Origin of the sequence: Cellulosimicrobium sp. NPDC057127 (genome assembly GCF_042670945.1) — a bacterium.
Taxonomy (GTDB): Bacteria; Actinomycetota; Actinomycetes; order Actinomycetales; family Cellulomonadaceae; genus Cellulosimicrobium.
In genome coordinates, this window is the sequence record NZ_JBHUUP010000009.1 from 1 (window position 1) to 56,445 (window position 56,445).

50 protein-coding genes (1 of these 50 only partly in view) are annotated in these 56,445 nt (G+C 74.5%); 24 read left to right on the forward strand and 26 right to left on the reverse strand.

The window, feature by feature from the left end; translation table 11 throughout:
- Positions 1-32 precede the first annotated feature (32 nt).
- Entirely contained in the window at positions 33-2,375 is a 2,343-nt protein-coding gene (locus ACFTZA_RS10325; RefSeq protein WP_378193796.1) for an MMPL family transporter, read from the reverse strand.
- Positions 2,376-2,549: 174 nt separating this feature from the next.
- Positions 2,550-5,816 carry a family 16 glycoside hydrolase gene (locus ACFTZA_RS10330; protein WP_378193799.1) on the reverse strand — a complete coding sequence of 1,089 codons (3,267 nt, stop codon included), beginning with the start codon at positions 5,814-5,816 and terminating at the stop codon, positions 2,550-2,552.
- Positions 5,817-6,062: 246 nt separating this feature from the next.
- Between ACFTZA_RS10330 and ACFTZA_RS10335 the strand changes: the two genes are divergently transcribed.
- Positions 6,063-6,986 (forward strand): PhzF family phenazine biosynthesis protein, encoded by a 924-nt coding sequence (locus tag ACFTZA_RS10335; protein ID WP_378193803.1) that lies wholly within the window; start codon positions 6,063-6,065, stop codon positions 6,984-6,986.
- A 3-nt stretch (positions 6,987-6,989) separates the two neighbouring features.
- Here ACFTZA_RS10335 and ACFTZA_RS10340 read toward each other — a convergent pair whose 3' ends face one another.
- Entirely contained in the window at positions 6,990-7,460 is a 471-nt protein-coding gene (locus ACFTZA_RS10340) for an ATP-binding protein (RefSeq protein WP_378193806.1), read from the reverse strand.
- 258 nt (positions 7,461-7,718) lie between these two features.
- Here ACFTZA_RS10340 and ACFTZA_RS10345 point away from each other — a divergent pair, with 258 nt between their 5' ends.
- Positions 7,719-9,725, forward strand: coding sequence for a SpoIIE family protein phosphatase (locus ACFTZA_RS10345; RefSeq protein WP_378193809.1), 2,007 nt, complete (start codon positions 7,719-7,721; stop codon positions 9,723-9,725).
- A gap of 10 nt (positions 9,726-9,735) precedes the next feature.
- On the opposite strand, the gene ACFTZA_RS10350 is transcribed toward ACFTZA_RS10345, so the two are convergent.
- Together ACFTZA_RS10350 and ACFTZA_RS10355 are read right to left on the reverse strand one after the other, a co-directional pair.
- On the reverse strand, positions 9,736-10,794 hold the full coding sequence (locus tag ACFTZA_RS10350; RefSeq protein WP_378193811.1) for a sodium:calcium antiporter: 1,059 nt from the start codon (positions 10,792-10,794) through the stop codon (positions 9,736-9,738).
- Between the two features lie 90 nt (positions 10,795-10,884).
- On the reverse strand, positions 10,885-11,526 hold the full coding sequence (locus tag ACFTZA_RS10355; protein ID WP_378193814.1) for a uridine kinase: 642 nt from the start codon (positions 11,524-11,526) through the stop codon (positions 10,885-10,887).
- A gap of 138 nt (positions 11,527-11,664) precedes the next feature.
- Between ACFTZA_RS10355 and ACFTZA_RS10360 the strand changes: the two genes are divergently transcribed.
- Complete coding sequence (locus ACFTZA_RS10360; RefSeq protein ID WP_378193817.1) at positions 11,665-13,410, forward strand: SpoIIE family protein phosphatase; 1,746 nt, start codon at positions 11,665-11,667, stop codon at positions 13,408-13,410.
- A gap of 137 nt (positions 13,411-13,547) precedes the next feature.
- Here ACFTZA_RS10360 and ACFTZA_RS10365 read toward each other — a convergent pair whose 3' ends face one another.
- Positions 13,548-14,057, reverse strand: a complete 510-nt coding sequence (locus tag ACFTZA_RS10365) for an ATP-binding protein (protein ID WP_378194246.1) — start codon at positions 14,055-14,057, stop codon at positions 13,548-13,550.
- A 205-nt stretch (positions 14,058-14,262) separates the two neighbouring features.
- Between ACFTZA_RS10365 and ACFTZA_RS10370 the strand changes: the two genes are divergently transcribed.
- Complete coding sequence (locus ACFTZA_RS10370) at positions 14,263-14,694, forward strand: VOC family protein (RefSeq protein ID WP_378193820.1); 432 nt, start codon at positions 14,263-14,265, stop codon at positions 14,692-14,694.
- 18 nt (positions 14,695-14,712) lie between these two features.
- On the opposite strand, the gene ACFTZA_RS10375 is transcribed toward ACFTZA_RS10370, so the two are convergent.
- From ACFTZA_RS10375 to ACFTZA_RS10400, 6 genes are all read right to left on the reverse strand, one after another.
- Positions 14,713-15,963 (reverse strand): alpha-hydroxy-acid oxidizing protein, encoded by a 1,251-nt coding sequence (locus ACFTZA_RS10375; protein WP_378193823.1) that lies wholly within the window; start codon positions 15,961-15,963, stop codon positions 14,713-14,715.
- On the reverse strand, positions 15,960-17,396 hold the full coding sequence (locus tag ACFTZA_RS10380) for a rhamnulokinase family protein (RefSeq protein WP_378193826.1): 1,437 nt from the start codon (positions 17,394-17,396) through the stop codon (positions 15,960-15,962). Before ACFTZA_RS10380 ends, ACFTZA_RS10375 begins: the two co-directional genes overlap by 4 nt.
- A complete protein-coding gene (locus ACFTZA_RS10385) occupies positions 17,393-19,462 on the reverse strand; it encodes a bifunctional aldolase/short-chain dehydrogenase (RefSeq protein ID WP_378193829.1) in 2,070 nt (689 codons plus the stop codon). Before ACFTZA_RS10385 ends, ACFTZA_RS10380 begins: the two co-directional genes overlap by 4 nt.
- 1 nt (position 19,463) lies before the next feature.
- Entirely contained in the window at positions 19,464-20,642 is a 1,179-nt protein-coding gene (rhaI, locus tag ACFTZA_RS10390) for an L-rhamnose isomerase (RefSeq protein WP_378193832.1), read from the reverse strand.
- A gap of 164 nt (positions 20,643-20,806) precedes the next feature.
- A complete protein-coding gene (locus tag ACFTZA_RS10395) occupies positions 20,807-21,169 on the reverse strand; it encodes an L-rhamnose mutarotase (RefSeq protein WP_378193835.1) in 363 nt (120 codons plus the stop codon).
- A 91-nt stretch (positions 21,170-21,260) separates the two neighbouring features.
- On the reverse strand, positions 21,261-21,695 hold the full coding sequence (locus ACFTZA_RS10400; RefSeq protein WP_378193838.1) for a VOC family protein: 435 nt from the start codon (positions 21,693-21,695) through the stop codon (positions 21,261-21,263).
- Between the two features lie 220 nt (positions 21,696-21,915).
- On the opposite strand from ACFTZA_RS10400, the gene ACFTZA_RS10405 reads away from it, so the two are divergent.
- Positions 21,916-22,287 (forward strand): VOC family protein, encoded by a 372-nt coding sequence (locus tag ACFTZA_RS10405; RefSeq protein WP_378193840.1) that lies wholly within the window; start codon positions 21,916-21,918, stop codon positions 22,285-22,287.
- A gap of 72 nt (positions 22,288-22,359) precedes the next feature.
- Positions 22,360-23,379, forward strand: coding sequence for a LacI family DNA-binding transcriptional regulator (locus ACFTZA_RS10410; protein WP_378193843.1), 1,020 nt, complete (start codon positions 22,360-22,362; stop codon positions 23,377-23,379).
- A gap of 27 nt (positions 23,380-23,406) precedes the next feature.
- On the opposite strand, the gene ACFTZA_RS10415 is transcribed toward ACFTZA_RS10410, so the two are convergent.
- From ACFTZA_RS10415 to ACFTZA_RS10425, 3 genes are read right to left on the reverse strand one after another with little or no spacing between them, the layout of a single operon-like run.
- A complete protein-coding gene (locus ACFTZA_RS10415) occupies positions 23,407-23,826 on the reverse strand; it encodes a nuclear transport factor 2 family protein (protein WP_378193846.1) in 420 nt (139 codons plus the stop codon).
- Entirely contained in the window at positions 23,823-24,593 is a 771-nt protein-coding gene (locus ACFTZA_RS10420; RefSeq protein WP_378193849.1) for a DNA alkylation repair protein, read from the reverse strand. The genes ACFTZA_RS10415 and ACFTZA_RS10420 overlap by 4 nt, the downstream gene beginning before the upstream one ends.
- A 32-nt stretch (positions 24,594-24,625) precedes the next feature.
- The gene (locus ACFTZA_RS10425; protein ID WP_378193852.1) at positions 24,626-25,396 is read right to left on the reverse strand and encodes an SDR family NAD(P)-dependent oxidoreductase; all 771 of its coding nucleotides are present in this window, start codon (positions 25,394-25,396) and stop codon (positions 24,626-24,628) included.
- A 95-nt stretch (positions 25,397-25,491) separates the two neighbouring features.
- Between ACFTZA_RS10425 and ACFTZA_RS10430 the strand changes: the two genes are divergently transcribed.
- Complete coding sequence (locus ACFTZA_RS10430; RefSeq protein ID WP_378193855.1) at positions 25,492-25,974, forward strand: glutathione peroxidase; 483 nt, start codon at positions 25,492-25,494, stop codon at positions 25,972-25,974.
- A gap of 20 nt (positions 25,975-25,994) precedes the next feature.
- Here the strand turns inward: ACFTZA_RS10430 and ACFTZA_RS10435 are convergent, their stop codons facing one another.
- Both ACFTZA_RS10435 and ACFTZA_RS10440 read right to left on the reverse strand, forming a co-directional pair.
- Complete coding sequence (locus ACFTZA_RS10435) at positions 25,995-27,746, reverse strand: PP2C family protein-serine/threonine phosphatase (RefSeq protein WP_378193857.1); 1,752 nt, start codon at positions 27,744-27,746, stop codon at positions 25,995-25,997.
- Between the two features lie 111 nt (positions 27,747-27,857).
- Positions 27,858-28,457, reverse strand: coding sequence for a DUF6993 domain-containing protein (locus ACFTZA_RS10440; RefSeq protein ID WP_378193860.1), 600 nt, complete (start codon positions 28,455-28,457; stop codon positions 27,858-27,860).
- A gap of 206 nt (positions 28,458-28,663) precedes the next feature.
- Here ACFTZA_RS10440 and ACFTZA_RS10445 point away from each other — a divergent pair, with 206 nt between their 5' ends.
- Positions 28,664-29,866, forward strand: coding sequence for a zinc-dependent alcohol dehydrogenase (locus ACFTZA_RS10445; RefSeq protein WP_378193863.1), 1,203 nt, complete (start codon positions 28,664-28,666; stop codon positions 29,864-29,866).
- Between the two features lie 32 nt (positions 29,867-29,898).
- On the opposite strand, the gene ACFTZA_RS10450 is transcribed toward ACFTZA_RS10445, so the two are convergent.
- Positions 29,899-30,816: an alpha/beta hydrolase family protein gene (locus ACFTZA_RS10450; protein ID WP_378193866.1), complete on the reverse strand. Its 918-nt coding sequence runs from the start codon at positions 30,814-30,816 to the stop codon at positions 29,899-29,901.
- A 129-nt stretch (positions 30,817-30,945) separates the two neighbouring features.
- Here ACFTZA_RS10450 and ACFTZA_RS10455 point away from each other — a divergent pair, with 129 nt between their 5' ends.
- A complete protein-coding gene (locus ACFTZA_RS10455; protein WP_378193869.1) occupies positions 30,946-31,521 on the forward strand; it encodes a TetR/AcrR family transcriptional regulator in 576 nt (191 codons plus the stop codon).
- A gap of 73 nt (positions 31,522-31,594) precedes the next feature.
- Here ACFTZA_RS10455 and ACFTZA_RS10460 read toward each other — a convergent pair whose 3' ends face one another.
- Complete coding sequence (locus tag ACFTZA_RS10460; protein WP_378193872.1) at positions 31,595-32,242, reverse strand: FadR/GntR family transcriptional regulator; 648 nt, start codon at positions 32,240-32,242, stop codon at positions 31,595-31,597.
- 75 nt (positions 32,243-32,317) lie between these two features.
- Here ACFTZA_RS10460 and ACFTZA_RS10465 point away from each other — a divergent pair, with 75 nt between their 5' ends.
- The gene (locus ACFTZA_RS10465) at positions 32,318-33,622 is read left to right on the forward strand and encodes a CynX/NimT family MFS transporter (RefSeq protein ID WP_378193875.1); all 1,305 of its coding nucleotides are present in this window, start codon (positions 32,318-32,320) and stop codon (positions 33,620-33,622) included.
- A gap of 24 nt (positions 33,623-33,646) precedes the next feature.
- Here ACFTZA_RS10465 and ACFTZA_RS10470 read toward each other — a convergent pair whose 3' ends face one another.
- Positions 33,647-35,011, reverse strand: a complete 1,365-nt coding sequence (locus ACFTZA_RS10470; RefSeq protein WP_378193878.1) for a cytochrome P450 — start codon at positions 35,009-35,011, stop codon at positions 33,647-33,649.
- 64 nt (positions 35,012-35,075) lie between these two features.
- The gene (locus tag ACFTZA_RS10475; RefSeq protein WP_378193881.1) at positions 35,076-35,513 is read right to left on the reverse strand and encodes a DUF6098 family protein; all 438 of its coding nucleotides are present in this window, start codon (positions 35,511-35,513) and stop codon (positions 35,076-35,078) included.
- A gap of 204 nt (positions 35,514-35,717) precedes the next feature.
- Here ACFTZA_RS10475 and ACFTZA_RS10480 point away from each other — a divergent pair, with 204 nt between their 5' ends.
- On the forward strand, positions 35,718-35,915 hold the full coding sequence (locus ACFTZA_RS10480) for a hypothetical protein (protein ID WP_378193884.1): 198 nt from the start codon (positions 35,718-35,720) through the stop codon (positions 35,913-35,915).
- Positions 35,916-35,988: 73 nt separating this feature from the next.
- On the opposite strand, the gene ACFTZA_RS10485 is transcribed toward ACFTZA_RS10480, so the two are convergent.
- From ACFTZA_RS10485 to ACFTZA_RS10495, 3 genes are all read right to left on the reverse strand, one after another.
- On the reverse strand, positions 35,989-36,453 hold the full coding sequence (locus ACFTZA_RS10485) for a DUF4383 domain-containing protein (RefSeq protein WP_378193886.1): 465 nt from the start codon (positions 36,451-36,453) through the stop codon (positions 35,989-35,991).
- A 27-nt stretch (positions 36,454-36,480) separates the two neighbouring features.
- On the reverse strand, positions 36,481-37,362 hold the full coding sequence (locus ACFTZA_RS10490; RefSeq protein WP_378193889.1) for a manganese catalase family protein: 882 nt from the start codon (positions 37,360-37,362) through the stop codon (positions 36,481-36,483).
- Between the two features lie 164 nt (positions 37,363-37,526).
- Positions 37,527-38,921 carry an aminotransferase class I/II-fold pyridoxal phosphate-dependent enzyme gene (locus ACFTZA_RS10495; RefSeq protein WP_378193892.1) on the reverse strand — a complete coding sequence of 465 codons (1,395 nt, stop codon included), beginning with the start codon at positions 38,919-38,921 and terminating at the stop codon, positions 37,527-37,529.
- Between the two features lie 225 nt (positions 38,922-39,146).
- On the opposite strand from ACFTZA_RS10495, the gene ACFTZA_RS10500 reads away from it, so the two are divergent.
- The 13 genes from ACFTZA_RS10500 to ACFTZA_RS10560 all read left to right on the forward strand — a co-directional run bounded on the left by ACFTZA_RS10500 (position 39,147) and on the right by ACFTZA_RS10560 (position 55,327).
- The gene (locus ACFTZA_RS10500; RefSeq protein ID WP_378194249.1) at positions 39,147-40,544 is read left to right on the forward strand and encodes an amidase; all 1,398 of its coding nucleotides are present in this window, start codon (positions 39,147-39,149) and stop codon (positions 40,542-40,544) included.
- Between the two features lie 75 nt (positions 40,545-40,619).
- Positions 40,620-41,741 carry a PotD/PotF family extracellular solute-binding protein gene (locus ACFTZA_RS10505; RefSeq protein ID WP_378193895.1) on the forward strand — a complete coding sequence of 374 codons (1,122 nt, stop codon included), beginning with the start codon at positions 40,620-40,622 and terminating at the stop codon, positions 41,739-41,741.
- Positions 41,741-42,811, forward strand: coding sequence for an ABC transporter ATP-binding protein (locus tag ACFTZA_RS10510; protein ID WP_378193898.1), 1,071 nt, complete (start codon positions 41,741-41,743; stop codon positions 42,809-42,811). The genes ACFTZA_RS10505 and ACFTZA_RS10510 overlap by 1 nt, the downstream gene beginning before the upstream one ends.
- Before the next feature lies 1 nt (position 42,812).
- Positions 42,813-43,733, forward strand: coding sequence for an ABC transporter permease (locus ACFTZA_RS10515; protein ID WP_378193901.1), 921 nt, complete (start codon positions 42,813-42,815; stop codon positions 43,731-43,733).
- Positions 43,726-44,553 (forward strand): ABC transporter permease, encoded by an 828-nt coding sequence (locus tag ACFTZA_RS10520; RefSeq protein WP_378193904.1) that lies wholly within the window; start codon positions 43,726-43,728, stop codon positions 44,551-44,553. The genes ACFTZA_RS10515 and ACFTZA_RS10520 overlap by 8 nt, the downstream gene beginning before the upstream one ends.
- A 3-nt stretch (positions 44,554-44,556) precedes the next feature.
- Positions 44,557-46,698: a hydantoinase/oxoprolinase family protein gene (locus ACFTZA_RS10525; RefSeq protein ID WP_378193907.1), complete on the forward strand. Its 2,142-nt coding sequence runs from the start codon at positions 44,557-44,559 to the stop codon at positions 46,696-46,698.
- Positions 46,699-46,701: 3 nt separating this feature from the next.
- Positions 46,702-48,732 carry a hydantoinase B/oxoprolinase family protein gene (locus ACFTZA_RS10530; RefSeq protein ID WP_378193910.1) on the forward strand — a complete coding sequence of 677 codons (2,031 nt, stop codon included), beginning with the start codon at positions 46,702-46,704 and terminating at the stop codon, positions 48,730-48,732.
- Positions 48,729-50,795: an FAD/NAD(P)-binding protein gene (locus tag ACFTZA_RS10535; protein WP_378193913.1), complete on the forward strand. Its 2,067-nt coding sequence runs from the start codon at positions 48,729-48,731 to the stop codon at positions 50,793-50,795. Before ACFTZA_RS10530 ends, ACFTZA_RS10535 begins: the two co-directional genes overlap by 4 nt.
- A gap of 78 nt (positions 50,796-50,873) precedes the next feature.
- Positions 50,874-52,322, forward strand: coding sequence for a basic amino acid/polyamine antiporter (locus ACFTZA_RS10540; protein ID WP_378193916.1), 1,449 nt, complete (start codon positions 50,874-50,876; stop codon positions 52,320-52,322).
- A gap of 44 nt (positions 52,323-52,366) precedes the next feature.
- Positions 52,367-53,623, forward strand: coding sequence for an arginine deiminase (locus ACFTZA_RS10545; protein ID WP_378193918.1), 1,257 nt, complete (start codon positions 52,367-52,369; stop codon positions 53,621-53,623).
- Between the two features lie 82 nt (positions 53,624-53,705).
- Positions 53,706-53,906, forward strand: a complete 201-nt coding sequence (locus tag ACFTZA_RS10550) for a hypothetical protein (protein WP_378193921.1) — start codon at positions 53,706-53,708, stop codon at positions 53,904-53,906.
- Between the two features lie 42 nt (positions 53,907-53,948).
- A complete protein-coding gene (locus tag ACFTZA_RS10555; protein WP_378193924.1) occupies positions 53,949-54,527 on the forward strand; it encodes a DUF2231 domain-containing protein in 579 nt (192 codons plus the stop codon).
- On the forward strand, positions 54,524-55,327 hold the full coding sequence (locus ACFTZA_RS10560) for an SDR family NAD(P)-dependent oxidoreductase (protein ID WP_378193927.1): 804 nt from the start codon (positions 54,524-54,526) through the stop codon (positions 55,325-55,327). The genes ACFTZA_RS10555 and ACFTZA_RS10560 overlap by 4 nt, the downstream gene beginning before the upstream one ends.
- A gap of 37 nt (positions 55,328-55,364) precedes the next feature.
- On the opposite strand, the gene ACFTZA_RS10565 is transcribed toward ACFTZA_RS10560, so the two are convergent.
- Both ACFTZA_RS10565 and ACFTZA_RS10570 read right to left on the reverse strand, forming a co-directional pair.
- Positions 55,365-55,580, reverse strand: coding sequence for a CDGSH iron-sulfur domain-containing protein (locus tag ACFTZA_RS10565; RefSeq protein ID WP_378193930.1), 216 nt, complete (start codon positions 55,578-55,580; stop codon positions 55,365-55,367).
- On the reverse strand, positions 55,577-56,445 hold the 3' portion of the coding sequence (locus ACFTZA_RS10570) for a glycosyltransferase (RefSeq protein WP_378193933.1). It continues 160 nt past the right edge of the window; only the last 869 of its 1,029 coding nucleotides appear in the window; its start codon lies off the right edge, out of view; it ends in the stop codon at positions 55,577-55,579. The genes ACFTZA_RS10565 and ACFTZA_RS10570 overlap by 4 nt, the downstream gene beginning before the upstream one ends.

Consider the following 56,445-nt stretch of genomic DNA (forward strand, 5'->3'; position numbering starts at 1 on the left):
GCCCCCAGGGCTCTACCTCGGCGCCGGAGCCTCTATCTCGCGGGAGACGACGGCGACACCGGGTCGGAGGTCGGGGCCGGAGCGGGGGTGGGGCGGGTCGTGGCGGGGCTGGCGGGAGCCGCGAGGGACGAGCGGCGGATGGTAGAGCCGCCCCACCCCCGCGCAGGCCTCGGCCGCCCAGAACCACGGGGACCTGCGACCCCGGGCCACCAGTTCCACCGCCCCAGCAGCGTCATCGTCGCGGGCAGCAGGAGCCCGCGGACGACGGTGACGTCGAGGAGCACGGCGACGGCCATGCCCACGCCGACCTCCTTCATGGCGACGAGGTCGCCGATGGCGAAGCCGAGGAACACGACGGTGATGGCGACGGCGGCGGTGGTGACGACGGGGCCGGTGAGGGTGATGCCGCGCAGCACGGCGCGGTCGTTGGCGGCGCGCGGGTCCTGCGCGGGGTCGCGCTGCCGCCATTCCTCGGCGATGCGCGCGAGGAGGAACACCTCGTAGTCCATGGAGAGCCCGAACACGAGGAGGCACAGCAGGAGCGGGGTGGTGACGTCGAGCGCGCCCCACGACTCGAACCCGAGCAGGCTCTCGCCCCAGCCCCACGCGAACAGCGCGGTGAGCACGCCGAGGGTGGCGCCGATGGTGAGGAGGTTGAGCAGCAGCGCCTTGACGGGCACGACGACGGACCGGGTGAGGGCGAGCAGCAGGACGAAGGTCGCGACGACGACGACGCCGAGGGCGAGGGGGAGCCGGTCGAGGAGCTGCTGCTGGGTGTCGACGACGTCGGCGGCGGGGCCGGCGACCTGGACGACGACCTCGCTGTCGTCGCCGCTCGGGCCGGCGGCGGCCGCGCCGAAGTGCTCGGCACGGAGGTCGCGGACGTCGCGCACGAGCTGCTGCACCTGGGCGCCGGTCGCCTCGCCCGCGGGTTCGAGGTCCGCGACGGTGGTGTCGGTGGCGACGACGTCGAGGTCGAGCCCGGCGTCGGCGACGCCGGGCAGGGCGGCTGCGTCGTCGAGGAACGACTGCACCCGTGGGTCCTCGACGGGCAGGTCGACGATGACGGTGACGGGTTCGACGCCGAGGTCGCTGAAGCCCGTGGTGAGCGCCTCGTACGCGCGCCGCTCCTCGGCGTCGACGGGCAGCGAGCGCACGTCGGAGCTGCCGAGCGTGAGGGAGCCGAGGGGCGCGGCGAGCACGAGCAGGCCGGCGGTGGCCGCGACGGCGACGACGACGGCGTGCCGCTGCGCGAGGCTCGCGAGCCGGCCGAGGACACCGCGGGGTGCCCCCTCGGGGGCGGTCCGTGCGCGCCGGCCGGCCCAGGGCCGGGACCAGGTGCGCGCGCCGGTGGCCGGGATGTGGCGGTGCCACACGGCGACGAGCGCGGGGACGAGCGTGAGGCCGGCGAGGGTCGCGAGGAGCACGACGGCGGCGCCGCCCACGGCCATCCCGGACAGCAGCGGGTCGCCGAGCAGCAGGAGGCCGGTGAGCGCGATGCCCACGGCGAGGCCGGAGACGAGGACGGCCCGGCCGGCCCCGGCGACCGTGCGGCCGACGAGGTCCTCGACGGTGGCGCCGGGGGCGCGTTCGCGCTCCTCACGGAAGCGGGCCATGACGAGCAGGCCGTAGTCGACCGCGAGCCCGAGGCCGAGCAGGGTGACGACGTTGACGGCGAACTCGTTGACGGGCACCACGCCGAGCAGTCCGGTGAGGGCGAGGAGGGCGGCGGCGATGGTGGCGAGGGCCGCGAGCACCGGTACGACGCCGGCGCGCAGTCCGCCGAGGACGACGACCAGCAGGACGACCAGCACGGCGACGGCGATGCCCTCGCCGACGGCCGCGTCGGTCACGGCCCGCTCGACGAACGCCTCCTCGGCGAGCAGCTCGCCGCCGACGAGCACCTCGGGGGCGTCCACGGTCCGCAGCGCCGCGGCGACGCGCTCGGCGGTGGCGAGCGCGGCCTCGTGGTCGAGCGCGGGGTCGAGCTCGACGGTGACGAGAGAGCTCCGGCCGTCGTCGCCGATGAGTCCGCCGGCCGTGTAGGCGTCGTACACCTCGACGACACCCGGCATCGCCCGGATCTCGATCATCACCGCGGTCGCGTCCTCGACGAGGCCGGGGTCGAAGAAGTCCCGCCCCGCGAGGACCGCGGAGACGATCTCACCCTCGGGGCCCTCGCCGGGGACGGTGGTGAGCTCGTCGTGCCACTGCGCGGCGAGCGCGGCCTCGCTGCCCGGCGGGGCGTCGGGGACGTCCTGCGTGCGGTCGAAGACCGCGCCGCCGAGCACGGCCCCGGCGAGGGTGAGCGCCGCCCACAGGGCGAGGACGACGACGCGTCGTCGGGCCACGGCGCGGCCGAGCCGTTCCAGCATCGGTGACGTCCTCCTCGTCGAGGTGCGCGACCGGCCCGTCGGTGGGCCGGTCGTGGACGGGGTGCAGCCTACGTCCTGGCGGGAGCGTCGTCGGACCACCGCTCCCGCCGCGGACGACGAGGGCCTCACGCCCGGCGGCGGACCGCCGGGCGCGAGGCCCCCTGGGTGCGACCGTCAGCCGCAGCTGGTCGCGTCGAACGGCACGTCGAGCTCTGCCGTGCGACCGTCACCGCTCGCCGACACCTGGGCCGAGCCGGCGTCCACGGACGTGTCCCGCACGGGGAACGCCTGGTACGCCGACTTGCCCGGCTCCACGCCGGTCACGGTCTTCGTCCCGAACGGCGTCGTGAGCGTGACGTCCGCGGGCACCGTGTCGCCGTTCGTCGCGCGCACCGCGACGTAGGCCTTGCCCGCGAGGCACCGCACCTGGACGGTGGCGTCGATCGCCAGCTCCTCGGCGGCCGTGAGGTCCTTCACCCGGATGTTCCGGTAGGAGACCATCTCGCCACCGCCGTGGTTCTGGATGCCGATGAACCCGCTCGACAGGTCGCGCGCCGGGTCCGTGCTCGTGAAGTCGTTGACGAGCACGTCGTTGAGGTAGATCCGGATGCGGTCTCCCTCGACGCGGATGTCGTACGCGTTCCACTGCCCGACCGGGTTGAGCGCCTCCTCGACGGCCTCCGCGTCGGCGCCCTGGAACGTGTAGATCGCACCGGTGGTGCGGTCCTCGGCGTCCGTGGCGTCGATCTGGATCTCGTAGCCCTGGTTGACGGCGACCCACGGGTCGTCGCCCGGGTTCGGGAACCCGATGAAGACGCCGCCGTTGTCGTCCTTGACGAGCTTCCAGTCGAGCTTCAGCGAGTACGCGTCACCGAGCTCCTCGGCCGTGTACCAGAGCAGGCCCATGCCGCCCTCGCCGCGGATCGTGCAGTCGTCCTGGCGGCCGAAGCCACCCGGACCGGCCATCCGCCAGCCCTCGTTGAGGCTCGCGAGCGTGCCGTCGAAGAGGGCGGTGTAGCCGTCCTCGATCTCGGCCGGCGTGCAGATGTCCGCCGTGTCGCCGACGGAGAGCACGTCGAGGTTCACGTTGCCCTCGTCGCCCTCGTCCTGCTGGACGGCGATCGTGTTGACGCCTGCCTGGAGCTCGACCTCGCGCGTCGCGGTGCCCCACGTCTTCCAGTCGCCGGTCGTGGGCAGCGTCCACTGGCCCAGGTCCTCGCCGTTGACGTAGAGGGACACGTTCTTGTCCCGCAGCTCCGGGAACGGGTGGATGCCGTTCGCGTAGCGCAGGTGGATCGGGTACGTGCCCGCGGCGTCGACCTCCACGGAGAACTGCCGGCCGGTGCCGGTGGACTGCATGTTCGCGGCGAAGCCGGAGCCGGAGTAGTTGCTGTGGTCGGCCGCGATGGAGGAGCTGCCGAGCGGCTGGGCCGTCTCGGCCTCGTACCAGCCGCGCTCGGCCGGCGCGACGTAGCCCGGGAGCGAGTTCAGCGTGTACCAGGCCTCGGTGCTGAGGAGCTCGGCGCCGCCGGCGGACGCGAACGGACGCGGCGAGCGCAGGTGCACCACGTGGCCGGGCTTGAGGCCGTCGATCGCGAGCGTCACGGTGGTCCGGTCCTCGGAGAGGCTGGCGTCCGTGACGAACAGGGGCTGCTCGTCGACCTTCGGGCCGCCGTACTGCTGCGTGGGCACGTACCGCCACTGCTTGATCTGGTACGCGTCGGCCAGGTTCGCCGCGGCCTCGTCGGAGATCGGGTCGGTGTACTCGATCTCGAAGCCGCCCTCGACGACGCGCATCTCCACCATGTCGAAGGAGTCCTCATTCACGGGGACGAGCTTCTGCAGACCGTACCGGAGCTTGCCGGACTCGCCCCAGTTGCCGCCCTCACCGGTGCCGCCGACGTACAGCGCGCCGTCGGGGCCGTAGATGACGCGGTTGACGCCGACCTCGAGGCCCGCGGTGTGGCGGAAGACCGCACCCTGGAACTCACCGTCGACCCGCTCGAGGAACGCGCGCTGGATGCCGCCGTACGTGACGTCGCCCAGGAGCATCTGCCCCGCGAACTCGCCGTCCTCCACGAGGATCGGGTTGCCCGGGGAGTTGGCGATCTCGTTCTGCGGGAGCCACACGGCCGGCGGGGACACCGGCTGGTCGTCGAACGGGCCGGCCGGGTTCGTGTAGTGGTTGTAGAAGTTGTCCTGCTGGATGTGGATGAGCTTGTTCGACGGGAGCCACGCGCCCTGGTTGTCCGTCGCGAAGAGCTCGCCCTCGGGACCGAAGCCGACGCCGTTCGGCGTGCGCAGGCCGCCCGCGACGTACGTGACCTCACCGGTGTCGCGGTCGATCTTGATCGACGTGCCGCGGTTCTGCGCGGGCTGCGGGTTCGTCGTCGCGCCGCCGTTGTTGATGGCGACCGAGAGGTTCACGTAGAAGTAGTCCTCGTCGTGGACGAGGCCGAACGCGAACTCGTGGAAGTTGCCGCCGTCGGGCCACTCCGCGATCTTCGAGTGGACGTCGTAGAAGCCGTCGCCGTCGGGGTCGGTGAGCTGCGTGAGCTGGTGGCGCTCCGAGACGAAGATCGAGTCCTCGATGACCTCGATGCCCATCGGGTTGAGCAGCTCGTCGGCGACCTTGGTCACCGTCACGTCCTCGGGCCCGTCGGCCTCGACGACGCCGTCGAGGAAGTACACCTCGCCGGAGACCGGGTCGGGGCGCCAGCCGCCGGAGCTGACCTCGCCCGTCGTGACGACGGCGAGCTGCTCGTCCGGCGTGAACGCGAGGCCGGAGACCTTGGGCTCGAAGCCCTCGGGGCGCAGGTCGACGAGCTCGTAGTTCGGGTTGACCGAGTCGAGCCGCAGGCCGTCACCGGCGGTGTCGGTGTCGCCCTCGCAGTACTTGTAGCCGGGCGCGGTCACGCGCACGACGTCGGCCTCGGTGCTGAGCGCCGACTCGGGGACCACCTCGAAGGTCGAGCTGCCCGGCGTCTTCCACTCGAGGTGCAGCTCCTGACCGCCGCCCGCCTCGAAGAACTCGACGAACAGCGCGTGGGTGCCCGCGGTGAGCGTGGTCACGCCCTCCTTGGGCTCCGCACCGTGCAGACCGTCGTGGTCGATCACGAGCTGGTCGTCGAGGTGCAGCTTCGAGCCGTCGTCGCTCGTGAGCCGGAACGTGTACTCGCCGTCGGTGGGCACCGTCAGGTTCGCGAGCACGTGCGAGACGAAGTTGTCCTCCGCACCGAACTGCTCGGCGGTCTCCCAGTCGATCGTCGGCATGAGCTTGTCGACGTTGGGGGTCTGGCCCGACTTGAGCGTGCAGATCGAGTCCTGGCCCTGGGCGAGCTGGAAGGTCCGCAGCGTGACGCCGGGCTCCTGCTCGGGAAGCTCCGCTGCCGCGGAGGGGACGGCCCAGCCACCGACGGCGACGACGGCACCGAGCGTCACGGCAGCGATGCCGCGACGCCTGCTCGGCGACCGCCTCGGGTCGGAGGGCGGGCGGGGGGTACGTACGAGCATCCTTGCTCCCTTGGTCGATCACCACGTCGAGAGGATGCCCCTGCCGTCCCCGTCGACTGACAACGCTGGCAAGGCTAACCGCGGTTGTGCCGCGATGTCTACAACTTCGGATCGACGCCCGACAAAAGTGGGCATGCGGGACGCACCGCCCGGGGGCGGGACTATCGTCGCCCCATGACCGCGCGCCACGCCGAGGCCGGCACGGCCAGCATGACACGCCCACCCGCCCGCCCGTTCGCGCAGGTGGACGTCTTCACCCACGTCCCGACGCAGGGCAACCCGGTGGCGGTCGTGCTCGACGGCGACGGGCTCACCGACGCGCAGATGGCCGCGTTCGCGCGCTGGACCAACCTCTCCGAGACGACGTTCGTGCTCCCGCCCACCGACCAGGGCGCGGCGGACGGCGCCGACTACCGCCTGCGGATCTTCACCCCGGCGGGCGAGCTCCCGTTCGCCGGCCACCCGACGCTCGGCTCGTGCCACGCGTGGCTCCAAGCCGGCGGGTCGCCCCGCGCGGACGGCGTCGTCGTCCAGGAGTGCGGCGTCGGGCTCGTGTCGATACGCCGCGACCCGCAGGCACGGCTCGCGTTCGCCGCACCCGACCTGCTCGCCGACGCACCGCTCGCCCCCGCCGAGCTCGACGCCGTCGTGACCGCCCTGGGCGTCCCCGCCGACGCCGTGCTCGACCACCGACTGCTCGACAACGGGCCGGGGTGGCGCGTGCTCCTGCTCGACTCCGCGGAGCGTGTCGCGGGCCTCTCCCCCGACTTCACGGCCCTGCGCGCCGCGCACCCCGACCTCTCCGTGGGCGTGGTCGGGCTGTACCCGCAGGACGCGCCCGGTCCCGACGGCGTCGCCGTCGAGGTGCGGGGCTTCGCCCTCTCGATGGGCATCCCCGAGGACCCGGTGACCGGCAGCCTCAACGCCGTCGTCGGCCAGTGGCTCACGAGCGACGGTCGTCTCCCGCGCCGCTACGTCGCCGCCCAGGGCGCCGCGCTCGGCCGGGCCGGGCGCGTGCACGTCGTGCGCGACGCGGAGGACGCCGTCTGGGTGGGCGGGGACAGCGTGACGGTGGTCGCGGGCACCGTGCGGCTGTAGGGGTCAGTCGACGAGGAACGTCACCCAGATGTTCTTGGTGGTCGCCGTCGAGTACCAGCCCACGTCCAGCGAGAGCGTGCGCGCCAGGTGCAGCCCCAGCCCGCCCGCGCCGGGGATCCGCTCGCCCGCGTAGACGGGCACCGTCCCGCGGTCGTGGTCCGCGACCTCGAGCAGCCAGAGCGTGTCGTCGGTCGCGAGGCGCACGATCGTCGGCGGGCGGCCGTGCTCGAGCGCGTTCGTCGCGAGCTCGGACGCCACGAGCACCACCTTCTCCGGCGTCGTTCCGAGTCCGGCGTCCGGCGCGGCCTCTCCGGTCCGGAGCCGGGCGGCGAGCTCGGAGCGCACGCTGCTCAGCTCGTCCAGCGAGTCGAGCGACCACTCCTGCACCGGTCGGAAGGTCTCCGGGGGCCGCGACAGCGGCATACCGGCGTCAGTGGCAGGAACGTCGAACGAGACGTCCTCGGACGAGGGCACGAGCGATCTCCTTCAGCACCGACGGGACGAGGTCGGCCGATCCTCGGACGAGGCCGGCCGTGTGGACCGGCACCGTCAGAGCCTGGCACGCGGTCGCAGGGAGCGCATGTCCACCAGCCGTCGAACGACCCCTCCCGCAGTCCTGTCCGAGGCTGCCCGTGACGCGTCTCGCAGACGGTTCGAGTCGACGCCGCCCCGCTGGCCCGCAACGATTGGTGCGGACCGGGCGGTGGACCCGGAGAACGGAGAACCAGTCGCGTGAACGATGCCCTTCCCGCGGAACCGGTGCCCCCGGCGGGGGCGGTCATCGTCCTCGACCTGACGAGGGACGCCGTCGTGCACCAGGACGACCGGGCTCGCCGCCTCGCCCCCGGCGTGGCGACACCTGCGCCTACGCTGGACTGGTCGCGCGCCGCCGACCTGCGGCACGCGCACGACGGTTCTCCTGTGGACCTGCGCAAGCTGGCGACCGCACCGAGCGAGGGCGTCGACGTGACGACCGTGGCCCCGGACGACGTCGCGGGCACCATGCGCAGCGTGCTCACGAGCACCGGTCCGGCCGGCGGCGACGGCACGCTCGCCGTCGTCGTCCTCGAGCCCGTCGACGCCGGCACGCTCGAGCGGCGAGCCGTGCTCGCGAGCGACCTGTCGTTCACCATCGCGGACGCCCGGATGCCCGACGCTCCGCTCGTGTGGGTCAACCCGGCCTTCACCGGCACCACCGGCTACACCGCGGAGGAGGTCGTCGGACACAACTGTCGGTTCCTCCAGGGCCCGGGGACGGACCGCGCCGTCGTCGACCGCGTGCGCGACGGCCTGCGGGCACGCACCACGGTCGGCGAGACGCTCCTCAACTACCGCAAGGACGGCACGCCGTTCTGGAACCAGCTCGTCATCTCGCCGATCACCGACGCACGCGGCGACGTGACGCACTTCGTCGGCGTCCAGGCCGACGTCACCGCGCGCATCGAGAGCGAGCAGGCGCGCGACCGCCAGCTCGACGACGCGCGGTCGTCGAACCGCCGCCTGAGCGCGTCCATGGACATCACCCAGCGGCTCACGCAGCACCTCGACGTCGACGCCCTCCTCGAGGAGGCGGCCTGCATGCTCGCGACGGAGTTCGGCGGGTGGGCGGTCGTCATCACCTTCCCCGGCGGCCGGTCACGGACGGACGTGGCGACGGCCGACCCCGCCCTGCGCGACGCCGCGCTCCTGCTCTCGAAGGACGCCGGCTGGGCGGACCGCTCACTGGCGGCGGTCGACGCACTCGCGGGCGGGTCACGCTACTCCGAGCCGTTCGACATCTCCCCCGACATGATCTCCTCGTTCGCGAGCCCTGCCCAGCGCGACGCCATGCACGCGCTCGGCCTCGGATCCGCGATGACGGTCCCGCTCCGTGCGCGTGGCGCGATCACCGGTGTCGCCGCCGTGGTCAGCGCCGAGGCCGGTGCCTTCGATCGCGAGGACGCCGTCATGCTCGAGGACCTCGGGCAGCGTCTCGGGCTGATCCTCGACAACGCGCGGCTCTACGCGGCCGAGCACGAGGCCGCGCGCGCCCTCCAGGAGCGCATGCTGCCCGCGCTCGTGCCTGTCGACGGCCTCGACGTCGCCGTGACCTACCGGCCCGCCTCCGACGGCAAGCAGGCCAGCGCTTCCGTCGGCGGCGACTGGTTCGACGTGCTGGAACGCCCGGGCGGCACCGTCGCGCTCGTGGTGGGCGACGTCGTCGGGCACGACATGCACGCCGCGGCGTCGATGGGCCAGCTGCGGTCCGTCCTGCGGACCGTCGGCTGGGACCGGGAGGACCCCGCGGAGGTGCTCGAGCGCGCGAACCACCTCGTGACCGTGCTCGATCTCGCCGACATCGCGACGTGCGCGTTCGGCTCGCTCGGCCCGGCCGGGCCGGACGGCGACCGCCGGCTCTCGTACCTCCGCGCCGGCCACCTGCCCCCGCTCCTGCGGCGGCCCGACGGCACGGTGTCCGTGCTCGACGGGGCGCTCACCACGCCCGTCGGCGTGCCCGACCTCGACGTGCTGACGTCCTCGCACGTCGACGTGCCGGCCGGTTCCGTCCTCCTGCTGTACACCGACGGGCTCGTCGAGTCCCGCACCCGCGACCCGCGCGCCGGGATCGAGGCCGTCGTCGCAGCCCTCGAGGCGCTCCCCGCGGGTATCGACGCGGCCGGCGTGCTGGACCACGTGCTCGCGTCCGCCGCCGGCGACCGTCAGGAGGACGACCTCTGCGTGCTCGTGGTCCGTACCTAGGGTCCGTACCTCACGTGGTGACGACCACGGCGAGCGTCACCGTGCCGGCCCACGCGAGCGGGATGGCCACCCCCTCGAAGCCGACGCCCTGCCGGTCCCGCATGATCAGCCCGCCGGCGAGCAGCGTGGTGAGCAGGACCGTGCCACCGAGCAGGACGAGGCTGGACGGGCCGGCCGCGGCGTAGACGGACCCGTCCAAGTACGAGACGTCGGCGACGGCGATCATCAGGGTGTCGAAGACGTTGCCGCCGATGATGTTGCCGACCCCGAGCGTCAGCGCCCCGAGCCGCACCGCCGCGATGAGCACCACGAGCTCGGGCAACGAGGTGAGGGCCGTCGTGACGGTGAAGCCGACGATCTCGCTCGGCAGGCCCGTGGCACGGACCAGCGCGACCCCCGCGCGGCCGATGACCCACCCGGCCGACCCCACGACGACGGCGAGCAGGGCAAGACTGGTCCACAGCTGTCGCGTGGTCCGCTGGTCGGTCTCCCCGTCCGCCGCCACCTCCGGCGGCTCGTCGCCCTCCGCGCCCGCCGCGACGTCGTCGTCCGTGCGGGTGTCGCGCGTCCCGGTGGGCTTCCACATCGGGGCGCGCCGCATCCGCCGCAGGAGCACGAACCCGTACGCGTAGAAGGCGGGGACGAGCAGCGTCGCGGGATGGATCCATCCCCACACGAGCTCGGGCGTCGCGTACGCGATCACGGGGATCGCGAGGAGCGCCACGAGGATCAGCGCCTGCATGACGTTCTCGATCGACGCGGCCGCGTGCTCGAGGTTGGCCCGTCGGTAGACGAGGTCGGCGACGGCCAGCCACACGGTCTGCAGCGCGACCCCGCCGACCGGGTTGGCGAGCGCGAAGGCGGCGTCGCCCTGGAGCCCGCCGGTGACGGTGGTGACGATGCCCGGCAGCGACGTGACGGCACCCAGCAGGAGCGCCCCGGCGACGGCGTCACCGAGCCCGGTGCGTTCCCCGAGGACGTCGGCCGTGCGCGCGAGGCGCGTTCCTGTGGCGACCAGGACGACCCCGGCGAGGAGCAGGGCCAGGACGCTGACGAGGAGCGGGCTCACGAGGACGGGCTCGGGGTGCAGGGCGTCGGCATGGCGGCACCACCCTGCCACCGACCTCGGCGCGTCGCACGCGCCCGGGGACGCCACGCGCTACGGGGACCGTTCCCGGTCGACGAGGGCCGGGCGCCGCGGGTCGTCGACGCGCGCGACGACGTCCGCCGTCCGCTCCGGCGCCGCCTCCGTGGCGTACCGCGCGTACGCAGCCAGCGTCCACGCGTCGTCGGGCGGCGTCCTGCGAGCGATCGTCGTGGCGCGCACCGCGAGATGGACGGCCACGTCGAGCGGCAGCCCCTGGCCGAGCGCGAGGGCCCCGTCCAGGACGACGACGAGCCCGGGCTCGGCGTCGACGTACGGCGCCCGGGTCGCGCGGTCGGTCTCGGGGTCGCGCAGGCTCGGCAGGTAGCGGCCCGTCCCGCCCGGCCCGACCGCGTCGAGCACCTCGCGCCGCAGGCCCGCCGCGTCGATGCGGTCGTCGAGCAGGGCGTCAGGGTCCGAGCGTCCGCGCTCCAGGCGCAGCGACGCCGGGCGCCAGAACTCGTGCACGTGCAGCCGCGCGACCGGCCGCCCGGCCGCGCGTAGTGGGTCGACGAGCGCGTCGGCGAGCGCCTCGGGGTGGGTGGTCGGGTGCCCGTCGACGAGGACGCGCAGCGCGTGCCCGGGCACCGACTGTGCCAGCACCCGCCGGACGACGTGCTCGACCAGGACCTCCTCGTTCACGGGCTCCACGCGCACCCGGCCAGCATCGCACCTCACGGTGCCGGCCAGACCGTCGAGAGGTCCTGGGAGCTCGCCCCGACGCATCGAGCAAGGAGCTGGGACAGCACGTCTGGGATGATCTCGGGGACGGCGGGTCGACGGGAGGGGATGCGGGTGGCGCATGGCGAGGTGGCGGACTTCGCCGCGATCTTCGATGCGCTCCCCACGCCCTACCTCGTGCTGGACACGGACTTGCGGATCGTGGCGGCGAACCGGGCTCGCGAGGACGCGACGGGTGTGCCGGCCCGCGAGGTGGTGGGGCGGTACCTGTTCGACGCGTTCCCCGACGATCCCGAGGACCCGGACGCGCAGAGCACGACCCTGCTGCGCCAGTCCCTGGAGCGGGTGATCGCGACGGGGCGTCCGGACGTGATGCCCGTCCAGCGGTACAACATCCCGGCCGCCCTCGGCGGGTTCGAGCAGCGGTGGTGGACTCCGGTCAACGTCCCGGTGCTCGACCGCGACGGCAACCTCCAGCTGATCGTGCACCGGGTCGAGGACGTCACCGACTACATGGCGGGCGGCCCCGGCGCGGAGGGCGGGAGCGAGCAGGAGGTCTACAGCCAGGGGCACGCGCTGCGCAGAGCGCTGACCGACGAGGCGACCACGTCCCGGCGCCTGGAAGGCCTGGTGGACGTCGCGCAGCAGCTGGGGCGGACGTCGACGGTCGCCGAGCTCACCGAGGTCGTGGTGGACCGCGGCCTGCGCGTGCTCGGCTCCGACGGCGGGGCGGTCGCCGTGCTGGACGCCGAAGGCCAGCATCTCGAGCTCACCATGACGACCTCGCTCGGGCCTGATGCCCAGGAGCAGTTCGGAGTCATCGGCGTCGACAGCGACCTGCCTGCATCGGTCGCCCTGTCCCGCGGTGCGCCCGTGCTGCTGCCCGACGCCGCGGCGAGCTCCGCGTGGTCCCCGGAGATGGCCGGCGTCCACGCCCGCACGGGTCTGGTCGCGTGGGCGGCATACCCTCTGCTGGGCCAGGACCGGACGCTGGGTTCGCTCACCATCGGGTGGCGGCAGGCTCAGACGTTCACCGAGCGGGACACCGACCTCATCGCCGCGTTCGCGGCGATGTGCGCGCAGACCCTGGAGCGCATCCAGGCGACCGAGCGTGAGCGCCGCGCCGTCGCGGCGGAGCGTGGCCTGTCCGAGGCGCTGCAGCGCAGCCTGCTGACCGAGCCGGGCCAGACGGAGCACGTCCAGGTCGCGGTGCGGTACTGGCCGGCGGCCGAGCACGCCAAGGTCGGCGGCGACTGGTACGACGCGTACGCGGTTCCCAACGGCACGCTGAGCCTCGTCGTGGGCGACGTCACCGGGCACGACCGGCAGGCGGCAGCCGCGATGGCCCAGGTGCGCAACCTGCTGCGCGGCATCGGCGTCACCCTGCAGGAGCCGCCGGCCGCCGTGCTCACCGGGCTCGACCGGGCGCTCGACGCGCTCTCCGTCGGGGCCATCGCCACCGCTCTCCTGGCGCAGCTCGAGCCGAGTCCCGCCCAGGACCACACCGGCACACGCACCCTGCGGTGGTCGAGCGCCGGGCACTACCCGCCGGTCCTCCTCCGGCCCGACGGCACCGCGAGCCTGCTGCGCGCCACGCCGGACCTGCTGCTCGGCGTCATCCCGGACACCCCGCGCCACGACCACGAGGTCGAGCTGCCGCGAGGGTCCCTCGTGGTGCTGTACACCGACGGGCTCGTCGAGCAGCGCGGGTCGCGGGTCGAGGACGGGCTCGACTGGCTCGTCGCGACGGTCGCCGGGGAGCAGGCGCTGTCCGCGGAGGAGCTGTGCGACGCGCTCCTGCACGCGTTCCACGGCACGCACGACGACGACATCGCGATCCTCGTCGTCCGGACCGACTAGACCCCTCGCCCGCTGCGAGCTCGCCCATCAGCTGGCCAGAGGCGAGGGCAGTCTCCGCGTGACGAGCAGAAACGACCGGTGCACCGTCGAGGCCTGGGCGGGCGCGGCCTTGTCTGCTTGGCGGCGACGTTCCGGCCTTACCAGCTGAACGAGGCCCAGACCAGCTTGCCGCCCCCAGTGGCGTGTTCCCAGCCCCAGTCGTTCGTGATCTGGTCGAGGATGTGCAGGCCGTGCCCTCCGGCCAGGCCGGCGCGGCCTGGCCGACGTCGCGGAGCATCGGCACTGCCGTCGTGCACCTCGAGGCGAAGGGCGCGAGGTCTGCTGTGGATCCGAAGCCTGATTGCGGTCTGACTGCCGGCATGTTGAATGGCGTTCGCGACGAGCTCGCTCGTCCCCAGCTCTACCGCAGAGACCGTGCGGACGGGTGCGCCGTGCCCGTTCGTCTGCGCGGTCGCCCACCGGCGCGCGGTGGCGATGGACGACGACACGGCGGCCAACGAACACTCCGCGCTGTCGCCTGCGGAGGACGGCACACTGGACCATACCCCCGGCGCAGGTCGCTCGCTGGTCGGACGAGCTCGGCCGAACCGCGGCCGTCGCGAGCTGGACGGCTCGCCCGAAGCCCTCCCCGCCCGGATCATCACCATCACCAACGCATTCCGCGAACAGGTCCGGCTCTGCGCCACGCCGCGTTCGACCACGGCACCCCCGTCCCGCCGATCCCCTGCTGTACGGCATGCACCGCCTCCCCGGTCCCGGGTTCGGCGTCGACGACGGTGGAGGTCACCGGTGGGCGCCGGCCTCCCCGGGCGCGGACCGGGGAGGCCGGTGCCGCCGACGGCTCGACGAAGGGTGCGACGATGCAGTTCAGCACGGTGGGTCGCCCGGGTTGTGAAGGACCCGACGGCCCCGGGGCGGTGGTTCGCGGACCACCTCGGCTCCACCGTGGTCGCGGACCTCGGGTGGTACGTCACCACGCGGCACGACGGGCACGAGGATCTGAGCGTCGACTTCATGACGCCGGACGCGCACGCCTGGCCCGAGCGCGTGCGCGGGCAGGCCGCGGCGGGCACGCTCCTCGCCTTCCTCGTGGACGACGTCGACGCCGAGGCCCGCCGCCTGGTGGCGGAGGGGGTCGAGGTGCTCCTGGACCCCGTCTCCGAGCCGTGGGGACAGCGGCGGGTGCAGGTCGCCGGGCCGGAGGGCGTCGTCGTCGAGGTGCTCCAGCTCGTGGACCCCGACCCGGCGTGGATGGCCGCGAACGGTCTGGCGCCGCAGGACTGACGGGCGGCGCCCGAGCGGTCAGCGATCAGGGACGGCGCCGTCCAGGGGGACGAGCCGCGCGAGCTGGGTGACGTGGCGCGGCTCGAGCTCGGCGACGCTCGTGACCTGGAGGAGCTTCATGGTGCGTTCGACCTGCTCGGTGAGGATCTGGATCGTGCGGTCCACGCCCGCGCGCCCGCCGGCCATGAGGCCGTACAGGTAGGCGCGGCCGATCAGCGTGAACCGGGCACCGAGCGCGCACGCCGCCACGACGTCCGCGCCGTTCATGATGCCCGTGTCGACCATGACCTCGACGTCGTTCCCGACCTCGTGCACGACGCGCGGCAGGAGGTGGAACGGGACGGGTGCCCGGTCGAGCTGGCGACCGCCGTGGTTGGACAGGACGATCCCGTCGACGCCGAGGTCCGCGAGGCGCTTGGAGTCCTCGACGTTCTGGACGCCCTTGACGACGAGCCTGCCGGGCCAGATCTCGCGGATCGCGTCGAGGTCCTCGAAGCCGATCGACGGGTCCATCGCTGAGTCGAGGAGCTCGCCGACGGTGCCACCGGTGGAGGTGAGGGACGCGAACTCGAGCTTGGGCGTCGTGAGGAAGTCGTACCACCACCAGGGGCGCGGGATCGCGTCGGCGATCGTCCGCAGGGTGAGCTGCGGCGGGATCGAGAACCCGTTGCGCTTGTCGCGCAGGCGTGCGCCGGCGACCGGGGTGTCGACGGTGAACATCAGCGTGTCGAACCCGGCCGCGGCGGCGCGCTCCGCGAGCGCGAAGGAGATCTCGCGCTGGCGCATCACGTAGAGCTGGAACCAGTTCCGGCCGTGCGGGTTCGCGGCCTTGACGCCCTCGATCGACGTCGTGCCGAGCGTCGACAGCGTGAAGGGGATGCCGGCTGCCGCTGCGGCGCCCGCACCCGCGGTCTCGCCCTCGGTCTGCATGAGGCGCGTGAAGCCGGTCGGCGCGATGCCGAACGGCAGGGCCGACGGGCCGCCCAGCACCGTCGTGGACGTGTCGACCGTGGAGACGTCGCGCAGGATCGACGGGTGGAACTCGACGTCGAGGAACGCCTGCCGGGCGCGGGCGAGCGAGATCTCGTTCTCCGCCGCGCCCTCGGTGTACTCGAACGCGGCGCGCGGGGTGCGGCGGCGCGCGACGTCGCGCAGGTCCTCGATCGTCAGCGCGGCGTCGAGGCGGCGGCGCAGCGGGTCGAGCTGCGGCTTCTTGAGCCGCACGAGCTCGAGGAGGTCACGCGGGTCGGGGAGCTGTCGGGAGGTCACCGGTCACCTCGGGGGTCGAGTCGGGCGGGAGGGAAGGCGGAGGCGACGAGCGCGCGCAGGTCGTCGAGGCCGCCGCTGACGAGGCCCGCCGCGCGGGCCTGGACCAGCACGTTACCGATCGCCGTCGCCTCGACGGGTCCCGCGAGGACGGGAAGGCCGGCGCGGTCGGCGGTCGCCTGGCACAGGAGCGTGTTCTGCGCGCCCCCGCCGACCACGTGGATCGCGGAGACGCTCCGGCCGGCGAGCCGGGCGGCGGTGCGGACGGCGTCGGCGAACCCCTGCGCGAGGCTCTCGACGATGCTGCGGACGACCTCCCCGCGCGTCGCCGGGACGGGCTGGTCGTGCTCCCGGCACCAGTCGGCGATGCGGGCGGGGATGTCGCCGGGCGGCAGGAACCGGGCGTCGTCGACGTCGAAGACGGCGACCGGGGCGGTCACGGCCGCGGCCTCGCCGAGCAGCTCCTGGAGGGTGCTCGACCGCTGGGCGGCCGTCGCGCCGCGGTCCCACGTGCGGATCGACTCCGACAGCAGCCACAGGCCCATGACGTTGTGCAGGAAGCGGGTGCGGCCGTCGACGCCGCCCTCGTTGGTGAACCCGGCGGCGCGGGCGTCCTCGGTGAGCACCGGGGAGTCGAGCTCGAGCCCGACGAGGCCCCACGTGCCGCACGAGACGTACGCGACGTCGGGCTCGGTGCTGGGCACCGCGACGACCGCGGAGGCCGTGTCGTGGGAGCCGACCGCGACCACGGGGACGTCCCGCCCGACGACCGAGGCCACCTCGGGCGTCATCCGCCCGAGCGCCGTGCCGGGGTCGACGAGCGGGGCCAGGACGCGCGCCGGGACGCCGACCAGCTCCGCGAGCTCGAGGTCCCACTCCCCCGTGCGCGGGTCGAGCAGGCCCGTGGTCGAGGCGTTCGTGCGCTCCGTCGCCTCGGTGCCGGTGAGCCAGTACGCCAGCAGGTCCGGCACGAGCAGCAGGCGGTCCGCGACGTCGAGGAGCGGCCCCTCCGCCGCGAGCTGGAACAGCGTGTTGAACGGCAGGTGCTGCAGGCCGTTCCGCTCGTACAGCTTCTCGGCGCCGATCACGCCGTGCACGCGCTCCACGCCGGCCGCCGTGCGGTCGTCGCGGTAGTGGAACGGCACGCCGAGCAGGCGGCCGTCGCGCAGCAGCCCGTAGTCCACCGCCCAGGAGTCGATCCCGACGCTCGCCAGCGCGCCCGACGTCTCGCGCTCGGCCGCCGCGACGCCGTCGAGCACCTGCCGGTACAGCTCGAGCAGGTTCCAGTGCAGGCCGTCGCGCGTGCGCACGGGCTCGTTGACGAACCGGGCGACGTGCCGCAGCCGCAGGTCGCCGCCGTCGACGTGCCCGACGATGACCCGGCCGCTCGTGGCGCCCAGGTCGACGGCGGCGACGCTCCCGCTGCGCCTCGTCACCGGAGGAACGCCGCGGCCACGCCCGAGTCGACCGGGACGTGCAGGCCGGTGGTCTGGGACAGGTCCGGGCCGGTGAGCGCGAGGACCGCGGCGGCGACGTGCTCGGGGAGCACCTCGCGCTTGAGCAGCGTGCGCTGGGCGTAGAACGCGCCGAGGTCCTTCTCGTCCACGCCGTAGACCGCGGCACGCTGGGCGCCCCAGCCGCCGGCGAAGATGCCGGACCCGCGGACGACGCCGTCGGGGTTGACGCCGTTGACGCGGATCTGGTGCTCGCCGAGCTCGGCGGCGAGCAGGCGCACCTGGTGGGCCTGGTCCGCCTTCGTCGCCGAGTACGCGATGTTGTTCGGGCCGGCGAAGAGCGAGTTCTTCGACGCGATGTAGACGATGTCGCCGCCCATGTCCTGCGCGATCATCGCGCGGGCAGCCTCACGGGCGACGAGGAACGATCCCTTCGCCATGACGTCGTGCTGGAGGTCCCAGTCCGCCTCGGTGGTCTCGAGCAGCGGCTTCGAGATCGACAGGCCGGCGTTGTTGACCACGAGGTCGACCCCGCCGAAGGCGAGCGCCGCGGCGTCGACCATCGCGGCGACGTCGGTCGCGGAGGTGACGTCGCCACCGACGGCGACCGCGACGTCCGGCCCGCCGAGGGCCTCGGCGACCTCGCGCGCGCCGTCGAGGTTGCGGTCCGCGACGACGACGCACGCGCCCTCGGCGGCGAGCCGCTCGGCGATGGCCTTGCCGATGCCCGACCCGCCGCCGGTGACCAGCGCGACGCGCGTCGCGAGCGTCTTCGGCTTCGGCATCCGCCGGAGCTTGGCCTCCTCGAGCGCCCAGTACTCGATGCGGAACTTCTCGGACTCCTCGATGGGCGCGTACGTGCTGATCGCCTCGGCGCCGCGCATGACGTTGATCGCGTTGACGTAGAACTCGCCCGCGACGCGAGCCGTCTGCTTGTTCCGCCCGAACGAGAACATGCCCACGCCCGGGACGAGCACGATCGCCGGGTCGGCGCCGCGGATCGCGGGGCTGTCCGGCGTCGCGTGCCGGTCGTAGTACGCGCGGTAGGCCTCGCGGTACGCGGCGTGCGCCTCGCGCAGGGCCGCGACCGTGTCCTCCACGGGCGCGTCGGCCGGGACGTCGACGACGAGCGGGCTCACCTTGGTGCGCAGGAAGTGGTCGGGGCAGCTCGTGCCGAGCGCGGCGAGCGGTGCCAGCTTCTCCCGGGCAAGGAAGTCGAGCACCACGTCGGAGTCGGTGAAGTGCCCGACCTGCGGCGCGTCGGTCGACGCCAGCCCGCGGATCGTCGGCGCGAGCGCGGCAGCCTTGGCGCGGCGCTCGGCCTCGGGCAGCGCCTCGCGACCCGGACGCACGGCGCCGAACGGGTGCTCGGCGAGCTCCGCGGTCCGGCGCGCGATGAACTCCTCCGCCGTGCGGACGATCCGCAGCGAGCGCTCCTCCGCCTCGGCCGAGGTGTCGCCCCACGCCGTGATGCCGTGCCCGCCGAGCACGCACCCGATCGCCTGCGGGTGATCGGCTGCGACGGCTGCAATCTCAACCCCGAGCTGGAACCCGGGACGGCGCCACGGCACCCACACGACCTCGTCGCCGAACACCTCGCGCGTCAGGGCCTCGCCGTCGGCCGCGGTCGCGAGCGCGATGCCCGCGTCCGGGTGCAGGTGGTCGACGTGCGCGGCGTCGACCAGGCCGTGCATGGCCGTGTCGATCGACGGCGCGGCGCCGCCCTTGCCGTGCAGGCAGTAGTCGAACGCGGCGACCATCTCGTCCTCGCGCTCGACGCCCGGGTACACGCCGGTCAGCGCGCGCAGCCGGTCGAGGCGCAGGACCGCGAGGTTCTTCTCGGTGAGCGTGCCGAGGTCGCCGCCGGAGCCCTTGACCCACAGCAGCTCGACGTCCTCGCCCGTCACCGGGTCCGTCGCCGTGCCCTTCGCCGACGTGTTGCCGCCCGCGTAGTTCGTCACGCGCGGGTCGGCGCCGAGCCGGTTCGAGCGCGCGACGAGGTCCGCGACCGGCCCGGCGGCGGTCGTCGTCGTGGTCGTGCCGGTCATCTCAGGCTCCCCATCCGGCCTGCGTGCCACCCACACGCTCGGCCACGATCGTCTCGGTGTAGCCCGACGCCGCGAACGCGGCCATCGGATCGGGCGCGAGGCCCTGCTCGGTGCGCAGGTCCGCGAGCAGCGGCCGCACGTCGGTGCTGTACGCGTCCATGAGCACGCCGTTCGCGGCGAGGACGTCGCCGGAGACCTGCGCGGCCTCGAGCGCCTCGGCGTCCACGAGCAGCGCCTTCGCCGTCGCCTCCTGGACGTTCATCACGGACCGGATCTGGCCCGGGATCTTCGCCTCGACGTTGTGGCACTGGTCGAGCATGAAGTTCACGCCGCTGTCCGGGGCCAGCGCCCCGGCCTGGACGATCTCGTGCATGATCCGGAAGAGCTGGAACGGGTCCGCCGCGCCGGCCATGAGGTCGTCGTCGGCGTAGAACCGCGAGTTGAAGTCGAAGGCGCCGAGCCGGCCCTGGCGCAGGAGCTGGGCGACGATGAACTCGATGTTCGTCCCGGGCGCGTGGTGGCCGGTGTCGAGCACGACCTTCGCGCGCTCGCCCAGGGCGAGGCAGTGCAGGAGCGACGTGCCCCAGTCGGGGATGTCGGTCGCGTAGAACGCGGGCTCGAAGAACTTGTACTCGAGCACGAGCCGGTTTTCCGGGTGCGCGGCCGTGAGGGCCGAGTAGATCTCCGCGAGCGAGTCCGCGAGGCGGTCCTGCCGCGCCCCGATCGAGTCCTGGCCCGGGTAGTTGATGCCGTCGGGGAGCCACAGCTTGAGCTCGCGCGACCCCGTGGCCGCCATGACCTCGATGCACCGCAGGTGGTGGTCGACGGCCTTCTTGCGCACGACCGGGTCCGGGTGCGTGAGCGAGCCGAGCTTGTAGTCGTCGTCCTGGAACAGGTTCGAGTTGATCATCCCGATCGACACGCCCAGGTCGGCCGCGTGCCGCGACAGGTCGGCGTAGTCGTCGACCAGGTCCCACGGGATGTGCAGCGACACGCGCGGCGCGACACCGGTGTACCGGTGCACCTGCGCGGCGTCCGCGATCTTCTCGTACGGGTCGCGCGGCACGCCCTGCTGGGCGAAAACCTTGAAGCGCGTCCCGGAGTTCCCGAAGGCCCAGGACGGCAGCTCGATCGCCTGCTGCCGCAGCGCGTCCCGTGCCGCCTCGATGCGGTCGCTCATGGTCCTCCTCGCGCACCGGTGCGCCGTCGTGCACGGCTGCGGCGGGCGTCCGCGCCCGTCGCCGTCGTGCTTGAATCGTTTCAACGAGCGTACGGGCGGTGGAGCCCCCGGGTCAAGGACGAGGACCGGGACCTCGCGGCGGCAGCGGTGGGCCGGCGAGCGCCTCAGGCCGTCGGGAGACCGGCCCTCTCGAGCTGCCCCTCGAGGTGGAAGACCTCGTCGAGCACGACGAACCCCTCGTCCGGGCTCCCGTCGGCCACGAAGAAGTCGCCCATCGCCGCCTGCCAGCGCGTGTTGACCTCGGTGCGCGCCATCGCCTCCTGCGCCGCCGCGTAGTCGTCCGTCTCGAGAAACCCGACGAGCAGGCCGTCCGGCCGCAGGAAGAGGTGGTAGTCCCGCCAGCCGGCGTCGCGCAGGGCCTCGAGCATCTCCGGCCACACCGCCGCGTGCGCGGCGCGGTACGCGTCGAGTCGGTCAGGGCGCACCTGCGACGTGAAGCAGACACGGACGGGACGACGGTCGGGCATCGATGGCCTCCGGGTCGAGCGGGTACCGCTGACGGCGATGAATCGGTTCAGCAGCCTAGCCGTCCCCGCCGCTCCGCGAGCGACGCCGCCTCTACTCCGGGAACGAGCACACCTGGAGCAGCGTCCCGTCCGGGTCGCGGAACGTGAACTCCGCGAAGGACGCGTCCGCACGCTGCACCGGGTCGACGTCCACGCCGCGGTCGGCCAGCCAGGCGTGCGTCGCCTCGGCGTCGGCGGCGTAGAAGTTGAACGCCGGGAAGTCCGCGGGCGTCGGGGAGCCGTCGTGCGAGCCCGGACCGAGCAGCGTGAGGGCGGTCTGGTCGACGTCGAAGGCGACGATGTCGTCCGCGCGGAACCGCACGGGCAGGCCGAGCACGTCGCGGTACCAGACCTCGGCCCGAGCCAGGTCGGCAGTGCGCACGAACACGGTGTCGATCCGCCCGAGCGGACCTCGCTCGGTGCGCTCAGCAGCATCCCCGTGCTCCGTCACGGGGCCGGGTCCGGGCTCGGTCGACGTGTGCTGCACGCGCTCTCCTGTCCCCGCGGGCGTTGGCTCGCGCGCGGTCCGATGTGCCGGGACGACCTCGCCCGACCGGGGCGGCCGCGAGGAACGGCAGAACCGTACCGGCACGGGAACGACGGGGACCGGGCGTACCGACGAACAGCACGCGAACGTCCGATGACCACCTCGGGAGGTCCGCCCGACGCGCATCGGTCCGTCCGGTGCGGGCGCTAACGTGCCGCGCATGAGCCCCTCTCCCTTGACCAACCGCGTCGGGCAGGTCTTCGTGCCGGTGCGGGACATGCCGGCGGCCGTGGCCTGGTACAGCGCCCTGCTCGGGCTGCCCCCGGGCACCGCGACGCACGAGGACCGGATCTACGACCTGCCCGCGCAGGGCGAGGTGGGCATCGCGCTCGACGCCCATCAGCCGACGTTCACCGCCGACGGTCCCCCGCGGTTCTTCTGGTGGGTGGAGGACCTGGACGCCGTGCGTGCGCACCTCGTCGCGCTCGGGGTCGAGCTCGTCCTCGACGTCACCGACATCGGCTCGGTCGTCATGCTCCAGTTTCGCGACCCGGACGGGAACCTGCTCATGGCCTGCGAGCGTCGGACCTGAGCCCCGGTGCCGCCGTGCGGCAGGATGACGGGCGAGAGCGCGCCGTCGGCGCGCCCGCACCGAGGAGGACGCATGACCACCGCGAGCCCGCGACGTCGCGCGTCGGTGAGTGACGTCGCCCGGCACGCGCAGGTCTCCGTCGGGACGGTCTCGAACGTGCTCAACCGGCCGGACCGGGTCTCGGACGCCACGCGTGAGCGCGTGCTCGCCGCGATCGCGGAGCTCTCCTTCGTCCCCAGCGGCCCGGCGCGTCAGCTCCGGGCCGGCACGATCACCACGGTCGGCGCCGTCGTGCTCGACATCGCCAACCCGTTCTTCACGGACGTCGCGCGCGGCATCGAGGACCGCCTCGCGCGCGACGACTACACGCTGATGGTCGCGAGCTCCGAGGAGGACCCCGGGCGCGAGGCGCGGTACCTGCGGCTGTTCGAGGAGCACGGCGTCCAGGGGGTCATGGTCGTCCCCGCCACGGACGACGTCGACCACCTCCTGGCGCTGCGTGCGCGCGGGGTCGGCGTCGTGCTGCTCGACCGGCCGTCGCCGACGCCCGAGCTGGCGTCGGTCGCCGTCGACGACGTGCGCGGCGGCGAGCTCGCCGCGCGCCACCTGGTGGAGCAGGGTCGCACACGGATCGCGTTCCTCAACGGGCCGCACGCGATCCGGCAGTGCGCCGACCGCCTGCGCGGCGTGGTGCGCGCGCTCGACGACGCCGGGCTCGACCCGGCCGAGCACCTCGTCGAGGTCACGCTCGGTTCCCTCAACGCCGACGGCGGCGAGGTCGCGACGCGCGCCCTGCTCGCGCGCGACGACCGCCCGACCGCCCTGTTCTGCGTGAACGACCTCGTCGCGCTCGGCGCGCTGCGGACGCTGCGCCGCGAGGGCGTCGACGTCCCCGGCGACGTCGCGGTCGTCGGTTACGACGACGTCGTGTTCGCCGGCGAGCTCGCGACCCCGCTCACCTCGGTGCGCCAGCCCACGCACCGCCTCGGCGAGCGGGCGGCGGACCTGCTCCTCGCGGGGACCGCCGCCCCCGCCGAGCACGTCGTCTTCCAGCCCGAGCTGGTCGTGCGCGCGTCGAGCACCGGCGGCTGATCCTCCTCGTCCCCGCCCGTGCCGCGCTCAGGTCCCGCCGGTGGGCACGACCGCCGTGTGCACGCACCGCCAGCCGCCGTCGCGGCGCACGAACGTGTCGACCGACCACTCCTCCTCGCGGAACGGCGTGCCGTGCCACGTGCCCGCCGAGACGCCGCGTGCGAGGGTGACCGCGACGTCGTCGTGCACGCGCACGGACACGAGCTGCGACGACATCTCGGTGTGCACGAGCTCGCCCAAGGCGACGAGCGCGAGGAAGCCCGCGCGCTCCTGCACGTCCCCGTCGGCGCCGGCGATGGTCCAGCCCGGGTCGACGAACTCGTCGATCGCCGCCGGATCGTTCGCCACGAGCGCGGCGCCCCATGCGCGCAGGAGCCCGGCGAAGCGGGCGTGGGCCGGCTCCGCCGGCTCGTCGTCGCGCGCGTCGGCCGCCGGGCCCCCGGTCACGCCGACGTCCAGAGGTTCCGCTCGGCCGCGGGCAGCTTCTCGACGGCGGCGCGTAGCGTCGCGGCGGGCATGGCGGCCGCGTGCTCGTCGAGGAAGGCGCGGAACCGCTCGGGCTCGACGTCGCTCACGACCCGCAGCATCCAGCCGACCCCGGTCTGCACGAACCGCGCGGGGTCGTCGCGCAGCCGCTCCGCGAGCGCCAGGGTGTCGTCGACCTGGCCCTGGCGCAGAAACGCCGCCGTGGCGACGACCGCGGCGCGCCGCCGGGGCCAGTCGGGTGCTGCGGCGAGGTCGTAGAGCGGGTTGCGCGGCCGGTCGAGCAGCCACGTGCCGAGCACCTGGTGGGCCGTCAGGTCGACGAGGTCCCACGTGTCGACGCGGTCGTGGCGGCGCAGGAGCAGCGCGACGAGCTCGGCGTGGCGCTCGGCCACGACCCGGCGCGCGGTCGCGGCCTTGCCCATGATCGAGCACGCGCCGGCGCGGACCTCGTGCACGCCGTCGTCGAGCAGGATCTCGATCTCCGCGACGGGCAGGTCGATCGCCGTCTTCGCGAGGGTGAACACGTCGCCCATGCGGACGCCGGCGAACGAGTCGTCGCCGGGGAAGAAGCGGGCGTACTTCCGGCGCTGCTCCCCCGTCGCGAGGGCGAGCAGCTCGGTGCGGAACGTCGCGGCGTCGCGCGGCGGTCCGGTCTGCTGCGCCGGTCGGGCGGCTGGCCCGCTCGCGGCTCGCCGGCGGGCGGCTCCTCGGGCCGGGGTGGCTGGCATTCTCGTGCTCTCCGTCCTGTCCGGCCGCGACGTCAGCGCGGCGCCATGCGGATCGCCCCGTCGAGGCGGATGACCTCGCCGTTGAGCATGGGGTTCTCGACGACGGCGCGGACGAGCCGCGCGTACTCCTCCGGCCGGCCGAGCCGGCTCGGGTGCGGCACCTGCGCCGCGAGGGACTCCTGGGCGGCCTCGGGCAGCGACGTCATCATCGGGGTGCTGAAGATCCCGGGGGCGATCGTGGCCACGCGGATGCGGTGCTGCGCGAGGTCGCGCGCGAGCGCGAGCGTCATCCCGGCCACGCCCGCCTTCGACGCGGCGTACGCGGCCTGGCCCACCTGCCCGTCGTACGCGGCGACCGAGGCGGTGTGGACGAGCACGCCGCGCTCCTCGCCGTCGGGCTCCAGCGCGTCGAGCCGCAGCATGCGCTCGGCCGCGAGGCGTGCGACGTTGAACGTGCCGACGAGGTTGACGTCCACGACGCGGCGGAACGCGTCGAGCGCGTGGACCCCGCTCTTCCCGAGCACCCGCTGGGCGAGCACGATGCCGGCGCAGCTCACGACGACGCGGGCGCCGCCGAGCTCGTCGGCGGCGTCGAGCGCGCGGGCGACGTCGTCCTCGCTCGTCACGTCCGCGGGGACGAATCGCGCCGCGTCGCCCAGCGCGTCGGCGACCGCCGCGCCGCCGGACGACGCCAGGTCCGCGACCACGACGCGCGCACCCGCCGCGGCGAGGCCCTCCGCGGTCGCGCGCCCGAGCCCCGAGCCTCCGCCCGTCACGAGCGCCACCGTGCCGTCGATCCGCATGCCGTGCTCCTCCGCTCCGTCGCCGTCGACCGGGCACGTGGCCCGACGTCAGCCTAACCAGGCAGGATGGGGACGACCCACGACAGGAGGCGACCGTGAGCCTGTACGACATCCCCTTCCGGGCGATGGACGGATCGACGAGCACGCTGGGCGAGCACCGGGACGAGGTGGTCATGGTGGTCAACGTCGCGTCACGCTGCGGGCTCGCGCCCCAGTACGCGACGCTCGAGACGTTGCAGCGGACCTACGGCGGGCGCGGCTTCCAGGTCATCGGGTTCCCCAGCAACCAGTTCCTTCAGGAGCTCGGCAGCAACGACGCGATCCGGGAGTTCTGCTCCACGACCTACGGGGTCACGTTCCCCGTCGTGGACCGCGTGCGCGTCAACGGACGGCACGAGCACCCGCTGTACACGGAGCTCAAGAAGACTCCCGACGCCGACGGGAAGGCCGGCCGGGTGACGTGGAACTTCGAGAAGTTCCTCGTCGTGCCGGGCGGCGAGGTGCACCGGTTCCGGCCGCGCACCGAGCCGGACGACCCGGCGGTCGTCGGCGTGATCGAGAAGCACCTGCCGCGCTGAGCGTCCGGGGCGACCCCGGTCTAGGTGGCCAGCGCCTCCGACGCCGTCGGCGCACCGGCACCGGGCTCGAGCGCGTCGACCTCAGGACCGGCCCGCAGGGCGACGATGGCGACGTCGTCCTCGCCCGGGCCGGGGAGCATGCGGGCGAGCGCGAGCTTGACCACGTCGTCCACGCTGACGGTGTGCGTGCCCTCGAGCGCCCGGGCCAGTGCGGCGACGTCGTCGCGGATGTTGTGGTCGCGGCGCTCGACGAGGCCGTCCGTGTAGAGGACGAGCGTGTCGTCGGGGTGGAGCTCGACCGTGTGCTCCTGCCGCGTCGTCGTCGGGACCAGGCCGATCGGGAGGTCGTTGAGCACCGGCAGGACCTCGACGGCACCGTGGCTGCGCACCACGAGCGGGGGGAGGTGGCCCGCGCTCGACCACCGCACGACGCGCTCCCCGCGCCGGCTCGCGTCCGGTCCCTGCTCGATGCGCGCCACGATCACGGTCGCGACCGCCGCGGGACCGAGCGCGAGCCCCTCGACGGCGGCGTCGACGCGCTCCAGCACGCGGGCGGGGGGCTCGCCGCTGTCGTAGCCGATGGCGCGTACGAGCCCGCGGAGCTGCCCCATGGTCGCGGCCGCCGTCAGGTCGTGGCCCACCACGTCGCCGATGACGAGCGTCGTCGCGCCGTCCCGGGTGACGAACGCGTCGTACCAGTCACCCCCGATGTCGCGCTCGAGCGCCGCGGGCTGGTAGTGGACGGCGACCTGGAGGTGGTCGGGCTCCGGCGGCTCCGCGAGCACCGCCTGCTGGAGCGCGAGCGAGACCTCGCGCACCTGGGCGGCCTCCTGCTCGGAGCGCCGGGCGCGCCGCCGCAGCGCGTCCAGCGTGGTGCGGAGCCGGACGGCGTCACGCAGCGCGGACCCGATGGTCGACGCGAGGACGGTCAGGTACCTCGCGTAGTCGCCGTCCCAGGGGCGGCCGGGCGCGGCGCGGAGCACCACGACGCCCGCGATGCCACCGGCCCGGCTCGGGTCGCGCAGCGGCTTGACGACCATCCCCTCGGCCGTCGCCCGCTGCCGCGTCTCGAGCGCGCGTGCCACGAGCGCCTCCTCCCGCGCGTCGCGCGCGCCACCGGTCTCGAGGATCACCTCGGGCCCGGAGCCGTTGACGTCGTAGAAGGCGGCCCGGGCGACGTCGGCGCACTCGCCCAGCACGCGGACCACCGGCCGGGCGAACGTCTGCAGGTCGCCGAACCGTGTCGGCAGGGCGGCGTGCAGCTCGCCGAGCGTCACCAGCCGCCGCTGGTTGACGACCTCCTGCGTGGTCTCGGCCGCGATGTCGAGGAGCCCGGCGATCCGCCCGTCGTCGTCGCGCAGGGCGCTGTAGGAGAACGTGAAGAACGTCTCCTCGTCGAAGCCGGACCGGTTCATCACGAGCCGCATGTCCTCGTGCCAGGTCGCCCTGCCGGTACGCAGCACCGCGTCGAACAGCGGGCCGACGTCGTCCCAGATCTCACGCCACACGACCCGCGCCGGCGCCCCCATGGCGCCCGCGTGCTTGTCCGTGCCGAGCATGGCCCGGTAGCCGTCGTTGTAGATCAGCGTCAGTTCCGGGCCCCACACCATCATGATCGGGAACCGCGAGGAGAAGCACAGCTGCACCGCGTGGCGCAGGGCGTCGGACCACGTGCCCGGGTGGCCGAGCGGGGTGTCCTCCCACGCGACCTCGCGCGCCTCCTGGCCGACGGCGCACTGCGACGTCGCGTCGACGAACCACTCTGCTTCCACGGAGGAATCGTACGGGCGCATCGGCCCACGACCCACGCCCGTCGCGTGCGTCCACGGCACGCGGGTCGGGTACCCGCCGGACAGGGGTACCGCGCCCGGGTGAGCGGGAGGTCAGTGGGCGGGCATCGCCAGGCATCCGCCGTCGGCGATCGGGCCGCCCGCGTCGAGCGTGACGCCGTCGGGCGCGACGCCGCCGAACACGCACCCCCCGGGCACGCTGACGCCGACGCCGAAGCTCGTCGCGACGAGCCCGAGCGGGGACGTCGTCGGGGTCACGGCGGCGTCGCCGAAGCCGGCCTCCCGCAGGGCCGCCACGACGTCGTCGCGGACCAGCGGCTCGCCCGTGACGAGCGGCGCGAGCGCCGCCTCGACGGCCGGCACCGACCGGGCCGCGAGCGCGTCGCCCTCGGGCGTCCCCGACCGCTGCCGGTACGCCTCGTTCGCACGCATCGCCGCCTCGCCGTCGTAGGGCGCGCAGGTGGCGCCCGACGACGCGTCCGGAGCGTCGACCGTCGCGGGGCACGCCCCGGTGGCGACGGCCGACGGCGAGGCGGTCGCCGCGGGCGCGGCGGCGTCGTCATCCTCGGCCCACGAGCCGATCGCCACGAGCACGAGGACGAGGTAGCCGAGGAGCGCGGCGACGGCGAGGCAGACGAGCGTCACGACGACGCGCACCAGCCAGCGCACCCCGGACGCGGTCCCTGTCTCCATGACGGCACCCTGGCACGCGTCACGCCGGGTGCGACACCCATCGGGCGACCTCTGCACCGGATCGGCACAGCCGCCGGGGTGTGAGGGACCACGGCCGGTGCTTCACTGGCGACGGCGGTCGCCGAGCGTCCCCGCCGGCCGACGAGGCCGGGCACGAGGCGGGCGGACGGACGGACGCACCCGAGGACCCGAGGAGAGGAGCGACCATGCGAGCGCTGACCTGGCAGGGCCGTGAGCACGTGAGCGTCGAGGACGTCCCGGACCCGCGCGTCGAGGAACCGACGGATGCGGTGATCCGCGTGACGTCGACCGCGATCTGCGGGTCGGACCTGCACCTGTACGGGGTGCTGGGCATGTTCCTCGACCGCGGCGACGTGCTGGGCCACGAGGCCATGGGCGTCGTCGAGGAGGTGGGCTCCGCGACGGGCGACCTGAAGGTCGGCGACCGGGTCGTCGTGCCGTTCAACATCGCGTGCGGCCGCTGCTGGATGTGCCGGCGCGGGCTGCAGACCCAGTGCGAGACGACCCAGGTGCGGTCGCAGGACAAGGGTGCCGCGCTGTTCGGGTACACCAAGCTGTACGGGCAGGTGCCGGGCGGGCAGGCGCAGTACCTGCGTGTCCCGCAGGCGCACTACGGCCCGGTCGTGGTGCCCGACGACGGCTCGCCCGACGAGCGCTACCTCTACCTGTCCGACGTCGTCCCCACGGCCTGGCAGGCCGTCGAGTACGCGGACGTGCCCGAGGGCGGGAGCGTCGTCGTGCTGGGGCTCGGGCCCATCGGCCAGCTGTCGGCGCGCATCGCCCGGCACCGGGGCGCGGGCCTCGTCGTCGGTGTCGACCTCGTCCCGGAGCGGCGGGCCATGGCCGAGCGGCACGGGGTGCGCACGATCGACCCGACCGCCGTCGACGACCTGCACTCCGCCGTCCGTGACCTCACGGGCGGGCGCGGGCCGGACTCGGTGATCGACGCCGTCGGCATGGAGGCGCACGGCTCGCCGATCGCCGAGACGACGCAGAAGGTCGTCGGGATGCTGCCCGACGCCGTCGCCGCCCCGCTCACCGAGCGCGCGGCCACCGACCGGCTCGCCGCGCTGTACACCGCATTCGCGCTGGTGCGGCGCGGCGGCACGGTCTCCCTGTCGGGCGTGTACGGCGGGGCGAAGGACCCGCTGCCGATGATGCAGATGTTCGACAAGCAGCTCACCATCCGCATGGGGCAGGCGAACGTGCGGCGCTGGACCGACGACGTCCTGCCGCTCGTGCAGGACGCGTCCGACCCGCTGGGCGTGCTCGACCTGCGCACGCACCGCGTGCCGCTCGAGAAGGCCCCGGAGGCGTACCGCACGTTCCAGCGCAAGGAGGACGGCTGCATCAAGGTCGTGCTCGACCCCTGGGCGGCCACCACCTGACGGGAGCTGCGCGGTCCGGCCGCCTCCGTCCCTCACCGCACGGCGAGGTGACCCACGTCGTCGGCACCCTCCCCCAGCTCCGCGACCACGGTCGGCCAGGCGTCGGCCTCCACGCCCAGCCGCGTGCGCAACCATGCCGTGGTCGCGCGCTGCACGAGGGCGACCCGCGCCGGGCTGGCATCCGTGGTCTCGGCGACCTCGTGCCCGACGACGCCGCCGAGCGAGTGCTCACCACCGGTCAGGGTGAGCAGCGCGTCGGCGCCGGCGCCGAGGTGGTAGGCGTCGGTGAACCAGTCCGGCCCACGGGTCGACAGCGCCGACCGGTCGGCATCCCCGGCGACGACCAGCGTCGGGGTGCCCATGGAGGCGTAGTCGGGGCGCATGAACGGCAGGCGCTCGGCGGCGAACGGCGTCAAGGTGTCACCTGTCCCCGCCGCGGCGAGGAGCACGCCCGCGCGCACCCGCGGGTCGGCGAACCGCTCCACGTCGCGTCCGTCGACGGACAGCACCCCGGCGCCGAGCAGGGCGCCTGCGGTCTGCGCACCCCACGAGTGCCCGGCCACCGCCACCCGGTCGACGTCGACGCGGCCGGCGAGCCCGGGCACGGCCGCGACCACGTCCGGCAGCTGGTCGATGACGGCGACGAGATCGGCGATCCGCCAGCGCCAGACGTCGGGGAGCTGCGGGTGCTCGTGGCCGAGGCCCAGCGACCGGGAGTCGAGATGGGTGGGCTGGACGACGGCGAAGCCCTCACCCGCCCAGTGCTCGGCCAACGGGGCGTAGCCGTCCATCGACCAGCCGTTGCCGTGGGAGAGGACCACGACGGGGAGGCGGCTCCCGGCGAGAGGAGCGGTGACTCGTGCACGCAGAGGGGCAGGGCGGCCGTCGGCGGGGATCTCGACCGGCTTGACGGAGACGATCGGTGCGGCGGGCAGAGTGCTGGTGGTCATGCGGGGTCCTTCGGACGGGGTGGGCTCGGGCGCGGCGGGCTGGCACACTGGGTGGTGAAAACGGAACCGCGTTCCGCAAACATACGGAACCATGTTCCGCTTAGCAAGCGACCCGAGGTGCACCCGCCCATGCCCGACGCAGGCACGAACCGCCGGCGCGCCGACGCCGCCCGCAACATCGCGGCCCTGCTCGACGCCGCGTCCGCGGCCTTCGTGCAGGCAGGCGTGGAGGCACCGGTCCGGGACATCGCCGCACGCGCGGGCGTCGGGGTCGGGACCATCTACCGCCACTTCCCCACCCGTGCCGACCTCGTGGTCGCGGTCTACCGGCACCAGGTCGACGCCCTGGCCGCGTCGGCCGACGTGCTGCTCGGGTCGGCCACCTCGCCGTCGGCGGCGCTCGACGCCTGGATCGACGGCTTCGTCGACTTCCTGGTGACGAAGCACGGCCTCGCCGGGGCGCTGCGCTCGGGAGACCCCGGGCTCGAGGCGCTGCACGCGTACTTCCTCGACGAGCTGGTGCCGGCGTGCGCGCGGATCCTCGACGCCGCACGCACCGCCGGCCAGACGACGACGGACGTCAGCGCTTACCAGCTGATGCGGGCCGTGGGCAACCTGTGCATCGGCGCGGAGAACGACGAGCGGTACGACGCGCGCAGCGTCGTCGCGCTGCTGCTGAGGGGCCTGCGCTACGCCGCGCCCTGACCACGGCCGTGGGCCTTCGCGGCACGCGGCTCGCGCACGCGCCCTCGTCGGACCTTCCTGCCCCCGCGACGGCTCAGCCCATGAAGGGCGCGAAGATGGAGGCGACCGCCTCGGCGGCACGGCCGCCATCGCCCGCCGCGATCGCGTCGACCAGCTCGCGGTGGTGGCGATGCGCCGTCTCCTCGTCCTCGCTCTCGTCGTCCCGCATGTGGACGGCGAAGACGTCGAGCATGCTGGAGTAGAGCGTGACGTAGAGGGGGTTGTGCGTCGCCGCGACGATCGCCCGGTGCAGAGCGAGGTCCGCGCTCGCGCGCGCATCGGGGTCGTCGGACGACCATGCCGCCTCGCGGCGGTCACGCAGCTCGCGCAGCAGGGCGACGTCCGCGTCCGTGCGGCTCCGGGCGGCGATCGAGGCCGCGGTGCTGTCCAGGGCGAGCCGCAGCTCCAGGTAGTGGCGACGCGTGCCGCCCGCGAGCTGACGCTCGAGCGTGCCGGTCAGCTCGGAGCTGGAGATCACGAAGGTGCCGCGGCCCTGCTCCCGGCGCAGCAGCCCGGCGTGCACGAGCGACTGGAGCGCCTCCCGCACGGTGTTCCGCCCGACCCCGAACTCCGCCACGAGCGCAGGCTCGGTGGGGATCCGCGCGCCGACCGGCCAGCGGCCGGAGACGACCTCGTCCCGGAAGCGCGCGGCGGCCTGGTCGATGAGACCCACTCGACGCATCGGCGCACCTGTGGAAGACTCCTCGCGATTCATCCCATGATCCCATCACCAGCGGACGCCATCCCGGAGTTTAGCGTGACGACACCGTCTCGACCCCGCCTTCGGGTGCCCCGCGGGCGCCCGGCCCTGTGGGCGGGGCTCGCCATCGCGCTGACCGCGCTCAACCTCCGGACAGCGGTGACCGGCTTCACCCCGCTCCTGGAGATCATCGGCACCGACCTCGGCTTCGGCGTGGCGCTGACGGGGTTGCTCGGTACCGTCCCGGCGGCGTCGTTCGGCATCTTCGGGTTCCTCGCCCCCGTGGTGACACGGAAGTTCGGGCTCGAGCGCACGGCCACGGTGGCGCTGGGATTGACCGCTCTGTCGCTCCTGCTGCGCGCCTTCTCCCCGACGCCCGCCGTGCTCGTGGCGTCGACGGTGCTGGCCCTCGCCGGCATCGGGGCCGCGAACGTCGTCATCGTCCCGCTGGTCAAGACGTGGTTCCCCGACCGGCTCGCCCTGTGGACCTCGCTCTACCTGCTCCTCATGCAGACCGGCCAGTTCGTCGCCCCGCTCCTGGCGGTCCCGGTGGCCGACGCGGCCTCCTGGCAGGTCTCGGTCGGAGTCTGGGCAGCACCGGCCGCCGTGGCTTCCGCGGTCTGGTTCGTGCTCGCCACGAAGCTGCCCCGCGACCACCATCCGTCCGCGGCCACGGCGGCGGCGGTCACACCGACGACGGCCACGACGGTCACGACGACGACGAGCCGACGGATCAGCCGGTCGTCGACCGTCTGGGGCCTCGTCGTCCTGTTCGCGATGCTGTCGCTGTCCAACTACGGGGTCATCACCTGGGTGCCGGCCGTCCTCACCGACGCCGGGGGCAGCGCCGCCCTGGGCGGGGCCATGGTCGGCCTCTACTCGGCCTGGGGCGTGGTCGCCGCCCTGGTGGTCCCCCAGGTGGCCACCCGCACCGCCAACCCGTTCGTGGTCGTCGTCGCGAGCTCGGTCTTTCTCGTCGCCGGATACCTGGGCCTGCTCCTGTCCCCGCTCGACGGCACACCCGTGTGGATGTGCGCACTGGGCATCGGGGTGAGCACCTTCCCGCTCTGCATGACGCTCATCAACCGCCGGACCAGGACCCCGCAGACCGCGTCGGCCGTGTCAGGCTTCGTCCAGGGGATCGGCTACGGCCTGGCGTGCCTCGGCCCGATCGGCCTGGGTCTCCTGCGGGAGGCGACGGGATCCTGGTCGGCACCGCTCCTGGTGCTCGCCGCGACCGTCGTCCCCGGGACGATCGCCGGCTGGTTCGCCTGCCGGCCACGCTTCGTGGAGGACTCCGCGCCACGGTCGACGGAGCACCAGACCGATCGACGCCCGCGCGAGCAGGAGCTCGCGTCGTGACCTCCCGTCGGTCTCCGGCGCCGGTCAGCCCCTCGCGGGCCCCAGGGCGAACCGGAGCGAGAACGGGTCGAGCGTCCCGGGAAGAGCAGCGTCCGGGTCGAGCGGGTGCCGCCCCACGAGCCGCGGCCCGTCCTCGCCGCTCGCGTCGACCAGGAGGGCCAGCACCGTGCTCGTCACGTGCAGCACGAGATTGCGCCCCGCGCACTCCGCGGGTCCGGCGCTGAACGGGACGAGCGGCCAGTCGGCCTCGGTGCGCGGCCCCGTCCACAGCTCGGGCGCGAACCGGTCCGCCTCAGGCAGGTTCTCGTCGTCCCGGTGGAAGAACGGCGCATAGGTGAGGACGAGCGTGTCCTCGGGCACACGGCCGCCCTCCCACCGCGTCGGCGCGGTCGTCTCGCGCAGGAGCGCGGGCGTCGTCGGCCACAGGCGCAGCGACTCCAGCACGACGGCGCGCAGGAACGGCAGGTCCTTCGGCACGGACAGGTCGCGCCCGGCGATCTCCTCGCGCGCCCGGGAGAGCGCGTCGGGGTGGCTCGCCAGCAGGGCGAGCGCGCGGTAGCTCGCCCACGCGGCGGCGTCGAACGCGAACAGCCACTGCGGCACCTGCTGCTCCGGGTCCGTGCGGTCGCTCACGTGCGCGAACGGCATCGACGCCGCGAGGCTGCCGGGCTCCGCCCGGGCGATCTGCCGCCGCACCCCGTCGAGGAAGCGGGCCCGGCGTGCGCGCCGCCTCGGGTGCAGGAACGCCCAGTTCGCCGTCGCGCGCAGCACGTGCAGGTCCTCGGTGAGCGCCTCGTCGTCGCGCGCGCTCGCCCCGAGCACCAGCTGGCGCACCATGCGCCACCACGTGCGGGCGTACGCGTCCCAGTCGAGGACGCCGTCGCGCGCGGCCACGTCGACGAGCTCGGCGACCTCGCGACGGATCTCGCCCACCATGGCGTCGGCCGTGCGGTGCACGGCGTGCCCGCTGTCGAGGACGTCCTCGTTGAACCGCCGGCGGTCCGCCCGGTCGGCGCCCGTGGAGATCAGGACGCCGTGCGGCTGGAAGTGCCCGAGCGCCGACCGCTTCTCCTTCGTGGCGGGCGAGAACGGCTCCGGCGACTGCGCGAGCACGCGGTGCACGTGCTCCGGGGCGAGCAGGACGACGATCCGGCGCCCCGGCACGCGCAGGCGCAACGGACCGCCGCCGTAGGTGCGCCGCAGCCGCTGGAAGAGGCGCACGCCCCGCCGGTCCCCGTCGACGGCCTCGGCCAGGCGCACCGCTCCCGGCCGGCGGACGATCAGCCCGCGCGCCAGGAGCGGGACGGCGACCGTGCCCGCGACGCGGAGCGTGTCCAGCACCGAGGCGCGCGGCAGCGCGCGGGGCGTGGGGGCGGCGGGCTGGGGCACGAGACCTCCTGGCGTCGGCGAGAGGCCACCGTAGGCAGGGCCCGCGGCGCTCGCAGTCCCGGCGTCAGGTGCTGGTCCGCCCCGCGTCGAACACCTCGCGGTAGAGCCGGCCCGCCTCCTCCACGACGGACGGGTCGATCGTCGCCACGGGAGCGGGATCGACGAGCAGCGGCTCGCAGTCCGGGCCGCGGCCCACGACCGTCCCGGTGAGCAGCCACGGGAAGCGCTCGGAGGTCACGAGGTGGGCGTACTGGCACAGCTGCCGCGCCACCCAGTGCTCGACCGGCCGGTCCCACCACGGCTCGGGGTTCATCGGGTTGACGCTGAGACCCGGCAGCAGGGCGCCGCTCTCGTGGTCGCGGCTCGCCACCGCGGCGTCCGCCTCCGGTCCCCCGCTGAACCGCACGTAGAGCGGCGCGACGACACCCGCCAGCTCGGCCACCTCGGTGACGCTGCGCAATCGTGGGCACCCGCCCAGGGGTGCGCCCTGCTGCTCCGACATCGCGGCCTCCACGTCCGTTCGCGGGCGACCCTCCGTCTCGAGCCCGGGGACTGCCCGACGGCCAGGCTAGGCACGGCCCCGGGGTGCTGGCACGTGGTCGTGCACCAGGGCGGGCGCGCGTGCGAGGGCCGGACGGGCGTGCCACGGTGAGGGACCGCCGGCACGCGACACAGGGCCGGTGTGCCGCATCGCGAGGAGGACGAGATGAGCGAGAGCAGCCAGCAGAACGACGGCTACGACCCGAGCCAGGACCCGGACGCGGACCCGGCGAACCTCAACCCGCGCGAGGGCGCGGAGGCGCAGGGCTCGGGGACGTCGAACGACGCCGACCCGGACGCCGACCCGGCGAACCTCAACCCGCGGACCGGCGGCGAGGCCTCGGACGAGGGTTCGGGCGCCTGAGGGACGAAGCAGGTCCTCGCACGGACGGGGGCGCCGGTGCTCGTGCACCGACGCCCCCGTTCGTGCGTCCGGGCTACCGGGCGGCCGTCCCGGTCGCCGGGTGCTCCTTGCGGGCAGGCCACAGGGCGATGGCGAGGCCCGCGATGGCGCTGACGGCGTGCAGCACGTTGTCGGCGCCGTTGATGTTGAGGATGTTCGCGTCCTCGTTGTTCACCACGATCAGCCCGTAGACGAACGTGGCGCCGTACCCGATCGCGAGGATCCACCCGTACGTGCGGGCGCTCGCCGACCGGTTCCACATCAGCACGCCGAGGAGGCCGATGACGATGTGGACGACGTTGTGCAGCGGGTTGATCGCGAACCCGAGCAGCGTCTGCGAGTGGTCGTGCTCGAACCAACCGTCGAAACCCGTGATCGCGAAGCCGACGATGCCGATGATCAGGTAGACCACACCGATCACGAGCGCGAGCCACTGGTGGACGCCGCGCGCGGGACGTTCGGTGGTCGCCCGGACTCCTGGCTGGGGGGTCGTCGTCATGCTGGTCTCCTCACTCCTCGTGCGGTCTCACTCCTTGTGCAGGGCGTCCTTCACGACGCCGGTGGCCTTGTCGAGCGTCGACGGCTTGCCCGTCGTGCCGTGGAAGCGCGGGTCGGGCTGCGTGGGAGGCGGCATCGGCACCCCGGGCGGCGGCGTGGCGACGTACTCGAACGTGCCCTTGCCGTCCGGCGTCGGCCCGCTCGCCCAGCGCCCCTCGGACGCGTGCTCGCCGTCCGAGAAGTTGATGTACTGGTAGGACGACTCGGTGTGCTCCTTGTTCTGCGGGAACGTGCTGGGCACGGGCAGCTCCTCGATCCCCTCGTCGCGCAGCTCCTGGGCCGCGGCGAGCCACTGGTTCTGGTGCATGGTGTCCCGCGCGAGCAGGAACGCCAGGAGGTCCTTCACCCCGCGGTCGTCGGTCATGTGGTACAGCCGGGACACCTGGAGCCGGCCCTGCATCTCGGCGTTCGCGTTCGCCGTGAAGTCGGCGAGCATGTTGCCGCTCGCGGTGACGTAGCCGGCGGTCCACGGGTTGCCGTTGGAGTCGACCGGGCGCGCGCCGGCGCCCGCGACGATCGCCTGCTGAGGGTCGGTCCCGCCGACGATCGCGGCGACGGTCGGGTCGTCCTGCACCGCCCCCTCGACGACGCCGAGCGGGGCGTCAGCGAGGAGCTGGGAGATCATCGTCGCGAGCATCTCGACGTGCCCCATCTCCTCGGCACCGATGCCGTAGAGCAGGTCGCGGTACTTGCCGGGCAGGTGGGCGTTCCAGGACTGGAACCCGTACTGCATGGCGACGGTGATCTCGCCGTACTGCCCGCCCAGGACCTCCTGGAGCTTGCGGGCGTAGACGGCGTCGGGCTTCTCGGGCTTGGCCTTGTGCTGGAGCTCTTGACGGTGGAAGAACATGGAATCTCCCTCGCGGAGTCGGCCGTCCCGCACGCAGCACGGGGCGTCCACGGCACGCGCCAGTTCTCGACGCGTCGAGCGTTCCCTCCAGCGTGGTCCCGGTCACAGGGCGTCGCATCTGGGGACAGGACGACGCGTCGGTCCGCCCTCCCGCCGGGCCGGCCCTAGCCGGCGAGCAGCGCCGCGCGCGCCGCGCTCGCGAGGACGTCGGCGAGCTCCGCGACCCGCTCCGGGTGGGCGGGGAGCTGCGGCGTGGCGACCCGCAGCCACGCGGGCTGCGGCGGGGTCACGAACGTGCGCGACGACGGCGGGAGCACGATCCCGCGCGCCCCGAGCTCGGCGAGGGCCTCGTCCTCGTTCTCGGCGCGCACCCACACGACGAGCCCGCCCGGAGGCGTCGCGGTGCGCACGTCGTGGACGGCGAGCGCGTCGGCGAGGCTCGCCGCGCGGTCGGCGTACCAGCGGCCGGACTCCGCGACGAGCTCGCCGACGCTCGGCGTGACGAGCAGGTGCGCGAGGGCGTTCTGGAGGATGCGGCTCTGCGCGAGGATGCCGTGGCTGCGCAGGCGGCGGACTCCCAGGACGACGTCGCGCGCCCCGCCGACGACCGTCGTGCGCAGGTCCAGGCCGAACGCACGGCAGAACGACGAGATGCGGACGACGCGACCCGGGAGCAGCTCACCGAGGCTCAGGGGCCGCGTCGGGGCGAGCGGGCCGAGCACGTCCTCCTCGAGCACCCAGGCGTCGGGTGCCTGCGTGCGGAGCACGTCGGCGAGCTCGGCGAGGCGCGCCGGCGTGATCCCGCCCTCCAGCGAGAACTCGCCGCCCGGCTGGTAGACGAACGTCCGCGCTCCCGCGGCGAGGGCGCGCTCGAGCGCCTCGGGCACGGGACCCGAGGCGTCGGACGCGACGCCGACGACCTGGAACCCGACCGACCGCAGGTTGCCGATCGTCCCGGACACGGCCGGCTCCTGGACCGCGACGAGACCGCCCGCCGGCGTCGCCGCCTCGGCGGTGAGCAGCGTCGCCTCTCCGGCGCCGCTCACCGTGACCCACTCCGCGGCGTCGAAGGGCCAGTCGCGGCGGACGGCGTCGAGCAGCGCCGGGGTGATCGCCTCGCGGTGCAGGGAGTTGGTGTGGGGCTCGCGCAGGCTGTGCTCGAACGCCTCGAGGAGGTCGGGGAGCCGGTCGGTCGTGGGGTGCGCCGACGCGAGATCCACCGACGACCAGCCGGTGAACACCGGCGCCTGCCCCGCGCGGGGCCAGGGGGGTGCGCTCGCGGGGCCGACGACGATGGTGCCGCCCCGGCGCCGCGTCTGGACGAGACCCCGGTCGACGAGGAGCGACCACGTCCCGGCCACGGTCGAGCGGCCGAGGCCGGACGCCGTCGCGACCTCCTCGATCGTGGGCAGCCGGGTGCCGGGGGCGAGGAGGCCCTGCTCGATCCAGGCGGTGAGCCGCTCCGCGAGCACCGGACCGGAGACCCCGTGCACCGAGGCGATGAGGTCGGCGACCGTACCCGGGGCGGAGCTCCCGGCGTCGGATCCTGTCGTCGTCATCGCCCCTCGTCGGTCGTCGTCGTGCGCCTGAGTCCGCAGCGGTGCCTGCGCGTGGCGCTTTTCATCCAGATGTATATCAGGCCGGCGCGCCCGGCGATCGCGGTCGAGACGCCGCAGCACCCACGGTCTCAGCACGTGGACGGCGCGCGGGCCGGCTTGGAGCGCCCGGCACCGGATGGTTAACGTCTACCCGTGACTCCGAATCTTCCATCACATATGTCTGTGATGGGCACGGCCGACCGGATCCGCTCCGGCCGGTCGTCCGCGCGCGCCGAGGCGGAGTCCGCCCTCGCCCGCGCGGACGTGGTCGACCCGGTGGTGCGGTCGCTCGTGTGGCGCGACGACGCGGCGACGCTGGCCGCCGCCGACGCCGTGGACCGGGCCCACGAGGCAGGGACGGCGCTGCCGCCGTTCGCGGGCGTCCCGCTCACCGTGAAGGACACGTTCTCGGTCGCGGGTCAGCCCTGGACGCGTGGCTCGCTCGCGATCGACGAGACACCGGCGTCCTCGACCGACCTCCTGCCCGCCGCCGCCCTCGCGGCGGGCTTCGTCCAGGTCGGCCGCTCCGCGACGCCCGAGCTCGCCATGACCACGTCCTGCGAGAGCCCGCGCTCGGGCACGACGCACAACCCGTGGGACCTCGGCCGCTCCCCCGGCGGGTCGAGCGGCGGGTCGGCCGCGGCGGTCGCCGCAGGCATCGTGCCGGTCGCCCTCGCGAGCGACGGCGGCGGCTCCCTGCGCGTCCCCGCGGCCTTCTGCGGGCTCGTCGGCCTCAAGCCCTCGCGCGGGCTCCTGCCCCAGCGCGTCCAGGGCTGGGAGGGTGGTGCGACCGAGGGCGTCGTCACGTGGACGGTGCGCGACACGGCCGCCGTCGTCGCGCACCTCGCGGCGCCCGACCCGCTCGCGTGGCAGGTCCCCGCCGGCCCGCCCGACTACCTCGCAGAGCTCGACCGGGCACCCGCCCCGCTGCGGGTCGGGCTGCTCACGCGGTCGTACGACCCGCGGATCGCCGTCGACGCGGCGTGCGTCGCCGCCGTGGAGGACGTCGCCGCGGTGCTGCGCTCGCACGGGCACGCGGTCGTCGCGCTCGACCCGCCCGACGAGGGCGCCGAGCTCATGGACCTGTACCCGGGCGTGGTCATCCCGGCGTGGCTGCGGCAGACGTCGCTCGACCACCCCGAGCTGCTCCAGCCCTACATCCACCGGGTCATGGCGCAGGCGGACGACCTCTCGGCGTCCGACTACGTCCGCGCCGCGGTGCGGGTGCGCGACCTCGCGCGCCGGACGACCGCGGCACTGTTCCGCGACGTCGACGTCGTCCTCACCCCGACGACCGCCACGCGCGTCCCGGCGGTGGGCGTCGTGCTCGACGAGCTCACGCGCCAGGCCCCGTCGCGCGAGTCCGTCGTGTACGAGCGCACACTGGCCTTCACGACGGTGCCGAGCATGATCGGCACGCCCGCGCTCACGCTGCCCACGCACCTCGACGACGACGGGCTGCCGCTCGGCGCCCAGCTCGTCGCGCCGCAGGGTCGCGAGGACTGTCTCCTGCGGCTCGGACAGGTCCTCGAGAGCCACTACGCCTGGGACCTGCGCCGGCCGCCGCACCACGCCGACGCCTGACCCGCGCGGCACGCCCGTCCCGACCCCACCGCCGCACTCCCCTGACCGGTGCACGACCACAGGAACGAGAACCTCATGACCTCCCGCACCACGGGACGGGCCTCCCGGGCCCAGCTCCCCCGCACGCTCGCCGTGACGTCCGCGCTCGCGCTCACCGGAGGGCTCGCCGCGTGCTCGACCGGTTCGGACGACGCCGGGTCGGACGCCCCGTCGGACCAGACGCTCACGGTCGCCGTCTACGCCGGCTCCTGGGGCGAGTCCTTCACGGAGGCGTTCGTCGAGCCGTTCGAGGAGGAGACGGGCGCGACGGTCGAGCTCGTCCCCGGCGGGCCCGCGGACTGGCTGACCGCGCTGCGCTCGACGCAGGGCGGCACCCCCGCCTACGACGTGGTCGCGTTCACGCCCAACGTCGTCCCGAGCGCCGTGTCCGCCGGCGTCGTCGCCGAGCTCGACACCGAGCGCATCGCCGAGTTCGACCAGCTCAACACCGTGCTCGCCGAGCAGAGCAACGTCGACGGCACGCAGTACGGCGTCCCGCTCACCGTCGGCTCGACGGGCATCGCGTACCGGACGGACAAGGTGACGGAGCCGCCGACCGCGTGGTCCGACCTCCTCGACCCGCAGTACTGCGGGCACGTCGCGGTCTCGCCGCTGACCTTCAACACGGGCGTCGAGTTCCTCGCAGGCCTGATCGACGAGGCCGGCGGCACGATCACCGACCCCGACGACGTCGACGCCGCGTTCGAGCAGCTCGAGACCCTCGCCGACTGCGCCTCGTCCTTCCCGGCGGACGGCACGAGCGTCGAGACCGCGCTCGCGAACGGCGACGCGTGGATCGCCGCGCACTGGGACGGCCGCGCGTTCGTCCAGCAGAACCAGGGCGAGCCCATCGGCTACTCCTACCCCGAGTCGGGGTCCGTGGGCGCGCTGACGTCGCTCTTCGTCACCGAGGGCACCGAGCAGGAGGACCTCGCGTACGAGTTCCTGAACTACGTCGCGTCGAGCGATTACCAGCCCGTGTTCTCGGAGGGCACCTGGTACGCCGCGTCGAACGACGAGAACGTCTACCCCGAGCAGTTCAGCCAGCAGATCGCCAGCGGCGAGGGCGCGTACGACGACTTCGTGTGGGTCGACTACGAGGCCATCACGCCGCAGCTGCCCGACCTGCAGGCGCGCTGGCAGCAGATCTTCGGCTGATGGCGGCACCGACGACGGCCCGGGAGACGGGCACGACGACGCAGGGGCGCGTGGAGATCCGCGGGCTGAGCGTCGGCTACGGCGGCCCGCCCGTGCTCGAGCTCGACGAGCTGACCATCGAGGCGGGCGAGTTCGTCTCCGTCCTCGGGCCGTCGGGGTGCGGCAAGTCGACGCTCCTCAGCGTCCTCGCGGGCTTCGTCGCGCCGTCGGCGGGCACCGTCGCGATCGACGGCCAGGACGTCACGCACGTCGCGCCGAACCGGCGCGAGACCGGGCTCGTCTTCCAGAGCTACGCGCTGTTCCCGCACATGACGGTGCGGCGCAACCTCGAGTACGGCCTGCGCACGCGCCGCGTGCCGCGGGCCGAGCGGGACGAGCGCGTCGCGGAGGCGCTGCGGCTCGTCCACCTCGTCGACTACGCCGACCGCTACCCGCAACAGCTCTCGGGCGGGCAGCAGCAGCGCGTCGCGATCGCCCGGGCGCTCGTCACGCGGCCGCGCGTCCTGCTGCTCGACGAGCCACTGTCGAACCTCGACGCGAAGCTGCGCCGGCAGATGCGTCACGAGCTGCGCGAGCTGCAGCGCGAGGTCGGCACGACGACCGTGTTCGTCACGCACGACCAGGCGGAGGCGCTCGCGCTGTCGGACCGGGTGGCGCTGCTCGCGCACGGCGGGCTCGAGCAGCTCGGCACGCCCGAGGAGCTCTACCGGTCGCCCCGCACGCGCTTCACGGCCGACTTCGTCGGCGCGGCGAACCTGCTGCCCGTGCGCACGGACGACGGCCGGCCCACGGTGCTCGGCCGCGCGGTCCCGCGCGCCGAGCGGGCCGACACCGTCGCGCTGCGCCCCGAGCACGTCGTGCTCGTCGGCCCCGGCGACCTCGACGACGACGCCGCACGGGCCACGGTCCTGTCGGTCGGGTTCACGGGCGAGCGCTACGAGTACCGCGTCCGCGCCGCCGACGGGACCGAGCTGCTCGCGTGCCCGCCGGGTGCGCGCCGCTTCGCCGAGGGCGAGACCGTCGGGCTGACGTGGTCCGACGACGCGCCCCTCCTGCTCGGGGCGTCGTGACGTGACGACGACCCCCGCACCGGCGACGCCGGTGGCCGCCGAGCCGGCGTCGCGCCCGCCGCGACGCCGCCGGGAGCTGCGCGGCCACGTCGCCGCGATCGTGCCCACGGCGTTCCTCGTGGTGGCGTTCCTCGTCCCGCTCGCCGGGCTGCTCGTCCTGAGCCTGCGCCCGACCGACGCCATGAACAACACGCTGCCGGGCCTGACGCTCGCGCAGTACGGCGAGGTGTTCTCCACGCCCTACCTGTGGGGGTCCGTCGTCGAGAGCCTGTGGCTCGCGGTCCGCGTGAGCCTGACGTGCCTCGTCCTCGGCTTCCCGGTCGCGTGGTACCTCGCGCGCTCGACGTCGCCGGTCGGCAAGAGCCTCGTCTTCGTCATCACGCTGTCGCCGCTGCTCACGAGCGAGGTCGTGCGCTCGTTCGGTTGGCGCGTCGTCATGGCGGGCGAGGGGCCGGTCAACGTGGCGCTCCAGGCGCTCGGCCTGACCGACGAGTCGCTCCCGCTGCTGCGCTCGCCGTGGACGGTGTTCCTCGCCGTCGTGCACGTCCTCCTGCCGTTCGCGGTGCTCGCGCTGTCGGCGTCGCTCGGGGCGATCGACACGAACCTGCTGCGCGCGTCGTCGGACCTCGGCGCGTCCGGTCTGCGGACGTTCCGGTCCGTCGTGCTGCCGCTCGCGACACCCGGTGTGGTCGCGGCGCTCGTCATCGTCTTCTCGCTGAGCATGGGCGTGTACGTCACGCCGCTGCTCGTGGGCGGGGCGAACCAGTCGCTCGCGGGGCTACGCATCCAGACCGAGGCGATGGTCGCGTTCGACCAGCCGCGCGCCGCCGCGCTGAGCTTCGTGCTGCTCACGGTGACGCTCGTCGCGTGCGGGCTCATCGGCCTCCTCGGGCGCGCCGCGGAGAGGGGGCGTCGTGGCTGACCGTCGCACCGCCACCCCGCACGCCGCGGGCCGGGGCACCCGGGCGCGCCGAGCGCTGAGCCTCGTGCCCGTGGTCCTCGTGTGCGCGTTCCTCCTGCTGCCCCTCGCCGTCGTCGCGCTGAGCTCGTTCAACGAGGGCAACAACTTCCGGTTCCCGCCGTCCGGGCTGTCGCTGCGCTGGTACGCCGAGGTCCTCGGGTCGACGCAGTGGCTCGACTCGCTCGCGTACTCGCTGCGCGTCGCGCTCCTCGTGGTGCCGGTCGTCGTCGTGCTCGGCACGCTCGGCGGGTACGCCATGGGCGCGGGCACGTTCCCGGGACGCCGCGCGCTCGGGCTGCTGTTCCTCTCGCCGATGGCCGTGCCCGGTGTCATGATCGGGCTCGCGCTCCTGTACCAGCTCCAGGGCGCCGGCATGGTCGGGTCCGCCGAGGGCCTGTGGCTCGCGCACCTGGTGGTGACGTTCCCGTTCTGCGTGCGGGTGGTGGCGGTGAGCGCCGCGGCGCTCGACCCGCGCCTGCCGCGCGCGGCCCGGTCCCTCGGGGCGTCGTCCGTGCGCACGTTCCTCACGATCACCGTCCCGCTCCTGCGCCCGGGGATCGTCGCCGGCGCGTTCCTCGCGGCCGTCATCTCGCTCGGCGAGGTCGCGGTGTCCGTGCTCGTCGCGGGCGCCGGCGAGTCGACCGTCCCCGTCCGCATCTACTCGGCGGTGCAGGTCCAGCTCGAACCCTCCGTCGCGGCCGTCTCGACGATCCTGCTCCTCGTGAGCGTCGTGACCATCGCCGTGCTCGACCGCACCGTCCACGTCTCGAGGTTCCTGTAGGCCATGGCTGACCCCGCACCCCACCGTCGCTGGCGCATCGGCATCGACGTCGGCGGCACGTTCACCGACCTCGTCGCGGTCCCCGGGGACGGCACGTCGTGGTCGCTCGCGGACGCGATCACCCACAAGGTGCCGAGCACGCCGCACGACCCGTCGGAGGGCGTGGAGACCGGCCTCGCGCAGCTGCTCGCGCGCGGGATCGACGTCGCGGACGTCGCCGCCGTCTCGCACGGCACGACGATCGGCCTGAACGCGATCCTCCAGGGCCGCGTCGCGACGGCCGCGCTCGTCACGAGCCAGGGGCACCGCGACGTGCTGCAGATCGCCCGCGCCCGGATGCCGCGCTCGTTCGACCTCCACGCGACGCCGCCTGCCCCGATCGTCCCGCGCGAGCACGTCCTCGAGGTCGAGCACCGCTTCACGGCGGGCGGCGCCGCCGTCGGCCCCGAGGTGGACGACGCCGGGCTGGCCCGCCTGGTGGACCGTCTCGAGGCGATCGCACCGGAGGTCGTCGCGGTGAGCCTCGTCGGCGGGTACGCGGCCCGCGAGGCCGAGCAGCACCTGGCCACCCGCCTGGCCGCGGCCCTCGACGTGCCGGTGACGTCCGCGGCCGCGGTGTGGCCCGAGGCCGGCGAGTACGAGCGCACGACGCTCGCCCTCCTCGACGCCCAGATCACGCCGCTCATGACCGCGTACTTCACGGCCCTGCGCGAGCGCCTCGCACGGCTGCGGGTCGACGCGCGCGTCTACATCACGACGTCGAACGGCGGGTCGGTGTCGATCGGGTCGGCGGTGCGACGCCCGGTGCAGACCGTGCTCTCGGGCCCGGCCGGCGGGGTGTCCGCGGCCGCGACCGCCTGGCCCGGGACGGACATGGTGACGCTCGACATGGGCGGGACCAGCAGCGACATCGGGGTGCTGCGCGGCGGTCGCCCGGTGCTCACGACGACCGCCACCGTCGGGCCCCACCCGCTCATGACGCCCGTCGTCGAGGTCTCGGCGATCGGCGCAGGCGGCGGCTCCGTCGTGTGGGGCGACCGCTCGGGCGCGCGGCCCGTGCTGCGCGTCGGGCCGGCGAGCGTCGGCGCGGTGCCCGGCCCGGCCGCGTACGACGCGGGCGGGACGGACGCGGCGCTCACCGACGCGTACGTGCACGCCGGCGTGATCGACCCGCACACGTTCCTCGGCGGGACGTTCCCGCTGCGGGCCGACCTCGCGACGCGGTCGCTCGCGCGCGTCGCCGCGGACCTGCACGTCGGGGACGTGGGCCTCGCGGGCGACGCGTCCGACCAGTCCGAGCGGGCGGACGGCGTCGCCGACGCGGCGTTCCGGGTCGCGTCGGCGGGCATGGCCGCGCGGCTGCGCACCGTGCTCGCCGCCCACGGCGAGGTGCCCGAGCAGTACACGTTCGTCGCGTTCGGCGGCGCGGGCGGGACGCACGCCGCCCTGCTCGCCGACGAGGTCGGGGTCGGGCGCGTGCTCGTGCCCGCCGCGGCCGGGACGTTCTGCGCGCTCGGCGCGGCGATCGCCCCCGTGCGCCGCGACGTCGCGCGCACCGTCCGCACGACGGTCGCGGACGACACGCTCGAGGCGCTGACCGCGGTGTGCGCCGAGCTCGAGGCCGACGTCCTCGCGTGGCTGCGCACGCAGGAGGTCGACGCCACGGGCACCGTGACGCTGAGCGCCGACCTGCGGTACGCGGGCCAGCCGACGACGCTCGAGGTCGTGCTCGCCGAGCGCTCGACCGAGGAGGCGGGGTCGCAGGCGCTGCGCCTCGTGGCCGACGCGACGCTCCGCCGCTTCGCCGAGCAGCACGAGCGCGTGCACGGCTTCGTGGACCACGCCGCGACGGTGCGCGCGGAGACCGTGCGGGCGACCGTGACCGTCCGGCTGGGCGAGGTCCGTCCCGGCAGCGTGGGCGGCACGTTCGTCAAGACCGGCGCGCGCGACGTCCGGTACGACGGCACGGCCCGCCCCGCGACCGTGCACGCGCTCGTCCCGCACGGCGGCGAGCCGTCGGTCGCGGGCCCCGCGGTGGTCGAGAAGGCCGACACGACGGTGCTCGTGCCCGCGGGCTGGACCGCGACGAGCGACGACGGCGGCAACCTGCACCTCGTGCGGGACCGCGCCGAGAGGAAGGGCTGAGCCGTGCTGACGACGGTCGAGAAGGACGTCGCCCACACGCGGCTGCAGGCCGCGGTCGAGGAGATGTGCCTGACGCTGCGCCGGGCGAGCCGGAGCCTGTACGTGCGCGACGCCGCGGACTTCGCGTGCGCCGTCGCGGACCTGTCGGGCCGGTTCGTCGCCTACCCGCAGGACGTCGGCGTCTCGGGCTTCGTCGGCCTCGACCTCACGCCGGCGATCGAGGCGGCGACCGCGGGCGGCCCGCTCGCGCCGGGCGACGTCGTGCTGACGAACGACCCGTACCTGTCCGGCGGCCTGTCCACGCACCTGCCCGACGTCCACGCGATCGCCCCGTACTTCGACGGCGACGAGCTCGTGGGCTACGGGTGGGCGTTCGTCCACGTGTCCGACGTCGGCGGGCGCGTCCCGTCGTCGGTGAGCGTCCTCAACGACTCCGTGTTCGCGGAGGGGCTGCGCGTGCCGCCGGTGCGGTACGTGCGCGGCGGGACGGTCGTGCCCGAGGTCGAGGCGATCCTCGCGGCGAACTCCCGCACGCCCGAGGCGAACCGCGGCGACCTGCACGCGATGCTCGCCGCGCTCGACACGGGGCGACGCCGGGTGGCCGAGCTGACCGCGGGCGTCGGGGCGGCCGGGCTCGCGGACGTCGGCCGGTTCGCCCGCGACCAGAGCGCCGCCCGCGCCCGGGCCGCGCTGCGCACGCTCGCCGACGGCACCTACCGGTTCGAGGACTTCCTCGACAACGACGGCGTGAGCGACGTCCCGCTGCGCGTCGTCGTGACCGCCACGGTGGCCGACGGCACGGTCCACCTCGACCTCACCGGTACCGACCCGCAGGTCGAGGCCGCGCTGAACATGGTGACGTTCGGGAAGGCCCACTCCTGGGTCGTGACGCGGTTGTTCGCGATCGTCGGCACGCTCGACCCGGCCGTCCCGCTCAACGGCGGGCTCATGGACGTCATCGGCTTCACCGCTCCCGAGGGCACGCTGCTCAACGCGACGGGGACCGCCGCGACGGGCGTGCGGCACGCGACGACGTCGCGCGTCAACGACGTGGTCTCGGGCGCGCTCGTCCAGGCGGCGCCCGAGGTGCTGCCCGCCGCGTCGAGCGGTCTCGTCGTGCCGGTCGTCTTCGCGGCGGCCGACGGGTCCCGCGTGGACGTCGTCGAGCCGATGGTCGGCGGCACCGGCGCGCGCCACGGCGCGGACGGTGCCGACGGCCGCGACTCCGGCATCTCCAACCTGTCGAACAACCCCGTGGAGACCGTCGAGGCGAACGTCGCCGTGCGCGTGCTGCGCTACGCCCTGCGCACCGACTCGGGCGGCGCCGGGCGCTGGCGCGGCGGGAGCGGCCTCGAGCTCGAGTTCGAGGCGCTGACCGACGGCTCGCTCCTCGCACGCGGGCTCGAGCGCCTGCGCTTCCGCCCGTGGGGCTTCGCGGGCGGCCGCCCCGGCGCGCTCACCGAGCTCGTCGTCAACGCGGGCCGCGCGGACGAGCGGCGGCTGTCCGTCGTCGACGTGCACCCGCTGCGCGCGGGAGACCGCGTCGTGCTGCGCACGTCCGGCGCGGGCGGGTACGGCGACCCGCTCCTGCGGGACCCGCAGGCGGTGCTCGCCGACGTGGCGGCGGGCCTCGTGTCGCCGGGGCACGCGCTCGAGGCCTACGGCGTCGTCGTGCGCGACGGCGCGGTCGACGAGTCCGCCACCGGGGCGGAGCGCGCGGGCCGGGCCGTGGTGCCCGCGGACCCGGCGACGCACGCGCTCGGGCCGGAGCGCGGACGCTGGGAGCGCGTCTTCCCGAGCGTGCTCGCCGACCGGCTCGACCGGCACCTGCGGATGCTGCCCACGACCGTGCGCGCGGCACGCCGCCGCGAGACCTACGCCGGCGTCCTCGCCGACCTCCCGCACCGGTTCCCGGCCACGTCCGCCGACGACGCCGAGCTCGACGCGGCAGCGCGGGCGTTCGCCGACTCGGTCGCCACGCTCGGGGCGCCCGCCACGGCGGACGCGGGCGCCGGGGTGACGTCGCCCGCATGACGGGCGGTGCGGCGGGCGGCCGACCGCCCCTCGACGCGGTCGTCGTGGGCGGAGGGCCGCGCGCCGTCGCCGTCGTGGCGCGCCTCGCGGCCCGACGCCGCCCGGGCGTGCCGTGGGGCTCGGCGCCGGACCCGTCGCTGCCGGTGCTGCGCGTCGCCGTCGTCGACCGCGTCGAGGTCGGCGCAGGCGCGACGTGGCGGACGGACCAGTCCCCGCTCCTGCTCAACAACACGTGGGCGGCGCGCACGACCGCGCACGCCGACGCCTCGACGCCCATGACGGGGCCCGTCGTCGCGGGACCCGACCTCGTCGACTGGGCACGTGCCGCGGCCCCGGCCGCCGGACCGGGTGACGAGGTCCGCCGCGTCGGCCCCGGCTCCTACCCCTCCCGGCGGCTCCAGGGCGACTACTACCGCGACCAGCTCGCCGAGGCCGCGCGACGCGGGAGCATCGAGGTGGTGCCCGTCCACGGGACGGCCGTGGACGTGCGCGCGCCCCGGCCCGGCGTGCGCGAGGTCGTGCTGGCGCCCGGACCGGCCGGCCCGGGCTCCTCCGCCACGACAGCCGCGACGCTCGAGGCGCCCGTCGTCGTGCTCGCGCAGGGCATGGTCCAGTCCCGGCGGTCCCCACGGACGGAGGCGTTCGCGGCGGCCGCCCGCACGCACGGGCTCGTGTACGTCGAGCCGGGGATGCCCGCCGAGCGCGACTGGGACGCGGTCCCCGCGCGCGAGGACGTGCTCGTCGCCGGCCTGGGCGCCAACTTCTTCGACGTCCTCGCGCTGCTCACCGTGGGGCGCGGCGGACGCTTCCTCGACGCGCGCACCGGCGAGCCGCACGACGCGGCCGGGCGGTCGTGCGACGACGGCGGGGCCGACGGCGCCCACGCCGGCGACGCGCTGCGGTACGTCCCGAGCGGTGCCGAGCCGCACCTGCTCGCGGGCTCGCGGCGCGGGCTGCCGTACCGGGGCAAGGGTGCGCTCGCCGACGGCCTGCCCGCCCCGTACCGGGCGCGGATCGCGACCCGCGCACGCTTCGACGCGCTCCCCGCGCGGGCGGACGGACGCCCCGTGCTCGACCTCGCGCGCGACGTGTGGCCGCTCCTCGCGGCCGAGCTCGCGCTCGCGCACCTGACCGCGCTGGCCGAGCACCGGCCGTCGGCCCTGCGGGACGGCGTCGGCGTCGCCGAGGTCGTCGGGCGCCTGGCCACGACCGACGACGTCGCCCGCGTGGCCGCCGACCTCGTGCACGACCCCGCGGACGCGTTCGACCCCGCCCGCGCCGACCGCCCGCCTCTCCTCGACGCCGCGGGCTGGCCGGCGTGGGTCCGGCGCTGGGCGCGCGACGAGCAGGAGTCGGTGTCCTCGCCGCTCACGTCGCCGCGCGCCCGCGTCAACCGGGCGATGGAGACGCTGCGCGGCGAGGTCGCGCGGCTGGTCCGGTCCGGGGCCGTCGACGGAGCGTCGCTGGAGGACTTCGGCGAGGGCTTCCTCACGCCGCTCGGCCTCGCGCTCGCGTCCGGGCCGCCGCCGCGCCGCACCGCCCAGCTCCTCGCGCTCGTGCGCGCGGGCGTCGTGGAGCTCCTGGGCGAGGACACCCGGGTCGACGTCGAGGACGGCGCCTTCGTCGCCCGCAGCCTCGTGCGGGGACCTGTGCGGACCAGGGCGTTCGTCGAGACCCGCATGTCGCGCGGGGCGGTGGGGCCGACGGACGACCCCCTCCTGCGTGCCCTGCTCGGCTCCGGCCGCGCACGACGGCACCCGCTGCCCACCGCGGCCGGCGGCACCGTGCCGTCCGAGAGCCTCGACGTGACACCCGACGGGTTCGCGCTCGTGGACGCCCGCGGTGCCGTCGACGGCCGCGTCGTCGTGCTCGGCATCCCCGCCGAGGCCGTGCAGCGCGGCTCCGCCATCGGCGCGAGCCCCGGCGTGCCGTCGCCGCTCCTCGCGGGTGCGGACGTGGCGGCGCGTCGCATCATGAGCAGCGGCGCGGGCGGCCTCGGCCCGGGACCCGACCGGGCGGAGGACACGCGGCTGCGTCCGCGTGCACGACCGGGGCCCTGCTGAGAGCATCGCGGGAGAAGTCGCACGCCAGGGCGGCGCTCGTCGGCCGTCGACCCGATCACGCGAGACGGGACTCGGAGCATGGCGCAGGACAGCACCTCGACCTCCACGAGCCGCACGGCGAAGGTCTCGCTCCTCACGCTCACGTCGATGGTCGTGGGGTCGATGGTCGGTGCCGGCGTCTTCTCCCTGCCGCGCCGCTTCGCGCAGGAGACCGGCGTGCTCGGTGCGCTCATCGCGTGGGCCGTCGCGGGCGCCGGGATGTTCACGCTCGCCCTCGTGTTCCAGCGGCTCGCCGTCCGCAAGCCCGAGCTCGACGCCGGCGTCTACGCGTACGCCAAGGCGGGTTTCGGCGAGTTCACCGGCTTCTTCTCCGCGGCGGGGTACTGGGCGAGCGCGTGCGTGGGCAACGTGACGTACTGGGTGCTCATCATGTCCACGCTCGGGGCGTGGTTCCCGGCCCTGGGCGCCGGCGACACGGTGCTCGCCGTGGTGCTCTCCTCGGTCGGGCTGTGGCTCTTCTTCCTGCTGGTGCGGCGCGGCATCAAGGAGGCGACGGCGATCAACCGGGTCGTCACCGTCGCCAAGCTCGTCCCGATCCTCGTGTTCGTCCTCCTCGCGCTGCTCGTCCTCGACCCCGCGGTGTTCGCCGAGAACATGCGTGGCGCGGACTACACCGGCTCCCTGTTCGACCAGGTGCGCGGGACCATGCTGGTCACGGTGTTCGTGTTCCTCGGCGTCGAGGGCGCGAGCGTGTACTCCCGGCACGCCCGGCGTCGTGAGGACGTCGGGCGGGCCACCATCCTCGGCTTCTCGAGCGTCCTGGCGATCTTCGCGTCGGTGACGATCGTGTCGTACGGCGTCCTGCCGATGGCCCAGATCGCGGAGCTGCGCCAGCCGTCGATGGCGGAGGTGCTCGGCGCCGCCGTCGGCGAGTGGGGCAGCACGTTCGTGGCGGCCGGCCTGATCGTCTCCGTGCTGGGCGCGTACCTCGCGTGGACCCTCATGGCGGCCGAGGTGCTCTTCGTCGCGGCCAAGGACCGCGACATGCCCCGCTTCCTCACCCGGCAGACCGACCGCGACGTGCCCGTGAACGCGCTGCTGCTCAGCACGACCCTGTCGCAGGTCGTGCTCGTGGTGACCTACTTCTCCGAGGACGCGTTCGACTTCGCGCTCGACCTCACGGCCGTGACGAGCCTGATCCCGTACCTGCTCGCCGCCGCCTACGCGGTCCGGCTCCGGGTGACCCGGGAGACGTACGACGGCGCGTCGTCGTCCACGCTGCGCGGCGACCTCGTCGTCGCAGTGCTGGCCACGGCCTACACCGCGTTCCTGCTGTTCGCCGCAGGCCTCGACCTGCTGCTCATCTCCTTCATCGTGTACGCCCCGCTGACCGTCCTGTTCGTCATGACGCGGCGCGAGCAGGGCCGCCAGGTCTTCCGCCCGGCGGAGCTCCTCGCGTTCGTCGTGGTCGTGCTCGTCGCCCTGGCCGGTGTGGTCGGCCTGAGCGCGGGCTGGATCTCCCTGTGAAGCCGTAAGCCGTTCCTCGTCCCGTCGACGAAAGGTGCGTCCCCATGAGCGTCCCCGCCTCCCCGACCGTCCGGCACGGCGTCCACTCGGAGGTGGGCCGGCTGCGCAAGGTGCTGGTCTGCTCGCCCGGGCTCGCGCACGAGCGGCTCACGCCGACGAACTCCGACGACCTGTTGTTCGACGACGTCATGTGGGTCGAGGCCGCCCAGCGCGACCATCTCGACTTCGTCAACAAGATGCGCAACCGCGGCGTCGAGGTCGTCGAGCTGCACGACTTGCTCGCGCAGACGATGGCGATCCCGGACGCGCGGGCCTGGCTGCTCGACCGCAAGGTCGTGGCGAACCGGGTGGGCATGGGACTGGTGGACGGCACGCGTGCCTACCTCGACACGCTGCCCGACCGGGCGCTCGCCGAGGTCCTCATCGGCGGGCTGGGGACCGCCGACCTGCCGGACGACTACCGTACCGACTACGTCTCGCTGGCTCGCGAGACGCCCGATGCCCGCGAGTACCTGCTCCCGCCGCTGCCCAACACCCTGTACACGCGGGACACCACGTGCTGGGTCTACGGCGGGCTCACGCTCAACCCGCTGTACTGGCCGGCGCGCAAGGACGAGACGCTGCTCATGAAGGCGATCTACTCGTTCCACCCGGAGTACCGGGAGTCGACCGTGTGGTGGGGCGACCCGGAGCAGGACTGGGGGCAGGCGACGATCGAGGGCGGCGACGTCATGCCCGTCGGCAACGGGGTCCTGCTCGTCGGGATGAGCGAGCGGACGTCGCGCCAGGCCGTCACCCAGCTCGCGCGGACGTTGTTCGACGCCGGGGCGGTCGAGCAGGTCGTCGTGGCGGGGATGCCCCGGCTGCGGGCCGCCATGCACCTCGACACGGTGCTGACGTTCGCCGACCGGGACCTCGTCACCGTGCACCCGAACATCGTCGACGGCATCCACCCGTTCGTCCTGCGTCACTCGGACCGGGCGCCCGGGGTGTCCGTGAGCGACGAGGGCGGCACGCCGTTCGTCGACGTCGTCGCGCGCGCGATGGGTCTCCCCCGCCTCCGCGTCGTGGAGACCGCGGGCGACGTCTACGCGTCCGAGCGGCAGCAGTGGGACTCCGGCAACAACGCCGTCGCGCTGGAGCCCGGCGTCGTGTTCACGTACGACCGCAACACGCTGACGAACGCGGCCCTGCGCCGGGCGGGCGTGGAGGTCGTCACGATCGTCGGGGCGGAGCTCGGGCGCGGCCGCGGTGGCGGGCACTGCATGACGTGCCCGATCGCCCGGGACCCGCTGGACTGACGGCTCGTCCCGCGGTCGCGCGTGCGAGCGCCGGCTGCGGGGCTCAGGCTGGGGGTCCACCGACCCACGACGGGAGGACGCCATGTCCGATCGCACGACGCAGCAGGACCCGGCCGACCGGAGCGGCGAGCACGCCGACGGGGACGAGACGCGCCAGGACACCGGTTCCGAGCAGGTCCCGCCCGGTGGCTCGGGGAACCCGAGCACCACGCAGACGGTCCCCGGCGAGCAGCCGGTGGACGACCCGGACCTCGAGGGCGAGGACCGCTTCGACGCCGGGTGACGCCCCCTGCCCAGCCTCCCCCCTCACACCCCCAGGAGAGCCATGACCTCCAGCACCCCCGTCCTGCTGCGCGCCGCGCGCGCGCTCGAGGAGTCGTCCGCGCTCGACGGCCTGTCGAGCGCCGTCCGCGGTGTCGCGCTCGCCGTCGTGCCGGGCGAGGGTCGCCTGCGCGACGAGCTGCACGGCCGCACGCTCGGTCACGCGCTGCACTCGACGCTCACCGACGTCCCCGTCGGCCTGTGGACGAGCGCTGCCGTGCTCGACGTCGCGGGCGGTCAGCGCAGCGCACCCGCCGCGCAGCGGCTCGTCGGGCTCGGTCTCCTCGCGACCGTGCCCACGGTCCTCACCGGCCTCGCCGACTATCTCGCCGTGGACCGCAGGGCCCGCCGCGTCGGGTCGGTGCACGCGGCGCTGAACTCGGGCGTGACCGTGCTGTACGGGGCGTCGTGGCTGCTCCGGCGGGGTGGCCGGCGGGGCGCGGGCGCCGCCGTCGGGCTCCTCGCGTACGGCGTGGCCGGCGCGAGCGCGTACCTCGGCGGGCACATCGCCCAGGCGCTGCGCGAGCCGCCCGCCGACGTCGCGCTCGGCCACGGCACGAGCTCCGCGTCGGAGACGGCGTGACCGTGCCCGGCTCGTACGGCCGCGTCGAGGACCGCGACGTCGCGCTGGTGACGGGAGCGTCGCGCGGCATCGGCCTCGCGATCGCGCGCGAGCTCGCGCGCCGCGGGCACGACCTGCTCGTCGTCGCGGACACGGGGCTGGACGACGCGGTGCGGCGGCTGCGCGAGGACGGCCCCGGCCAGGTGGCCGGGCTGGAGGTCGACCTGACGACGCCCGAGGGCGTGGAGCGCACGGCGACCCGCGCGCGGGAGATGAACGTCGGCACGTACGTGCTCAACGCGGGGGTCGGCGTGCACGGCCCGTTCTCGCGGAGCCCGCTGGAGGACGAGCTCCGTCTCGTCGACCTCAACGTGCGGTCCGTCGTGCACCTCACCCACCTCGTGCTGCCGGACCTGCTCGCACGCGGGCGCGGCCGGGTGCTCGTGACGTCGTCCGTCGCCGCGACGATGCCCGCTCCCCTGCTCGGCACCTACGCCGCGTCGAAGGCGTTCCTGCGCTCGTTCGCCTGGTCGTTGCGCGGCGAGCTCGCGGGCAGCGGCGTGACGGTGACGACGCTGCTGCCCGGACCGACGAGCACCGACTTCTTCCGGGAGGCCGAGATGCGGCGCACGCACATCGGCCGGTCCCCGAAGTCGCGGCCGGCGCACGTCGCGCACCTCGCCGTCGACGCGCTCGAGCGCGGGCAGGCCGAGGTGGCCACGGGTGTCGTCGCGAAGACGATGCTCGTGCTCGCGCGCGTGCTGCCGCAGCCGGCGCGCACCGCGTTCCACGGCTGGTTCTACGCCCCCGGCAAGCACTGACCCGACCGGGCACGCCGGGCTCGAGACGGCGCGCGGGTCAGTCCGCGCCGTCGCCGCTGCGGTAGCCGTTGACCTTGTGCGTCCCGTCGCACCACGGCGGGATGGCGGTGCCACCGCACCGGCACAGCGCCACGGTGGACCGGTGCTTCTCGATCTCGCGGCCGTCGGCGTCCACGATCCGCGCCGGCCCGCGCACGAGCAGCGGCCCGTCGGGGCACGCGGTCACCTGCACCTCGACGTCGCGTCCGGTCACGGTGCCACCTCCGTCGTCGTGGGGGACGTCTCACGCCGGAGCTCGCGGACCGAGTGGGCGGCGCGTCGCAGGCGCGTGCCCGCGTACGGCACCCCGCCCAGCGCCCACCAGGCGAGGGCGGCCCACGCGCAGACCGCGCGCTCCAGGACCCAGGCGGGCGCCCACAGCGCCGCGGTCGAGGGGAAGTGCGCCGCGCCGCCCGCACGACGACGGCCCGCCTCCGCGAGGAGCACCGCACCGCCGAGGAGGCCGACGAGGACCACGGCTCCGCACCGCCGGGCCGCCCCCGGCCTCGCGGACGCGAGCGCAGCCGCGGCGAGCAGGGGCGCGAGCGCGAGCTCGACGACGAGCCGTGAGGGCTGGGCCAGCGAGTCGTACGCCTGGCGGACGCGCTGCTCGACGAAGCGCCGTGCGTCGGGCGGTCGCCGCACGACGACGAGGTCGGGCCGGTGCGCGACGACCCCGCCGCGCGCGGCCACGGTGCGCTCGAGCTCGAGGTTCTCGAAGAGCTCGTGGTCGTCGTACCCGGCGTCCCGGAGCGCGGCACGGCGCAGCGCGACCGTGCCGGCGTAGTCGTGCCCGACGACCGCCCGGTTGAGCAGCGAGCGCGCGGTGTCCCAGCGGGCGTGCCACGGCAGGGGGTCGAACACGTTCTGCGGCACGACGAGGTCGGCGTGGTCGAGCGCGGCGAGCACGGCGGTGAGCGAGGCGTGGTCGTAGCGCACGTCGTCGTCCGCAACCACGACCCGCGGCGACGACGTCGCGGCCAGCCCCGACACGACCCCGACCACCTTCCCGTTGCAGCCCGGCGGCACGGCCGGCACGTCGACGACGCGCACCCAGGCACCCCAGGCGACGGTGTGGC

What these genes read in the sequence shown, in the direction of transcription:
- ACFTZA_RS10325 (WP_378193796.1), bottom strand. Translation starts at nt 2,375, where the DNA reads ATGCTGGAACGGCTCGGCCGCGCCGTGGCCCGACGACGCGTCGTCGTC.
- ACFTZA_RS10335 (WP_378193803.1), top strand. Translation starts at nt 6,063, where the DNA reads ATGACCGCGCGCCACGCCGAGGCCGGCACGGCCAGCATGACACGCCCA.
- ACFTZA_RS10365 (WP_378194246.1), bottom strand. Translation starts at nt 14,057, where the DNA reads ATGGTGATGATCCGGGCGGGGAGGGCTTCGGGCGAGCCGTCCAGCTCG.
- ACFTZA_RS10385 (WP_378193829.1), bottom strand. Translation starts at nt 19,462, where the DNA reads ATGACCGGCACGACCACGACGACGACCGCCGCCGGGCCGGTCGCGGAC.
- rhaI (WP_378193832.1), bottom strand. Translation starts at nt 20,642, where the DNA reads ATGAGCGACCGCATCGAGGCGGCACGGGACGCGCTGCGGCAGCAGGCG.
- ACFTZA_RS10395 (WP_378193835.1), bottom strand. Translation starts at nt 21,169, where the DNA reads ATGCCCGACCGTCGTCCCGTCCGTGTCTGCTTCACGTCGCAGGTGCGC.
- ACFTZA_RS10405 (WP_378193840.1), top strand. Translation starts at nt 21,916, where the DNA reads ATGAGCCCCTCTCCCTTGACCAACCGCGTCGGGCAGGTCTTCGTGCCG.
- ACFTZA_RS10410 (WP_378193843.1), top strand. Translation starts at nt 22,360, where the DNA reads ATGACCACCGCGAGCCCGCGACGTCGCGCGTCGGTGAGTGACGTCGCC.
- ACFTZA_RS10420 (WP_378193849.1), bottom strand. Translation starts at nt 24,593, where the DNA reads ATGCCAGCCACCCCGGCCCGAGGAGCCGCCCGCCGGCGAGCCGCGAGC.
- ACFTZA_RS10425 (WP_378193852.1), bottom strand. Translation starts at nt 25,396, where the DNA reads ATGCGGATCGACGGCACGGTGGCGCTCGTGACGGGCGGAGGCTCGGGG.
- ACFTZA_RS10440 (WP_378193860.1), bottom strand. Translation starts at nt 28,457, where the DNA reads ATGGAGACAGGGACCGCGTCCGGGGTGCGCTGGCTGGTGCGCGTCGTC.
- ACFTZA_RS10445 (WP_378193863.1), top strand. Translation starts at nt 28,664, where the DNA reads ATGCGAGCGCTGACCTGGCAGGGCCGTGAGCACGTGAGCGTCGAGGAC.
- ACFTZA_RS10450 (WP_378193866.1), bottom strand. Translation starts at nt 30,816, where the DNA reads ATGACCACCAGCACTCTGCCCGCCGCACCGATCGTCTCCGTCAAGCCG.
- ACFTZA_RS10455 (WP_378193869.1), top strand. Translation starts at nt 30,946, where the DNA reads ATGCCCGACGCAGGCACGAACCGCCGGCGCGCCGACGCCGCCCGCAAC.
- ACFTZA_RS10460 (WP_378193872.1), bottom strand. Translation starts at nt 32,242, where the DNA reads ATGCGTCGAGTGGGTCTCATCGACCAGGCCGCCGCGCGCTTCCGGGAC.
- ACFTZA_RS10475 (WP_378193881.1), bottom strand. Translation starts at nt 35,513, where the DNA reads ATGTCGGAGCAGCAGGGCGCACCCCTGGGCGGGTGCCCACGATTGCGC.
- ACFTZA_RS10480 (WP_378193884.1), top strand. Translation starts at nt 35,718, where the DNA reads ATGAGCGAGAGCAGCCAGCAGAACGACGGCTACGACCCGAGCCAGGAC.
- ACFTZA_RS10485 (WP_378193886.1), bottom strand. Translation starts at nt 36,453, where the DNA reads ATGACGACGACCCCCCAGCCAGGAGTCCGGGCGACCACCGAACGTCCC.
- ACFTZA_RS10490 (WP_378193889.1), bottom strand. Translation starts at nt 37,362, where the DNA reads ATGTTCTTCCACCGTCAAGAGCTCCAGCACAAGGCCAAGCCCGAGAAG.
- ACFTZA_RS10495 (WP_378193892.1), bottom strand. Translation starts at nt 38,921, where the DNA reads ATGACGACGACAGGATCCGACGCCGGGAGCTCCGCCCCGGGTACGGTC.
- ACFTZA_RS10500 (WP_378194249.1), top strand. Translation starts at nt 39,147, where the DNA reads ATGGGCACGGCCGACCGGATCCGCTCCGGCCGGTCGTCCGCGCGCGCC.
- ACFTZA_RS10505 (WP_378193895.1), top strand. Translation starts at nt 40,620, where the DNA reads ATGACCTCCCGCACCACGGGACGGGCCTCCCGGGCCCAGCTCCCCCGC.
- ACFTZA_RS10510 (WP_378193898.1), top strand. Translation starts at nt 41,741, where the DNA reads ATGGCGGCACCGACGACGGCCCGGGAGACGGGCACGACGACGCAGGGG.
- ACFTZA_RS10525 (WP_378193907.1), top strand. Translation starts at nt 44,557, where the DNA reads ATGGCTGACCCCGCACCCCACCGTCGCTGGCGCATCGGCATCGACGTC.
- ACFTZA_RS10535 (WP_378193913.1), top strand. Translation starts at nt 48,729, where the DNA reads ATGACGGGCGGTGCGGCGGGCGGCCGACCGCCCCTCGACGCGGTCGTC.
- ACFTZA_RS10540 (WP_378193916.1), top strand. Translation starts at nt 50,874, where the DNA reads ATGGCGCAGGACAGCACCTCGACCTCCACGAGCCGCACGGCGAAGGTC.
- ACFTZA_RS10545 (WP_378193918.1), top strand. Translation starts at nt 52,367, where the DNA reads ATGAGCGTCCCCGCCTCCCCGACCGTCCGGCACGGCGTCCACTCGGAG.
- ACFTZA_RS10550 (WP_378193921.1), top strand. Translation starts at nt 53,706, where the DNA reads ATGTCCGATCGCACGACGCAGCAGGACCCGGCCGACCGGAGCGGCGAG.
- ACFTZA_RS10555 (WP_378193924.1), top strand. Translation starts at nt 53,949, where the DNA reads ATGACCTCCAGCACCCCCGTCCTGCTGCGCGCCGCGCGCGCGCTCGAG.